Annotated in this window: 57 protein-coding genes (2 of these 57 running past the window's edge); 17 read left to right on the top strand and 40 right to left on the bottom strand. The window is 66.9% G+C overall.

Annotated elements, in window-relative coordinates:
- The 3 genes in view from CR157_RS15165 to CR157_RS15175 are tightly spaced (at most 49 nt apart) and all read left to right on the top strand, a layout consistent with a single transcriptional unit that may run on beyond the window.
- On the top strand, positions 1–376 hold the 3' portion of the coding sequence (locus tag CR157_RS15165) for a RidA family protein (RefSeq protein ID WP_110284356.1). It extends 14 nt beyond the left edge of the window; only the last 376 of its 390 coding nucleotides appear in the window; its start codon lies off the left edge, out of view; the stop codon is at positions 374–376.
- A gap of 49 nt (positions 377–425) precedes the next feature.
- Positions 426–956: an RNA 2',3'-cyclic phosphodiesterase gene (thpR, locus tag CR157_RS15170; protein WP_110284357.1), complete on the top strand. Its 531-nt coding sequence runs from the start codon at positions 426–428 to the stop codon at positions 954–956.
- A complete protein-coding gene (locus CR157_RS15175) occupies positions 953–1471 on the top strand; it encodes an acyloxyacyl hydrolase (RefSeq protein ID WP_110284358.1) in 519 nt (172 codons plus the stop codon). Before thpR ends, CR157_RS15175 begins: the two co-directional genes overlap by 4 nt.
- A 9-nt stretch (positions 1472–1480) precedes the next feature.
- Here CR157_RS15175 and CR157_RS15180 read toward each other — a convergent pair whose 3' ends face one another.
- Positions 1481–2356 (bottom strand): SDR family oxidoreductase, encoded by an 876-nt coding sequence (locus CR157_RS15180; protein WP_110284359.1) that lies wholly within the window; start codon positions 2354–2356, stop codon positions 1481–1483.
- A 113-nt stretch (positions 2357–2469) separates the two neighbouring features.
- Here CR157_RS15180 and CR157_RS15185 point away from each other — a divergent pair, with 113 nt between their 5' ends.
- Together CR157_RS15185 and recG are read left to right on the top strand one after the other, a co-directional pair.
- A complete protein-coding gene (locus CR157_RS15185) occupies positions 2470–3390 on the top strand; it encodes a LysR substrate-binding domain-containing protein (RefSeq protein WP_110284597.1) in 921 nt (306 codons plus the stop codon).
- Entirely contained in the window at positions 3387–5480 is a 2094-nt protein-coding gene (gene recG, locus CR157_RS15190; RefSeq protein WP_110284360.1) for an ATP-dependent DNA helicase RecG, read from the top strand. Before CR157_RS15185 ends, recG begins: the two co-directional genes overlap by 4 nt.
- 181 nt (positions 5481–5661) lie before the next feature.
- Here the strand turns inward: recG and CR157_RS15195 are convergent, their stop codons facing one another.
- The 3 genes from CR157_RS15195 to CR157_RS15205 all read right to left on the bottom strand — a co-directional run bounded on the left by CR157_RS15195 (position 5662) and on the right by CR157_RS15205 (position 7777).
- Positions 5662–6018, bottom strand: coding sequence for a hypothetical protein (locus CR157_RS15195; protein WP_110284361.1), 357 nt, complete (start codon positions 6016–6018; stop codon positions 5662–5664).
- A gap of 94 nt (positions 6019–6112) precedes the next feature.
- Positions 6113–6448: an HU family DNA-binding protein gene (locus CR157_RS15200; RefSeq protein ID WP_219999963.1), complete on the bottom strand. Its 336-nt coding sequence runs from the start codon at positions 6446–6448 to the stop codon at positions 6113–6115.
- Between the two features lie 168 nt (positions 6449–6616).
- The gene (locus CR157_RS15205) at positions 6617–7777 is read right to left on the bottom strand and encodes an NAD(P)/FAD-dependent oxidoreductase (protein ID WP_110284363.1); all 1161 of its coding nucleotides are present in this window, start codon (positions 7775–7777) and stop codon (positions 6617–6619) included.
- A 102-nt stretch (positions 7778–7879) separates the two neighbouring features.
- Between CR157_RS15205 and CR157_RS15210 the strand changes: the two genes are divergently transcribed.
- The 4 genes from CR157_RS15210 to phoR all read left to right on the top strand — a co-directional run bounded on the left by CR157_RS15210 (position 7880) and on the right by phoR (position 11536).
- Positions 7880–8449, top strand: coding sequence for a chorismate--pyruvate lyase family protein (locus CR157_RS15210; protein ID WP_373681024.1), 570 nt, complete (start codon positions 7880–7882; stop codon positions 8447–8449).
- Between the two features lie 37 nt (positions 8450–8486).
- Complete coding sequence (gene ubiA / locus CR157_RS15215) at positions 8487–9377, top strand: 4-hydroxybenzoate octaprenyltransferase (protein ID WP_110284364.1); 891 nt, start codon at positions 8487–8489, stop codon at positions 9375–9377.
- Positions 9378–9522: 145 nt separating this feature from the next.
- Positions 9523–10212, top strand: a complete 690-nt coding sequence (gene phoB, locus CR157_RS15220; RefSeq protein WP_110284365.1) for a phosphate regulon transcriptional regulator PhoB — start codon at positions 9523–9525, stop codon at positions 10210–10212.
- 1 nt (position 10213) lies between these two features.
- Positions 10214–11536, top strand: a complete 1323-nt coding sequence (gene phoR, locus CR157_RS15225; RefSeq protein ID WP_110284366.1) for a phosphate regulon sensor histidine kinase PhoR — start codon at positions 10214–10216, stop codon at positions 11534–11536.
- 203 nt (positions 11537–11739) lie between these two features.
- On the opposite strand, the gene merR is transcribed toward phoR, so the two are convergent.
- Positions 11740–12174, bottom strand: a complete 435-nt coding sequence (merR, locus tag CR157_RS15230) for an Hg(II)-responsive transcriptional regulator (RefSeq protein WP_110284367.1) — start codon at positions 12172–12174, stop codon at positions 11740–11742.
- Positions 12175–12247: 73 nt separating this feature from the next.
- Here merR and merT point away from each other — a divergent pair, with 73 nt between their 5' ends.
- From merT to CR157_RS15255, 5 genes are all read left to right on the top strand, one after another.
- A complete protein-coding gene (merT, locus tag CR157_RS15235; RefSeq protein ID WP_110284368.1) occupies positions 12248–12598 on the top strand; it encodes a mercuric ion transporter MerT in 351 nt (116 codons plus the stop codon).
- Between the two features lie 45 nt (positions 12599–12643).
- The gene (gene merF, locus CR157_RS15240; RefSeq protein ID WP_110284369.1) at positions 12644–12901 is read left to right on the top strand and encodes a mercury resistance system transport protein MerF; all 258 of its coding nucleotides are present in this window, start codon (positions 12644–12646) and stop codon (positions 12899–12901) included.
- A complete protein-coding gene (gene merA, locus CR157_RS15245) occupies positions 12894–14309 on the top strand; it encodes a mercury(II) reductase (RefSeq protein WP_110284370.1) in 1416 nt (471 codons plus the stop codon). Before merF ends, merA begins: the two co-directional genes overlap by 8 nt.
- A gap of 79 nt (positions 14310–14388) precedes the next feature.
- Positions 14389–14601: a hypothetical protein gene (locus CR157_RS15250; RefSeq protein ID WP_258364191.1), complete on the top strand. Its 213-nt coding sequence runs from the start codon at positions 14389–14391 to the stop codon at positions 14599–14601.
- Positions 14602–14891: 290 nt separating this feature from the next.
- A complete protein-coding gene (locus CR157_RS15255) occupies positions 14892–15464 on the top strand; it encodes a TetR/AcrR family transcriptional regulator (protein ID WP_258364192.1) in 573 nt (190 codons plus the stop codon).
- Positions 15465–15587: 123 nt separating this feature from the next.
- Here the strand turns inward: CR157_RS15255 and preA are convergent, their stop codons facing one another.
- The 4 genes from preA to CR157_RS15275 are packed head-to-tail and all read right to left on the bottom strand — an operon-like array spanning position 15588 to position 20699.
- Complete coding sequence (gene preA / locus CR157_RS15260; protein WP_110284372.1) at positions 15588–16904, bottom strand: NAD-dependent dihydropyrimidine dehydrogenase subunit PreA; 1317 nt, start codon at positions 16902–16904, stop codon at positions 15588–15590.
- Entirely contained in the window at positions 16901–18292 is a 1392-nt protein-coding gene (locus tag CR157_RS15265; RefSeq protein ID WP_258364193.1) for an NAD(P)-dependent oxidoreductase, read from the bottom strand. Before CR157_RS15265 ends, preA begins: the two co-directional genes overlap by 4 nt.
- A 49-nt stretch (positions 18293–18341) precedes the next feature.
- On the bottom strand, positions 18342–19784 hold the full coding sequence (gene hydA / locus CR157_RS15270) for a dihydropyrimidinase (RefSeq protein ID WP_110284373.1): 1443 nt from the start codon (positions 19782–19784) through the stop codon (positions 18342–18344).
- A gap of 48 nt (positions 19785–19832) precedes the next feature.
- The gene (locus CR157_RS15275) at positions 19833–20699 is read right to left on the bottom strand and encodes a nitrilase-related carbon-nitrogen hydrolase (protein WP_110284374.1); all 867 of its coding nucleotides are present in this window, start codon (positions 20697–20699) and stop codon (positions 19833–19835) included.
- Positions 20700–21318: 619 nt separating this feature from the next.
- Between CR157_RS15275 and CR157_RS15280 the strand changes: the two genes are divergently transcribed.
- On the top strand, positions 21319–22830 hold the full coding sequence (locus CR157_RS15280) for an NCS1 family nucleobase:cation symporter-1 (protein ID WP_110284375.1): 1512 nt from the start codon (positions 21319–21321) through the stop codon (positions 22828–22830).
- A 57-nt stretch (positions 22831–22887) separates the two neighbouring features.
- Here CR157_RS15280 and CR157_RS15285 read toward each other — a convergent pair whose 3' ends face one another.
- From CR157_RS15285 to CR157_RS15315, 7 genes are all read right to left on the bottom strand, one after another.
- Positions 22888–23367, bottom strand: a complete 480-nt coding sequence (locus CR157_RS15285; protein WP_110284376.1) for a copper chaperone PCu(A)C — start codon at positions 23365–23367, stop codon at positions 22888–22890.
- A 91-nt stretch (positions 23368–23458) separates the two neighbouring features.
- A complete protein-coding gene (cysZ, locus tag CR157_RS15290) occupies positions 23459–24193 on the bottom strand; it encodes a sulfate transporter CysZ (RefSeq protein WP_110284377.1) in 735 nt (244 codons plus the stop codon).
- 95 nt (positions 24194–24288) lie between these two features.
- Positions 24289–25017 (bottom strand): phosphate signaling complex protein PhoU, encoded by a 729-nt coding sequence (phoU, locus tag CR157_RS15295; RefSeq protein WP_110284378.1) that lies wholly within the window; start codon positions 25015–25017, stop codon positions 24289–24291.
- A gap of 24 nt (positions 25018–25041) precedes the next feature.
- On the bottom strand, positions 25042–25857 hold the full coding sequence (pstB, locus tag CR157_RS15300; RefSeq protein WP_110284379.1) for a phosphate ABC transporter ATP-binding protein PstB: 816 nt from the start codon (positions 25855–25857) through the stop codon (positions 25042–25044).
- A gap of 36 nt (positions 25858–25893) precedes the next feature.
- Positions 25894–27444, bottom strand: coding sequence for a phosphate ABC transporter permease PstA (gene pstA, locus CR157_RS15305; RefSeq protein ID WP_110284380.1), 1551 nt, complete (start codon positions 27442–27444; stop codon positions 25894–25896).
- Positions 27444–28673, bottom strand: a complete 1230-nt coding sequence (locus tag CR157_RS15310) for an ABC transporter permease subunit (protein ID WP_110284600.1) — start codon at positions 28671–28673, stop codon at positions 27444–27446. Before CR157_RS15310 ends, pstA begins: the two co-directional genes overlap by 1 nt.
- A gap of 65 nt (positions 28674–28738) precedes the next feature.
- A complete protein-coding gene (locus CR157_RS15315; protein ID WP_110284381.1) occupies positions 28739–29683 on the bottom strand; it encodes a PstS family phosphate ABC transporter substrate-binding protein in 945 nt (314 codons plus the stop codon).
- Between the two features lie 170 nt (positions 29684–29853).
- Between CR157_RS15315 and CR157_RS15320 the strand changes: the two genes are divergently transcribed.
- Positions 29854–30261 carry an acyl-CoA thioesterase gene (locus CR157_RS15320; protein WP_110284382.1) on the top strand — a complete coding sequence of 136 codons (408 nt, stop codon included), beginning with the start codon at positions 29854–29856 and terminating at the stop codon, positions 30259–30261.
- 62 nt (positions 30262–30323) lie between these two features.
- Here the strand turns inward: CR157_RS15320 and CR157_RS15325 are convergent, their stop codons facing one another.
- The 3 genes from CR157_RS15325 to hexR all read right to left on the bottom strand — a co-directional run bounded on the left by CR157_RS15325 (position 30324) and on the right by hexR (position 34815).
- The gene (locus CR157_RS15325) at positions 30324–31412 is read right to left on the bottom strand and encodes a TRAP transporter substrate-binding protein (protein ID WP_110284383.1); all 1089 of its coding nucleotides are present in this window, start codon (positions 31410–31412) and stop codon (positions 30324–30326) included.
- A 139-nt stretch (positions 31413–31551) separates the two neighbouring features.
- On the bottom strand, positions 31552–33759 hold the full coding sequence (uvrD, locus tag CR157_RS15330; protein WP_110284384.1) for a DNA helicase II: 2208 nt from the start codon (positions 33757–33759) through the stop codon (positions 31552–31554).
- A 192-nt stretch (positions 33760–33951) separates the two neighbouring features.
- Positions 33952–34815 carry a transcriptional regulator HexR gene (gene hexR / locus CR157_RS15335; RefSeq protein WP_110284385.1) on the bottom strand — a complete coding sequence of 288 codons (864 nt, stop codon included), beginning with the start codon at positions 34813–34815 and terminating at the stop codon, positions 33952–33954.
- Between the two features lie 272 nt (positions 34816–35087).
- On the opposite strand from hexR, the gene CR157_RS15340 reads away from it, so the two are divergent.
- On the top strand, positions 35088–35288 hold the full coding sequence (locus tag CR157_RS15340) for a PA3496 family putative envelope integrity protein (protein ID WP_110284386.1): 201 nt from the start codon (positions 35088–35090) through the stop codon (positions 35286–35288).
- Between the two features lie 118 nt (positions 35289–35406).
- On the opposite strand, the gene CR157_RS15345 is transcribed toward CR157_RS15340, so the two are convergent.
- The 21 genes from CR157_RS15345 to mnmG all read right to left on the bottom strand — a co-directional run.
- Positions 35407–36747, bottom strand: a complete 1341-nt coding sequence (locus CR157_RS15345; protein ID WP_110284387.1) for a sodium-dependent transporter — start codon at positions 36745–36747, stop codon at positions 35407–35409.
- Between the two features lie 192 nt (positions 36748–36939).
- On the bottom strand, positions 36940–37770 hold the full coding sequence (locus CR157_RS15350; protein WP_110284388.1) for a DUF72 domain-containing protein: 831 nt from the start codon (positions 37768–37770) through the stop codon (positions 36940–36942).
- An 81-nt stretch (positions 37771–37851) separates the two neighbouring features.
- Positions 37852–39561, bottom strand: a complete 1710-nt coding sequence (locus CR157_RS15355) for a DUF945 family protein (RefSeq protein ID WP_146218698.1) — start codon at positions 39559–39561, stop codon at positions 37852–37854.
- A 142-nt stretch (positions 39562–39703) separates the two neighbouring features.
- Positions 39704–41539: a glutamine--fructose-6-phosphate transaminase (isomerizing) gene (gene glmS, locus CR157_RS15360; RefSeq protein WP_110284390.1), complete on the bottom strand. Its 1836-nt coding sequence runs from the start codon at positions 41537–41539 to the stop codon at positions 39704–39706.
- An 11-nt stretch (positions 41540–41550) separates the two neighbouring features.
- On the bottom strand, positions 41551–42921 hold the full coding sequence (gene glmU / locus CR157_RS15365) for a bifunctional UDP-N-acetylglucosamine diphosphorylase/glucosamine-1-phosphate N-acetyltransferase GlmU (RefSeq protein WP_110284391.1): 1371 nt from the start codon (positions 42919–42921) through the stop codon (positions 41551–41553).
- An 84-nt stretch (positions 42922–43005) separates the two neighbouring features.
- On the bottom strand, positions 43006–44076 hold the full coding sequence (locus CR157_RS15370) for an FAD:protein FMN transferase (RefSeq protein ID WP_110284392.1): 1071 nt from the start codon (positions 44074–44076) through the stop codon (positions 43006–43008).
- 34 nt (positions 44077–44110) lie between these two features.
- A complete protein-coding gene (locus tag CR157_RS15375; protein ID WP_110284393.1) occupies positions 44111–44908 on the bottom strand; it encodes an undecaprenyl-diphosphate phosphatase in 798 nt (265 codons plus the stop codon).
- Positions 44909–45088: 180 nt separating this feature from the next.
- The gene (gene mgtE, locus CR157_RS15385; protein ID WP_110284395.1) at positions 45089–46462 is read right to left on the bottom strand and encodes a magnesium transporter; all 1374 of its coding nucleotides are present in this window, start codon (positions 46460–46462) and stop codon (positions 45089–45091) included.
- A 138-nt stretch (positions 46463–46600) separates the two neighbouring features.
- Positions 46601–47029 carry a F0F1 ATP synthase subunit epsilon gene (locus CR157_RS15390; protein ID WP_110284396.1) on the bottom strand — a complete coding sequence of 143 codons (429 nt, stop codon included), beginning with the start codon at positions 47027–47029 and terminating at the stop codon, positions 46601–46603.
- Positions 47030–47054: 25 nt separating this feature from the next.
- Positions 47055–48431 (bottom strand): F0F1 ATP synthase subunit beta, encoded by a 1377-nt coding sequence (atpD, locus tag CR157_RS15395; RefSeq protein ID WP_110284397.1) that lies wholly within the window; start codon positions 48429–48431, stop codon positions 47055–47057.
- A 65-nt stretch (positions 48432–48496) separates the two neighbouring features.
- Positions 48497–49387, bottom strand: coding sequence for a F0F1 ATP synthase subunit gamma (gene atpG / locus CR157_RS15400; protein WP_110284398.1), 891 nt, complete (start codon positions 49385–49387; stop codon positions 48497–48499).
- Positions 49388–49454: 67 nt separating this feature from the next.
- Positions 49455–50999: a F0F1 ATP synthase subunit alpha gene (gene atpA, locus CR157_RS15405; protein ID WP_110284399.1), complete on the bottom strand. Its 1545-nt coding sequence runs from the start codon at positions 50997–50999 to the stop codon at positions 49455–49457.
- 16 nt (positions 51000–51015) lie between these two features.
- Positions 51016–51552 carry a F0F1 ATP synthase subunit delta gene (locus CR157_RS15410; RefSeq protein ID WP_110284400.1) on the bottom strand — a complete coding sequence of 179 codons (537 nt, stop codon included), beginning with the start codon at positions 51550–51552 and terminating at the stop codon, positions 51016–51018.
- Between the two features lie 11 nt (positions 51553–51563).
- Positions 51564–52034 (bottom strand): F0F1 ATP synthase subunit B, encoded by a 471-nt coding sequence (locus tag CR157_RS15415; RefSeq protein WP_110284401.1) that lies wholly within the window; start codon positions 52032–52034, stop codon positions 51564–51566.
- 72 nt (positions 52035–52106) lie between these two features.
- Positions 52107–52334 carry a F0F1 ATP synthase subunit C gene (gene atpE, locus CR157_RS15420; RefSeq protein WP_110284402.1) on the bottom strand — a complete coding sequence of 76 codons (228 nt, stop codon included), beginning with the start codon at positions 52332–52334 and terminating at the stop codon, positions 52107–52109.
- Positions 52335–52407: 73 nt separating this feature from the next.
- Positions 52408–53232 (bottom strand): F0F1 ATP synthase subunit A, encoded by an 825-nt coding sequence (gene atpB / locus CR157_RS15425; RefSeq protein WP_110284403.1) that lies wholly within the window; start codon positions 53230–53232, stop codon positions 52408–52410.
- A gap of 24 nt (positions 53233–53256) precedes the next feature.
- The gene (locus tag CR157_RS15430; RefSeq protein WP_110284404.1) at positions 53257–53640 is read right to left on the bottom strand and encodes an ATP synthase subunit I; all 384 of its coding nucleotides are present in this window, start codon (positions 53638–53640) and stop codon (positions 53257–53259) included.
- 207 nt (positions 53641–53847) lie between these two features.
- On the bottom strand, positions 53848–54756 hold the full coding sequence (locus tag CR157_RS15435) for a ParB/RepB/Spo0J family partition protein (protein ID WP_110284405.1): 909 nt from the start codon (positions 54754–54756) through the stop codon (positions 53848–53850).
- Positions 54757–54793: 37 nt separating this feature from the next.
- Positions 54794–55564: a ParA family protein gene (locus CR157_RS15440; RefSeq protein WP_110284406.1), complete on the bottom strand. Its 771-nt coding sequence runs from the start codon at positions 55562–55564 to the stop codon at positions 54794–54796.
- 28 nt (positions 55565–55592) lie between these two features.
- A complete protein-coding gene (rsmG, locus tag CR157_RS15445) occupies positions 55593–56246 on the bottom strand; it encodes a 16S rRNA (guanine(527)-N(7))-methyltransferase RsmG (RefSeq protein WP_110284407.1) in 654 nt (217 codons plus the stop codon).
- On the bottom strand, positions 56243–56322 hold the 3' portion of the coding sequence (mnmG, locus tag CR157_RS15450) for a tRNA uridine-5-carboxymethylaminomethyl(34) synthesis enzyme MnmG (RefSeq protein ID WP_110284408.1). 1816 nt of this gene lie beyond the right edge of the window; 80 of the gene's 1896 nt are visible here — the last part of the coding sequence; its start codon lies beyond the right edge, outside the window — the gene reads right to left on this strand; its stop codon occupies positions 56243–56245. The genes rsmG and mnmG overlap by 4 nt, the downstream gene beginning before the upstream one ends.

Consider the following 56322-nt stretch of genomic DNA (forward strand, 5'->3'; position numbering starts at 1 on the left):
CGTGATCAATACCGACAAGGCGCCTGCCGCCATCGGCCCCTACTCCCAGGCCATCAAGGCCGGCAACACCGTCTACCTCTCCGGCCAGATCCCGCTGGACCCGGCCACCATGACGATCGTCTCCGACGACTTCGAGGCCCAGGCCCGCCAGGTCTTCGCCAACCTCAAGGCCGTCTGCGAGGAGGCCGCCGGGTCGCTCGGCGAGATCGTCAAGATCAACCTCTACCTGGTGGACCTGGACAACTTCGCCATCGTCAACCGGGTGATGGAGGAGTTCTTCAGCGCCCCCTTCCCGGCCCGCGCCGCCATGGGGGTGAAGGCGCTGCCCAAGGGCAGCCAGGTGGAAGCCGAGGCGGTGATGGTCATCGGCGACTAGAAGGTGGCTGACCCTCGCTCGCCAATTTTCGCAACAGACCAGCGTTGAAATGATGCGGTTGTTCTTCGGCCTGTGGCCCGATGAGGCACTGCGCCACGAGCTGGCCACGCTGGCGCGGCAGGTGCAGGGCACGTGCGGCGGGCGCCGCCCGCGCGACGAGGCCCTGCACCTGACCCTGGCGTTTCTCGGCGATGTCTCCCCGGCGCGGGCCTCGCGCCTGATCACCTTGACCCGACACTTCGGCTGTCCAACCGGTCAGTGGACGCTGGACCATCTTGGCTACTTCAGGCGTGGCGGCATACTGTGGCTGGGCAGTCAGTCACCGGCCCCGGGCCTGGAAGTCCTGTACCAGACCCTCTGGAAAGAGCTGACGGTATGCGGTTTCACGCCCCCGAGGCGCCCGTTCCTGCCCCATGTCACCCTGCTGCGTAAGGCGCTCCATCCGCCCGCGACTACATGCCTAAGCACGTCCCTTGAATGGCGCTTTAATCAGCTTGCACTGATACACTCGGTGCCCCAGCAGCGGGGGGGGTGCTACGTTACCCTCGCTCGAACGGCCTTGCCAAAGGAGTCAACATGAACGTCTCCCCACTCCCCGCCCTCACCCTCGCCGTTGCTCTCGCGCTCTTGCCACTGATCATGACCACCGACGCCTATGCGGACCCGAGTCTTGAGCTCGGGTCCACCAGTGTCAGCACCCCGGCGCTGAGAGTCACCCTCGACCGCGATTACGACCTCAGCCACTGGCACCCGCAACTCAGCCTGCGCCTGGCCACCGGCGTGCTATTACTTCCCGGCGACGACGAAGACGATAATGCGGCCTGGGTGCTGACCCCGGCGTTCCGCTATACCTTCGCCGGAGAGCGCTCGATATTTGTCGAGGGGAGCGTCGGTGCCGGACTGTTTCTCAATACCCGAGTCGAGTCGCGCGAGTTGTCCACCGCCTTCCAGTTCGAGTCACGCATTGCCACCGGGGTGAAGTTGGGCAAGGGGGGCGAGCTGGGCATCAGTGCCGTGCATTACTCCAATGCCCACATCAAGCCGCCCAACAACGGGTTAGAAGCTTATTCGGTCACCTATCGCCACCCTTGGTAGGCAGCACAGTCAAGCCTTCAGGTGTTGCAGAAAGCCACTCTCCTTGAGCACCTGGGCATAGCCCTCGCGGTAGCTCGGGTAGCGGAAGACGTAGCCGCTCTCCAGCAGGCGGGCGTTGTCGCAGCGCTTGCTGGCCCGGCGGCGCAGCGGCGACTGGATGGTCTCGGTGGCCTCGACCTTGAGCTGCCTGGCCAGCCAGGTCATCACCTCGTGTAACGGCGCCGGCTCGCAGTCACTGGCGAGATAGAGCTCATGGAGCGGCTCGCCGGCCAGCGCCAGGCCGATCAGGTGCGCCAGCACGCCGGCGCAGTCATCGCGGTGGATGCGGTTGGTATACATGGCCGGGCTGGCGGGCGCGATACGCCCCTCGCTCACCTGGCGAATCAGCCGGTCGCGACCGGGGCCATAGATGCCCGAGAAGCGCACCACCGTGCCCGGCAGCTGGTGATCGATCAGGGCCTGCTCGGCCTCGCGCATCAACTGGCCGGAGAAGCCCGATGGCGCCGTGGGGCTGGCTTCATCGACCTTCTCGCCGTCCTGCTGGGCGTAGACGCTGGTGGAGGAGACGAAGAAGACATGACGTGGCCGCTTGCCGCGGCCGGCGTATTCGGCCAGCACCGCCTTGAGGCCGCCCGGATAGGCCGCCCGATAGGCCTCCTCGTCGAAGTGATCGGCGCTGACCACATAGACCAGCACGTCGGCATCCGGGAGCTCGGCCAGGCGGGGGGCGTCGCCCAGGTCCGCGGACACGGCTTCGAGGCCACTGCCTTCCAGGGCCGCCGTGTTGCGCCGTACGCCGATCACCCGCTGGCCTGCCCGCTGCAGCCGTTGTCCCAGGGCCATGCCGATATCGCCACAGCCCAGAATGAGAGTCGTCTTCTTCACCTTTCCCTCGCCCCCTGATAAAAAGTCCCTATTGGCATTATTCTGTCCCTGTGCATCGCGCCCCCGTGCGTCGGGGCAACACCCGTATCGAGAGGATGCCTACCGGCACCAAGATGACTCTAACAGAACTTCGCTACATCGTAACCCTGGCCCAGGAACGCCACTTCGGGCGCGCCGCAGAGCACTGTTTCGTTTCCCAGCCGACCCTGTCGGTGGCGGTCAAGAAGCTCGAGGAAGAGCTGGGCGTGGCGCTGTTCGAGCGGTCGAAGTCAACCGTGCAGGTCACCCCGCTGGGCGAGAAGATCGTCGAGCAAGCCCAGCGCGTGCTCGAACAGAGCAGCGTGATCAAGGAGCTGGCCACGGCCGGCCGCGACCAGCTGGCCAGCCCGCTGCGCATCGGCGCCATCTATACCATCGGGCCCTACCTGTTCCCGCACCTGGTGCCGGCACTGGCCGCCGGCGCCCCGCAGATGCCGCTCTACATCGAGGAGGGCTTCACCGGCAACCTGAGGCGCAAGCTGAGAAACGGCGAGCTCGATGCCATCATCATCGCCTTGCCCTTCACCGAGACCGACGTGGTCACCAAGGCGCTCTACGAGGAGGAGTTCGAGGTGCTGATCCCGGCTGACCATCCCTGGGCCGAGCGGGAGAGCATCGACAAGGAGGCCCTGCTCGAGGAACGCCTGCTGCTGCTGGGCGAGGGCCACTGCTTCCGCGACCAGATCCTCGAGGCCTGCCCGGCCATCAGCCACAAGCTCAACAGCCCCAGCAATACCCTCACCGCCGAAGGCGGCTCGCTGGAGACCATCCGTCACATGGTGGCCTCCAAGCTGGGCATCACGGTACTGCCGCGCTCGGCCATCGGCACCGGCCACTACGAGAGCGGGCTGCTGACCAGCCGGCCGTTCAGCCCGCCGTCACCCTCCCGCACCGTGGCCGTCGCCTGGCGGGCCAGCTTCCCGCGGCCCAGGGCCATCGATGCCGTGACCGACGCCATCGCTCGCTGCCGCGAGACCGAACCCGAGCCGGCATGAGCGCTGACATAAATGCCCTTGATGCACCGGTCACGTCACTCAAGGGGGTCGGCGAGGCGCTGGTGCTGAAGCTCGCCCGGCTGCGCATCGCCAGCGTAGCCGACCTGCTGTTTCACCTGCCCCTGCGCTATCAGGATCGCACCCGCATCACCCCCATCGGCACCCTGCGTGCCGGGCACGAGGCGGTGGTAGAGGGCGAGGTGGTGGCCGGCGAGGTGGTCCGCGGTCGTCGGCGCAGCCTGCTGGTCCGGCTGCGCGACGGCTCCGGCATCCTCAGCCTGCGCTTCTTCCACTTCTCGCCGGCCCAGCAGCAGCAGTTCCGCCCCGGCGCGCGGGTGCGCTGCTTCGGCGAGGCCCGGGCCGGGGCCACCGGGCTGGAGATCTACCATCCGGAGTATCGGCTGCTCAGCAGCGATGCCCCGCCGGTGGAGGATCACCTGACGCCGATCTATCCGACCACCGAGGGGCTGCACCAGACGCGGCTGCGGCCGCTGATCGAGCAGGCTCTCGCGTGCCTCGAGGCCACCCCGGAGGCGCTGCCCGACTGGCTCCCCCAGGCGCTGCGCAGGCGCTTCGGCCTGCCCGAGCTGCACCACTGCCTGCGGGCCCTGCACCAGCCGCCCCCGGAGGCCGACCCCGAGCAGCTCGCCAGCGGCCGTCATCCGGCCAGCCGTCGCCTGGCCCTGGAGGAGCTGCTCGCCCACCAGCTCAGCCTGCGCGAGGTGCGCCTGCGCATCCAGGCCGACGGCGCTCCCCGGCTGCCCAGCGGGCGCGGCCTGCAGGCGCGCTTTCTCACCCAGCTGCCGTTCTCGCTGACCGCCGCCCAGCGCCGGGTACTCGACGAGATCGCGGCCGACCTGGCGCGCGAAATGCCGATGCTGCGCCTGGTCCAGGGCGATGTGGGCTCGGGCAAGACGGTGGTGGCGGCGATGGCCGCCCTGTCGGCCATCGCCGGCGACTGCCAGGCGGCGATGATGGCGCCCACCGAGATCCTCGCCGAGCAGCACTACCGCGCCTTCCGCGCCTGGTTCGAACCGCTCGGCATCGAGGTCGCCTGGCTGGCCGGCAAGCTCAAGGGCAAGGCGCGGCTGGACACCAAGGCGGCGATCCTCGATGGCCGGGCGCGCATGGTGGTGGGCACCCATGCCCTCTTCCAGGGCGACGTCCACTTCCAGCGCCTGGGGCTGGCCATCGTCGACGAACAGCACCGCTTCGGCGTGCACCAGCGCCTGGCGCTGCGCGAGAAGGGCGAGGCCGGGGGGCTGACACCCCACCAGCTGGTGATGACCGCCACGCCGATCCCCCGCACCCTGGCGATGAGCGCCTACGCCGACCTGGATGTCTCGGTGATCGACGAGCTGCCGCCCGGCCGCACCCCGGTGAAGACGGTGGTGGTGCCCGACGAGCGCCGCCCCGAGGTGGTGGCGCGTATCCGCCATGCCTGCGCCGAGGGCCGCCAGGCCTACTGGGTCTGCACCCTGATCGAGGAGTCCGAGGCGCTGCAGTGCCAGGCCGCCGAGGCGACCCGCGACGAACTCACCGAGGCTTTGCCGGAGCTTTCCATCGGGCTGGTCCACGGGCGCATGAAGGCGGCCGAGAAGGCCGCGGTGATGGACGCCTTCAAGGCCGGCGAGCTGGACCTGCTGGTGGCCACCACGGTGATCGAGGTGGGCGTCGACGTGCCCAACGCCAGCCTGATGATCATCGAGAACCCGGAACGACTGGGGCTCTCCCAGCTCCACCAGCTGCGCGGACGGGTCGGGCGCGGCTCCACCGAGAGCTTCTGCGTGCTGCTCTACCACGGGCCGCTCTCGGCCCACTCCCGGGAGCGCCTGTCGGTGATGCGCGAAACCACCGACGGCTTCCGCATCGCCGAGAAGGACCTGGAGCTTCGCGGCCCGGGCGAGGTGCTGGGGACCCGCCAGACCGGGCTCGCCCAGATGAAGATCGCCGACCTGGAGCGCGATGCCGATCTGCTCGAGCGGGTCTCGCCACTGGCCGAGGCACTGCTCGCCACCCACCCCGAGGCCAGCCGGCCACTGATCCGTCGCTGGCTCGGCGAGGAGGCGGGGCGCTATGGGCAGGTGTGACAGGGCCGAGCACCGAGCAGGATGATAGCGTGTTACGACTGATGCGAGCGACGCCGGGGACAGGTCGGAGCGGAGGTCATTCTTCAGGGAAGAAGAATGTAGCGCCCAGGGAGGGGTTCACAGCGCCTCCGCGTAGACCTGTCGCCGGGAAAGCCGCAACGTCAGGCAACCCCTTGGGCGTTCAAAGGTGCTTCAGCAGCCGCTGCAGCCTCTGCAGGTCGCCGGAGTCGCCGACCAGGCGCACGGTGCCGGCCATCATGCCGTCGAGGAAGGCCTGCTGGGTGGGCTTCTTGAGTACCCTGAGGGCCGTGGCCTCGTCCTCGAAGCGCAGCTCCAGGTCGAGATCCACCGGCAGCCCGGCGCCGGTGCGGATGCCGCGTGGCGTCATGCGGTAATGACGGGCGATGGAGAGGTCCTCGGTGCCGATGCCCCAGTCGAGGCCACGCATGTCGGTGAGCAGTTCGCGGAAACGGGGCTTGCGGCGCAGGGCACGCTTGAGCAGCAGTCCCAGCAGCCAGAGCATCAATCGCAGCTTCATGTCGATTCCGCCGCCCGAGGAGTGGTGAGGAGATGGTCCTGCGGCCCGCGTCCCCGCGGGCCGCTTCAGAGCACCGGCTGGCTTTCGAGATGGCCTATTGGGTGACGGCGTCCTTGAGCCCCTTGCCCGGCTTGAAGGCCACGGTCTTGCTGGCCGGAATCTTGAGCGGGGCACCGGTCTGGGGGTTCTTGCCGGTCCGAGCGGCGCGCTCGCGCACGGTGAAAGTGCCGAAGCCGATCAACGAGACATCCTGCCCCTGGGACACGCTGCCGGTGATCTCGTCGAGGATCACGTTGAGCACCTGGCTCGCCTTGTCCTTGGAGAGATCGGCACGCTCGGCAATCGCCGCAGCGAGTTCTGGTTTACGCATACAGCCCTCCTGGTATTGGCTTGATTCCCGGCGAGATCGCTCGCCGGTGTTGTTGTTGATATCTGAGTCGATGACACCCTGCTTTTTGTATCACTCGCATGCGGCCTCCCCAGAACACTCCATCCGGGTCGGGTGACGCGCGATCGGAATGACGACATGCGAATGACACCAATCAGCAACGACGCAGCAGACCCGGCCCAAGCGCCGGGGGCGCCGTCGTTGACGACACTAGCCTAGCAACGGCGGGGCCGCCCGCGCCAGTTCGACTTTCCGACGGACGCAGGCCCCTGTCAACGCAAATCCGATCAAACGTCCGTCCTCGGTCTCGGCGAAGGCGGCCAGATCGCCCCCCTCCCCCTCGATGCGCCAGCGTGCCGGCGACCGGGCCGGCGGCAACGCCACCACCGGCAGCAATGGCGTCTTGACCAGCACCGGCCAGGCGCCATAGGCCACCGGCGTGGGGGTCCCGGCCAGCGTCCTGGCCAGGGCCTTGGCACTGGCCTGCAACGGCAGGACATACATGGCATTGACCCCGTCGACGCAGGCCACGTCGCCCAGCGCAAAGACCCCGCGGGCCGAGGTGGCGAGCAGGCGGTCGGTGAGGATGCCCGCGTCGCCGACCGCGAGCCCGGCCGCCTCGGCCAGGTCGGAGCGGGGCCGCAACCCGGTGGCGACCAGCACCAGGTCGGCCGCGAGCCGGCTGCCATCGCTCAACGCCACGCCGACATGGGTGCCCGCCGCCTCCAGCGTATCCAGATGACGCCCCAGATGCAGTTGCATGCCCGCCGCCTCGAAGGCCTCGCCGAGGGCGCGGCCCAGGGGTTCGGGCAGCAGCCTCGGCAGCGGCGCCTGCTCCGGCGCCACCAGGCTCACCCGATGGCCACCGGCGGTCAGGTCGTTGGCGAACTCGCAGCCCACCAGCCCCACGCCGATGATCGCCACCCGCGCCGGCCGACCGAGCGCCGTCAGGGCGGCGTGGAAAGCGCGATAGTCGTCCAGGTCGTTGATGGTGAAGACACGATCGTGCAGGGCCTCGGGAATGGCAAAGGGCCGTGCCGGCCTGGCACCGGTCGCCAGCACCAGCTCGCTCCAGGGCAGGCGCTCCTCCCCGAGGCGCAGGGTGCGGGCCCTGGGGTCGATGGCGTCGACCCGGGTGTGGGTGCGCACCACGGCACCCAGCCGGTCGGCCACTTCCAGCGCCGAGCGAGCCGCCAGCCGCCCCGGGGGCAGATGCTTGGCGAAGCCGGTGGAGAGCAGCGGCTTCGAGTAATCGTCGCCACTGTCGGCGGTGATCAGGGTGACGGGACGCTCGGCGTCCAGGGCCCGCAGCTGGCGGAGCAGGCCGATGCCCGCCATGCCGGAGCCGATGATGGTCAGGGGAGCGCTCATGGAACTCCTTCGTGCACTGGGCCCACGCCGGGGCTACCACGGGGAAGCGTCTGGGGACGACATGTTACACTACGCGCCCCTCCACAGCCCCGGATAGACACAGTGACGCGGAGCGACCCGGTGCACGACGGCCAGACGTCCGATACCAGCCCATCCTGCCCCATCTGGCGCCCCCTGGCGGCGGCCCGTCCGGCCATGAGTCCCGACTGGTGGCAGTGGATCGCCTCGCGCGATTCCCTCACCGCACGACTGATCGTCGCCGGTGGTGAACGCGCCTTCCGGGTCCGGCTGCTCGACCAGCGGCTGATTCGGCCCCGACGCGACGAGGCCCGGGCACTGGGTATCCCCTTCCCCCGACACGCCTGGCGCCGGGAGGTCGCGCTCTGCCTCGACGGGCGCCCCTGGGTGGTGGCCCGGTCGGTGGCGCCGCTGGCCCGGCTGCGTGGCCAGCGCCTCGACCGGCTCGGCGAGCGCTCGCTGGGCAGCTGGCTGTTCCGCCTGCCGGATCTCGAACGCAGCCCCATCGAGGTCACCGCCTCACCGCCGCCCTTCCACCCGGACGGCGGCCCCTGGGGGCGACGCTCGGTGTTCCGCCACGGGCACTTCGCGGTGCTGGTGCAGGAGTTCTTTCTCGATCGCATGGCGGATGACCTGGGGCTGCCTTCGCGCTAGGCTCCCGGGCAGCCAAACCGGATATCACGAGGACGAGATGGACCGATCCCTGATGCGCCCCAAGGGCCTGGCCCGAGTGCCCGACTTCCTGCACCTGACGCGCCTCGACCGCCCCATCGGCACCTGGCTGCTGATGTGGCCCACCCTCTGGGCCCTGTGGTTCGCCGCCGAGGGCGTGCCCGGCCGCGATGTGCTGCTGATCTTCGTCGCCGGGGTCTACCTGATGCGCGCCGCCGGCTGCGTGGTCAACGACTATGCCGACCGGAACTTCGATGGCCACGTCAAGCGCACGAGGAACCGTCCCCTGGCCACGGGACGGATCAGCGAGGGCGAGGCCCAGGCGCTGTTCCTGGTCCTGGTGACGGCGGCCTTCGTGCTGGTGTGGTTCACCAACCTGTTCACGGTGATGCTGTCGCTGGTGGGGGTGGTGCTGGCCTTCATCTACCCCTTCATGAAGCGCTACACCCACCTGCCCCAGCTGTTCCTGGGGGCCGCCTTCTCCTGGGCGATTCCCATGGCCTTCGGCGCGGTACTGGGGACGGTGCCGGCCGAGGCCTGGCTACTGTTCGCCGCCAACGTGGCCTGGACGGTGGCCTACGACACCGAATACGCCATGGTCGACCGCGACGACGACCTGAAGATCGGCATCAAGTCCACCGCCGTGCTGTTCGGCCGCGCCGACCGGCTGATGATCGGCCTGCTGCAGGGGCTGACCCTCGTCCTGCTGGCCTGGGCCGGCGCCCGCCTGGCCCTGGGCGGCTTCTTCTGGCTCGGGCTGGCGACCATGGCGGCGACCTTCGTCCACCAGCAGTTCCTGATCCGCCACCGGGAACGCGACCGCTGCTTCCAGGCCTTCCTCAACAATCACTGGTCGGGCCTGGTGGTCTTCGCCGGTATCGCGCTCAGCCTCTGGCCCACCGCCGGCTGAGGGCAGGGCAATCACAGTTACCAACGTACGGGGCGTCGGGGACAAATAGCCCTGTGGCTGGAGGGGCCATGGCGGCGCTGTCATCCAACTGTCATCATGGCATGATGTCATCGTCATCGACCGTCATTGACCACGAGGCCCCGCGATGACCGCCAAGACCGTTCTGATCGTCGATGATGAAGCGTCGATCCGCGAGATGATCGCCGTGGCGCTGGAGATGGCCGACTATCGCGTCCTCGAGGCGGACAATGCCCAGGATGCCCACGCCATGGTGGTGGACCGCCAGCCCGACCTGGTGCTGCTCGACTGGATGATGCCCGGTACCAGCGGCATCGAGCTGGCCCGGCGCCTCAAGCGCGAGGAGGCCACCGCCGAGTTGCCGATCATCATGCTCACCGCCAAGGGCGAGGAGGACAACAAGATCCAGGGGCTCGAGGCCGGCGCCGACGACTACATCACCAAGCCCTTCTCGCCGCGGGAACTGGTGGCACGCCTCAAGGCCGTGCTGCGTCGCACCACGCCGCGGGGCGTGGAGGAGCCGGTGGAGGTCGAGGGGCTGCTGCTCGACCCGGTCAGCCACCGGGTCAGCTCCCGCGGCCATGCGGTGGAGATGGGCCCCACCGAGTATCGCCTGCTGCAGTTCTTCATGACCCACCAGGAGCGCGCCTATACTCGCGGTCAGCTGCTCGACCAGGTATGGGGCGGCAATGTCTATGTCGAGGAGCGTACCGTGGACGTGCATATCCGCCGCCTGCGCAAGGCACTGGGCGACACCCATCAGCACCTGATCCAGACCGTGCGTGGCACCGGCTACCGGTTCTCCGCCAAGGGTTGACGTGCGCCTCTGGAGCCGTGAACTCTGGCGCCTGGGCCTGCTCGCCGGCCTCGGCGCCCTGGCAGGCTGGCCGCTCTCGGCCCCCGGGCTCGGTCTCGCCGTCGGCCTGGCCCTCTGCCTGCTCCACCACCTGCGCCGACTGCATGCCCTGCACGCCTGGCTGACCCACAATCCCCAGGCCGAGCCCCCCGCCGCCGGTGGCCTGTGGGGCGAGCTGTTCGACCGCCTCTACCGCTACCAGAAGGGCCAGCGCCTCACCCAGAGCCGGCTGCGCAGCACCCTCAAGCGCATCCAGGAATCCTCCGAGGCGATGCGCGACAGCGTGGTGATGCTCGACCGCCACGGCGACCTGGAGTGGTGGAACAGCGCTGCCGCGCGGATGCTCGGCCTGCAGGCCGCCCACGACCGCGGGCAGCACGTCACCAACCTGATCCGCGACCCGCGCTTCGTCGCCTACTTCAATGCCCGCGACTACCGCGACCCCCTGACCCTGCCCTCGCCCATCGACGAGCGGCTGATCCTGCAGTTCCAGATCACCCTCTACGGTGACGACGAGCGCCTGCTGATGGCCCGCGACATCACCCGCCTGCATCGCCTGGAACAGATGCGCCGCGACTTCGTGGCCAACGTCTCCCATGAGCTGCGCACGCCGCTGACCGTGCTGGCCGGCTACCTGGAGACCTTTTCGAGCTACGTTGCCGAGAACGGCGCCGACCGGTTGCCGCCGCGTTTCGCCCGCGGTCTTTCCCAGATGCAGGAGCAGACCACGCGCATGCAGAACCTGGTCAACGACCTGCTGCTGCTCTCGCGGCTGGAGATCGACCAGGGGGGCGACGACCACACGCCGCTGGCCATGGACGCACTGCTGGAGAGCGTGCGCCGCGATGCCGAGGCGCTCTCCGCCGGGCGCCAGCGGATCACGGTGGAGGTCGAGGAAGCCCGGCGGCTGATCGGCAGCGAGCAGGAGATCCGCAGCGCGATCTCCAACCTCGCCTTCAACGCCGTGCGCTACACCCCCCAGGGTTGCCAGGTCACCCTGCGCTGGAAGCCCCATCCCCAGGGCGCCTGCGTGGAGGTGGAGGACGACGGCGACGGCATCGACCCCGTGCACATCCCCCGGCTCACCGAGCGCTTCTACCGGGTCGACAAGGGGCGCAGCGCCGCCACCGGCGGTACCGGCCTGGGCCTGGCCATCGTCAAGCACGTGCTGCTGCGCCACGACGCCCGCCTGGAGATCGAGTCCCGTCCCGGCCGGGGCGCACGGTTCCGCTGTGTCTATCCAGCCGCCCGCCTGGCCGCGCCCGAGTCCGTCGCCTCGGCCTGAGCCTTTCGCGCATGGATTTCCAGACGTCAAAGGGTGTAAAGCATCCGGGCTCGTATCCCCTCGAATGAGTAGCCCCGGCTTCACGGTTCTTATCCTTGGCCAGGCGGTTAATGGCTTCGGTGAAGGCGTTGGTGATTCTGACCTCGGTAGCGAAAGAGGCCAGGATCTCTGGCTGAGTCGTTTATCGACTCACTGCCGATGGGTTACGCCCTTGGATCCCCCGCCTCGCCGAGACCTTCATGCAATGACGCAATCAGTGGGCAGGTGATGTTGCCTTCCTCTCTGTGGCAGCGGTGTACCATCTCGTCCAGCACCTGCTCGATACGCTGGAGACCTTCGATCTTCTTTCGCACATCCTCCAACTTGTGCTCGGCCAGGGTGCTGGCTTCCTGGCAATGGGTGCCATCCTCCAGGCGCAGCAACTCGGCCACCTCGTTGAGGCTGAAGCCCAACCGCTGCGCGGTTTTCACGAAGGTCAGGCGCGACACCTCGGCGGTACCGTAACGGCGGATACTGCCGTAGGGCCGGGCTGGCTCCGGCAGTAGCCCCCGACGCTGGTAATACCGGATTGTCTCGACATGCACGTTAGCCGCCTTGGCCAGGCCGCCGATGGTCAGAGAGTTCAATTCATTCTGCATGCGCCTTGACTCCGTATCTGACTACGGAAGTAACCTTATCTCAGTGAACAAGGTCATGAAAGGTGCAAGCGCAATGTCAACATCGAAATCGGGGCGGGGCCCCTTGGCCGCCGGAGGGATCGCGGCCCTCCTGGCCTCGGCCTGCTGTCTCGGCCCGCTGGTGCTGATCATGCTGGGCGTTTCCGGCGCCTGGATCGGCAACCTTGCTGCCCTGGAACCGTATCGCCCGCTCTTCATTGGCGTGGCGCTGGTGGCACTGTTCTTCGCCTGGCGACGGATCTTCCGGCCAGTGGAAAAGTGCCAGCCGGGTGAGCTTTGTGCCGTGCCACGCGTCAGGACGGGCTACAAGGTCATGTTCTGGATCGTGTCGCTACTGGTACTGACCGCGCTCGTCTTTCCCTACACCTTGCCGTGGTTCTATTGAGAGGAGGTTCCCCATGACAACAGCGGAAGCGGATCAGGAGTGACCATGAAGAACCCGAAAACCCTACTGCGCGTGAGCGTGATTGGCACCGTCCTGGTGGCGCTGTGCTGCTTTACGCCGATCCTGGTGATCCTGCTCGGCACGGTGGGCCTGGCGGCTCTGACCGGCTATCTCGACTATGTGCTACTGCCGGCCCTGGCCTTTTTCATCGGCCTGACCCTCTATGCGATTTGGCGCAAAAAGCAGTACGACGCCCGTTGTGCCAACAGCTCCAGCAAATCAAGGAATACCCCCCATGAGTGACGTCAAGAAGCTGCACATCGCGGTCATCGGCAGCGGCAGCGCCGCCATGGCGGCGGCCCTCAAAGCCGCCGAACGCGGCGCCCGCATCACCCTGATCGAACGCGGGACCCTCGGCGGCACCTGCGTCAATACCGGCTGTGTGCCCTCGAAGATCATGATTCGCGCCGCCCATATTGCCCACTTGCGCACGGCAAGTCCCTTCGATGCAGGCCTGAGCGCCCAGACGCCGGTGGTGGACCGGGCGCAGCTGCTCAGGCAACAGCAGGGGCGTGTCGAGGAACTGCGTGATGCCAAGTACGAGGGGATTCTGCGCGACCACCCGGCCATCACGGTCCTGCATGGCGAGGCCCGGTTCGTCGATGCCCAGCATCTGACGGTCAAGTTGAAGGAAGGCGGCGAGCAGACCGTCCGCTTCGATCGCGCCTTCATCGGCACCGGCGCCCGTCCGGCAGAACCGCCGGTGCCGGGGCTGGCCGACACCCCGTACTTGACCTCCACCAGCGCGCTGGCCCTGGACACCCTTCCCGAGCGGCTGATCGTGATCGGGGCCTCGGTGGTGGCCCTGGAACTGGCCCAGGCCTTCGCCCGGCTGGGCAGCCGGGTCACCCTGCTGGCCCGCAGCCGCCTGTTGTCTCGGGAAGACCCGACGGTGGGGGACGCGGTGGAGGCGGCGTTTCGCCGCGAGGGCATCGAGGTACTCAAGCAGACCCAGGCGAGCCGCGTGGACTACACCGACAATACCGACAATGAATTCAGTGTCGACACCAACGCCGGCACCTTGCGGGCGGATCAACTGCTGGTGGCCACCGGACGGACACCCAACACCGAGGCGCTGAACCTGGCGGGCATCGGCGTGGAAACCGCGCGTGGCGCGATTCTGGTGAATGAGCATCTGCAAACCACGGTGCCGGGACTCTATGCCGCCGGTGACTGCACCGATCAGCCGGAGTATGTCTACGTCGCCGCCGCCGGGGGCAGCCGAGCCGCCGTCAACATGACCGGCGGCGAGGCCACCCTGGACCTCAGTGCCATGCCGGCGGTGATCTTCACCGACCCCCAGGTGGCCACCGTCGGCCTGACGGAGGCCGAGGCACTCAAGCAGGGCTTCAGCGTGGAGACCCGCGTGCTCGATCTGGAGAACGTGCCGCGTGCGCTGGTGAATTTCGACACCGGTGGTTTCATCAAGATGGTGGCCGAACGCGACTCGGGGCGGTTGCTGGGCGTCCAGGCGGTGGCGGGGGAAGCCGGTGAGCTGATCCAGACCGCAGTGATGGCGCTGCGCGCCCGCATGACCGTGCAGGCCATCGGCGATGAGCTGTTTCCCTACCTGACCATGGTGGAAGGCCTCAAGCTCTGTGCCCAGACCTTCACCAAGGATGTCAAGCAGTTGTCCTGCTGTGCTGGATGAACCATATGAGCGCGACCGTGGTGCCGCATGGCGGCACCACCGGTTTGGTGAAGTACCTGTAATCTAGCAAGTGAGCATATTGAGCCAGCCATCATCCACCCAGGATGCCTCGATGGCGTCCCGGGCGAGCCGATCCTCGCTCAACCGCCACTACTGGATGCCGTTCAGCGCCAACCGTGACTTCCAAGCCCATCCGCGGGTGATCACCGGCGCCGAGGGCCGCTACTTCATCGACGACCGCGGGCGGCGGCTCTTCGATGCCGTGGCCACCACGTTGGACGCGCTGGCGTGACAGCGAGGCGGGGAACGCAGTCGATGCCCATCGTTCCCCACCCGTTCAACGCTGAAAGTACGTGCGGTTCGTATGATCCAGGGCAGTAGACGCCCCCGCTGTCGCTGTGGTGCCTACTTGTGTATGATCCGAGTATAGGCTTGTTTTTTATCGATTTTCCGAAAGAGCACATGGTTTGCCATGCGTAGGCGATCGGAGCGGATCGCCAGAGAAACACGGGATGGCTGCAAGGTACCCCCCAGATGGCAAGAAAACAGGATGAAATAAGGCGCCACAATCGGGGGAAAATCTTGCTTGCCGCCGAGCGCGTCTTCGCCGAGAGAGGCTACGCCGGGGCCTCGATGGGCGATATCGCCAGACTGGCCGAACTTCCCAAATCCAACGTGCACTACTACTTCGCCACCAAGGAAGTGCTCTATCGCGAGGTGCTGCTGGAGCTGCTGGAGGTCTGGAAGCAGGATGCGCTGTGCTTTGAACTCTACGACGACCCACGCATCGTGCTCTCGACCTATATCCGCGCCAAGATGATGCACTCCCGCAATCGCGCCCACGGCTCCAAGGTGTGGGCGGCAGAGGTGATGCAGGGTGCCCCGATCCTGCAGGAGCACCTGCGCGACAACCTCTACGAGTGGGCCAAGCTCAAGGAAGCCAAGATCCGCGAGTGGATCGAGGCGGGCGCGATCCTGCCGGTGGAGCCCTCCCATCTGCTCTACATGATCTGGGCCTCGACCCAGCACTACGCCGACTTCGATCACCAGATCGCCCTGCTCAACGACGACCGCCCCCTCGATGACATGCAGTTCGAGAAGGCGGTCCAGTCGGTGATCTCGGTGATACTGCGCGGTATCGGCCTGACCCCCTAGCAGCTGATTCGTTAAATAGCTCGCTATTCGCCTCATCAGATCGATAAACTTGACTCGAAATCCGTATTTCTCGCGACGATCGGTCAAGTCCGACAGGCTGCTGGGCGACGAGATCCGGTGTCGTCAGCCGGCCTGGCGGAAGGGATTGCGCGGGTCCTGATCCCAGCTCAGGTAGGGCTTGCCGGTTTCCTGGGGCAGCATGGTGATGCAGTCCTGCACCGGGCAGGTGATCTGGCACAGGTTGCAGCCCACGCACTCCTCCTCGATCACCTCGTAGCGCCGTGCCCCGCCGGCGTCGACCAGCTTGGCGATCGACTGGTGCGAGGTGTCCTCGCAGGCGATGTAGCAGCGACCGCACTGGATGCACGTGTCCTGGTCGATGTGGGCGATGGTCTGGAAGTTCATGTCGAGGTGCTTCCAGTCGGTGGTGTTGGCCACCGCCCTGCCGGAGAACGCCTCGATCGAGCGGTAGCCCTTCTCGGCCATCCAGCGCGACAGCCCGTCCTTCATCTCCTCGACGATGCGAAAGCCGTGCAGCATGGCGGCGGTGCACACCTGCACGCTGCCGGCGCCGAGCGCCACGAACTCCGCGGCATCGCGCCAGTTGGAGATGCCGCCGATGCCCGAGATCGGCAGGTCGCGGGTGGGGGCATCGCGGGCGATCTCGGCGACCATGTTCAGCGCGATGGGCTTGACCGCGCTGCCGCAGTAGCCGCCGTGGGTGCTCTGGCCGCCCACGGTGGGCCTGGCGACCATGGCGTCGAGGTCGAGGCTGGTGATCGAGTTGATGGTATTGATCAGCGACACCGCATCGGCCCCGCCGCGCAGGGCGGCCTGGGCGGCCACACGAATGTCGGTGATGTTGGGGGTCAGCTTGACGATCACCGGCTTGGCGTAATACTGCTTGCACCAGCGGGCGACCTGCTCGATCAGGTCGGGATTCTGGCCCACCGCGGCGCCCATGCCACGCTCGGGCATGCCGTGGGGACAGCCCAGGTTGAGCTCGATGCCGTCGGCCCCGGTGGCCTCCACCAGCGGCAGGATATGCTGCCACGCGGCCTCTTCACACGGGACCATGATCGACACGATCAGCGCGCGGTCCGGCCACGCCTGCTTGACCGCGGTGATCTCGCGCAGGTTGACCGCGAGCGAACGGTCGGTGATCAGCTCGATGTTGTTGAAGCCGAGCACCTCGCGGTTCCTGCCGAAGTGCGCCGAGTAGCGCGACGAGACGTTGACCGCGGGCGGATCCTCGCCGAGGGTCTTCCACACCACGCCGCCCCAGCCCGCCTCATAGGCGCGCACCACGTTGTAGGCCTTGTCGGTGGGGGGTGCCGAGGCCAGCCAGAAGGGGTTGGGGGCCTTGATACCGACGAAGTCGATGGAAAGATCGACGCCATTGACGAGCCCGGTGTCGGGCCCTTGGGGAAGAGTCGTCATGCGGCCTCCTGCTTGGCCAAGAGATCCTGGTGGATGGCATGGGCGGCGAGCTTGCCGTGCTGCACGGCCTGAACGGTGAGGTCCTGGCCGGGGGCCACGCAGTCGCCGCCGGCATAGACCCCCGGCAGCGAAGTGCGAAACGCCTCGTCGACCCGGATGCGCTCGCCGTCGCGGGCCAGCTCGCCGGCCGCCGGGTCGCTGAGGCTGTCGCCGTCGAAGCCCTGGCCGATGGCCCTGAACACGGCGTCGGCGGCGACCTCGAAGGTCTCGCCGGTACCGACCAGCCGTCCATCGGCGGCGCGGGTCTTCTCGAAGCGCATGCCGGCCACGCGCCCCCCGGCGTCGAGCAGCACTTCCACTGGCTTCGCCCAGGTCACCATGCGCACCCCGTTGGCCCTGGCGATCTCCTGCTCGTGGCCAGTGGCCGACATGGCCTCCACACCGCGGCGATAGACCAGGGCCACCTCGTCGGCACCCAACCGGGCCATCTGCGTCGCCATGTCGATGGCGGTGTTGCCGGCACCGATCACCACGCAGCGCCGGGCCAGTGGCAGCCGGGTCAGGTCGTCGGCCTGGCGCAACTCCTTGATATAATCCACCGCCGGCGCAAGGCCCGGGGCCTCCTCGCCGGTCAGCCCCAGCCGACGGCTGGTGCCCAGGCCGAGGCCCAGAAACACGCTGTCGTAGTCGGTGTGCAGTCGCGCCAGGCTCAGGTTATGGCCCAGCCGTTGACCATGACGGATCTCGATGCCACCGATCTCGAGCAGGAATTCCACCTCCTTGCGGGCGAAGTCATCGGTCATCTTGTAGCGGGCGATGCCGTACTCGTTGAGGCCACCGGGCTTGGCCTCGGCCTCGAAGATGGTCACCCGGTGGCCGAACATCGCCAGTCGGTGGGCACAGGCCAGGCCTGCCGGGCCGGCACCGACCACCGCCACATGGCGGCCGCTGTCGGCGGCGCGCTCGAACGGATGCGCGTCGAACTGCATATGGTCGGTGGCGTGGCGCTGCAGCAGGCCGATCAGTACCGGTTGGCACTCGGCGTCATGGTTGCGCACGCAGCTCCGCTCGCAGAGGATCTCGGTGGGACAGACCCGGGCGCAGCTGCCGCCGAGGATGTTCTGCTCGAGGATGGTGTGTGCGGCGCCATTGATATTGTGCTCGCTGATCTGGCGGATGAAGCGCGGGATATCGATGTCCGACGGGCAGGCCTCGATGCAGGGGGCGTCGTAGCAGTACAGGCAGCGCTCACTCTCGATGATTGCCTGGCGCTGGGTCAGCGGTGGATGCAGGTCGCTGAAATTGTCATCCAGCGCCTGGGGTGACATACCCGGGCGATCGGCGAGAGCATCGCCGACCCGGGGCAGATGGGTCAGGTCGTGATTCACGGTGGTTACCTCGTTGTTGTTGTGGGCCTGTCAGGGGCCGGCTATGCGTCTAGGGGCGTGTCACCGGCTTGGGCGCATTGAGCTCGGCGCGGCGTTCGAGCAGTTCATACACCCCCGGGTAGGCCGGACGCTCGAGGTAGCGACCCGCGCCACGCTCGGCGCGCAGCTCACCGTCGCGCCACACCCACTTGCCCTGGCTGACGGTGTGGCGCGGAATGCCGCGCACCGTCTTGCCCTCGAAGATGTTGAAGTCGACGTTCTGGTGGTGGGTCTCGGCCGAGATGGTGCGGGTTCCCGCGGGGTCCCATACCACCAGGTCGGCGTCGGCGCCCACCTGCACCGCCCCCTTGCGCGGGTAGAGGTTGAAGATCCTGGCGGTGTTGGTGGAGGTCAGGGCGACGAACTCCTGCATCGACAGCTTGCCGCCGTTCACGCCCTCCTCCCACAGCACCGCCATGCGATCCTCGACCCCGGCAGTCCCGTTGGGGATCCTGGTGAAGTCCTCGCGTCCGGCGGCCTTCTGCTCGGCGCAGAAGCAGCAGTGATCGGTGGCGGTGGTCTGCAGGTTGCCGGACTGCAGGCCGTGCCACAGCGCCTCCTGGTGGCCCTTGGGCCGGAACGGCGGGCTCATCACATGCGCCGCGGCGCGCCCCCAGTCGGTGTCGAGATAGACGCTGTCGTCGAGCACCAGGTGGCCGGCCAGGCACTCGCCGTAGACCGGGTGGCCCTGCTGGCGGGCATAGGCGATCTCGTCGACGGCGTCCCGGGTCGAGACGTGTACCAGGTAGATCGGCGCGCCCAGCGTGCTGGCGATACGGATCGCCCGGCTGGCGGCCTCGCCCTCGACCTGGGGCGGGCGCGACAGGGGGTGCGCCTCCGGCCCGGTCATCCCCTCGGCCAGCAGCTTCTGCTGCATGTGGTAGACCAGCTCGCCGTTCTCGGCATGCACGGTGGGCACCGCGCCGAGTTCCAGACAGCGCGAGAAGCTCTCCACCAGGATGTCGTCGGTGGCCATGATCGCGCCCTTGTAGGCCATGAAGTGCTTGAAGCTGTTGACGCCGTGCTCGCGTACCAGGGTGCCCATCTCCTCCCTGACGCTGTCGTCCCACCAGGTGATGGCGACGTGGAAGGCGAAGTCGGCGGCAGCCTTCTCGGCCCAGCCCTGCCAGGTCTCGAAGGCCTCCAGCAGCGACTGCCCGGGGCTCGGGATCACGAAGTCGATGATCGAGGTGGTGCCGCCGGCCAGGGCGGCGGCGGTGCCGGTATAGAAGTCCTCGCTGGCCACGGTGCCCATGAACGGCAGCTGCATATGGGTGTGGGGGTCGATGCCGCCGGGCATCACATACATGCCGCCGGCGTCGATCACCTCGCAGCCTGCCGGGGTGTCGAGGTCGGCGCCGATGGCCTGGATCTTGCCGTCGTCGCAGAGGATATCGGCGCGGTAGGTGTCGCTATCGGTGACCACGGTGCCACCGCGAATCAAGAGGGTCATGGTGGTTCTCGCTCGATTGTCGTTGAGGTTGAGGTACTAGCCGTCGAGTCATTCCCCGTCGGTCAGGCGCGCATAGGCCTCCGGCCGTCGGTCGCGGAAGAACTGCCAGTTGTTGCGCACCTCGCGGACCATCTCGAGGTCGATCTCGTGAATCAGCAGTTCGTCGTCCTTGTCGCTGGCCTGGGCCTCGATCTGGCCGCGGGGATTGACGATGTAGCTCGAGCCGTAGAATTCGCCGATGTTCCAGGGGGCCTCGGTGCCGACGCGGTTGATGGCGGCGATGAAGCAGCCGTTGGCGGCGGCCGAGGCGGGCTGTTCGAGTTCCCACAGGTATTGGGAGAGCCCTGCCACCGTCGCCGAGGGGTTGAAGATCACCTCGGCACCGTTGAGGGCCAGGGCACGCCAGCCCTCGGGGAAGTGGCGGTCGTAGCAGATATAGACGCCGAGCTTGCCGTAGGCGGTGTCGAATACCGGCCACTCGGACCTGCCGGGCTTGAAGTAGAACTTCTCCCAGAAGCCGGCGACCTGGGGGATATGGGTCTTGTGGTACTTGCCCAGGTAGCTGCCGTCGGCATCGAACACCGCGGCGGTGTTGTAGTAGACGCCGGTCACCGTCTCCTCGTAGATCGGCACGATCATTACCATGCGGTGCTCGGCGGCGAGCTTTTGCATCATCCGGCAGGTCGGGCCCTCGGGCACGCGCTCGGCGGCGGCGTACCACTTGGGGTCCTGGCTGGGACAGAAATAGGGCTGGTTGAAGACTTCCTGGAAGCACAGCACCTGTACACCGGCATCGGCGGCCCGCTGGATCAGCGGCAGGTGGGCCTCGTTCATGGCATCGCGAATCGCCTCCGGCTCAAGGTCGGTACTGGCCTTGAGACCCATCTGGATCAGGCCGATTTTCATCTTCTGCATGGTGACTCACCCGAATCGTAGTTGTTGTCGGACCCATGAGGACCGGAAGGTGGACCTCACGAACCCCTGATGGAACGGCTGGGCTAAAAAAAGCTGTCTAGTGAGACAGCTTTTTGAAACTAGACCCTTGCCGGGGACTCCTGCAAGTCATTTTTTTCCTTTCGCTATACTTTACTTCAAGCCATTGTATTAAAAGATAAATTCTGGATTTCTGCGGTCCCCTTCACCAAGCGGGTGAGCGGCTGCACCAGCATGAAGCCCTGTCAAATGCTCCATAAATCAAAATAAAAACATATAGTTAAACAAAATAACCGGCGGTTTTACTTAGACGGCTAACAGATCTTGAACCATGATGAAAACTGACTAGCCTGTCATGAAGCGTGAAAACATCCACGGTATCGGGAACCGTCATGGAGGCCTTACGGCCTTCTAAATTGCTGTCGATATCGTCAGTTTTTTCTGGAAATCATCGAGTTGCTGCCCATGCCCGAAGGAAGAGCGAAGGGTACCGTGACGCCCTGGCTTCGCCTTGGCAGCAATTGGGCACGCTTATTGCCTCGCGTTTGGCACGGTCGCCAGCCAGGCATGGTGAAATCATCCAGTGACGAGGAGAACAACAATGACCGCCAAGTCATCGAAGATGTTGGACAAGCAAGGCCTGATCGAGCTCGAGGAGGGCGATGACATCCGCGACAGCCCGCGCTTCAATGCCGATATCGCCCCGACCAAGGCGCATGAACGCACCTGGTCGAAATGGAACATTGCCGCCCTGTGGGTGGGAATGTCGATCTGTGTGCCGACCTATACCCTGGGCGGGGTGCTGACCGCCTACTTCGGCCTCAGCGTGGGCGAGGCGCTGTTCGCGATCCTGCTCGCCAACGTGATCGTGCTGATCCCCCTGACCCTCAATGCCTTTCCCGGCACCAGGTTCGGCATCCCCTTTCCGGTGGTGCTGCGCTCGTCGTTCGGCATCCTCGGCTCGAATGTGCCGTGCCTGATCCGGGCGCTGGTCGGCTGCGGCTGGTTCGGCGTACAGACCATGTTCGGGGGCCTGGCCATTCACCTGCTGCTCTCGGCGATCTTCCCCCCCTGGCGGGCGCTGGGGGGCGTCGGCGAAGTGATCGGCTTCTTCGTCTTCGGGGCCATGAACCTCTACGTGGTGATTCGCGGCGCCGAATCGATCAAGTGGCTGGAGACGCTGGCGGCCCCGCTGCTGCTGGCGGTGGGTGTCGGCTTGATGTTCTGGGCCTGGCCGCACATGTCGATGACCGAGCTGTTGGCGCAGCCACCATCACGCCCCGAGGGGGCGCCGGTCTATGGCTATTTCTTCGCCGGGCTGACCGCCATGGTCGGTTTCTGGGCCACGCTGTCGCTGAACATTCCCGATTTCAGCCGCTTCGCCCGAAGCCAGAAGGACCAGATCGTCGGCCAGGTACTGGGCCTGCCGCTGACCATGTTCTTCTTCGCCGCCCTGGGGGTGGTGATGACCGCCGCCTCGGCGTCGCTGGTGGGCCAGACCGTCGCCGACCCGGTCAACCTGATCGGCATGATCGACAATCCGTTCTGGGTGAGCATCGCCATGGTCCTGATCATCGTGGCGACCCTGTCCACCAACACGGCGGCCAATATCGTCTCGCCGACCAACGATTTCCAGAACGTGGCGCCGAAGCTGGTCGACCACACCCGTGGGGTGCTGATCACCGGCCTGGTGGGGGTGCTGCTGATGGGCTACGACCTGCTCCAGAAGGCCGGCATCATCGCCTCCGGCGTCTCGCTGGAAAGCATGTATTCCAATTGGCTACTGGGGTATTCCAGCCTGCTGGGGCCGATCGCCGGGATCATGGCGGTGGACTATTTCCTGATCAAGCGCCAGCAGCTCGACGTGCCGAGCCTGTATCGGGATGGGCAGGCCTACCCGGCCGTCAATGTCGCTGGCTTCATCGCCTTCGGCATTCCGGTGACGCTGACCCTTTTGTCGCTGACCACCGGCACCCTGTACTGGTTCTACGACTACGGCTGGTTCACCGGCTCGATCCTCGGGGCGGTCATCTACTACGTGGCCAGCCTGTTGCTGTCACCGCTACCGGCCGTCACCGCGGCCACCGGCATCGAGATCGACAAGCTGCCCTGACCCCTGGGCCATCGAGCTTCCCTGCCCCGCGGCGTCTCGCCGCGGGGCAGATCCGCCTCAATGATGGTGATCCGCGGCGTCCTCGCTGCCCTCCCCGGCGCTCTGTACCCAGACCTCCACCTCGATCTCGCCGCGCTCGGCGAACTCCAGGGTCAGGGGGAAGCGATCGCCGTCGTTGAGGGGGGCGACGAGGTCAAACAACATCAGGTGGTAGCCACCGCCGGGACGCATGGTCTGGAGGGTGCCGGCGGGGATATCGATCCGTTCGACCCGGCGCATCTGCATCACGCCGTCGTCCATGGCCATGTCGTGCAGTTCGACCGTCTCGCTCGCCGGGCTGCGGGCCCCCACCAGCACGGCGGGCTCGCTGCCGTCGACGCGGATGTCCACGTAGGCCGCGGCGTGGGGCACGCTGGGCGGGGCCGGGGTGGCGAAGGGATGGCTGACCCGCACATCGTCCAGCGGGTAGTCGTGGGCCAGGGCGGTGGCGGAGAACACCAGGCCGGCGGCGAACATCAGGGAAGCACGAAGCGGCATGTAGCGGTTTCCTTGTCGGCTGCATGAGGGAAAGAAGGGGTAAGGGGCGAACATCGTCGCCTACAGCATAGCAGCCGCCCCCCTGGCCCGGTCAGCGCGGGGCGGGGACCGACTCCAGGCCGCGGTAGTGCCGCTCCCACATCAGCACCGCGCCGGCCACGGCGCCGGGCAGCAGGAAGAGGTTGGCCAGCGGGATCCAGGTGATCAGGGTCACCCAGCCGCCGTAGTTCAGCGTCGGCCACCAGCGGGCGGCGAGACGGCGGCGCATGTCGGCGAAGCTCACCTTGTTGTTGTCCATGGGATAGTCGAGGTAGGTGATGGCCATGATCCAGGCCGAGAAGGCCAACCACAGCAAGGGGGCGACCAGGTTGAGCAGCGGGATCCAACTGATCACGAACAGCAGCGCCATCCGCGGCAGGATGTAGGCCAGCTTGACCAGCTCGCGGCCCAGGGCGTCCACCGCGGTCCGGAGCAGGCCACGGTCGTCCAGCGGCGGCCGGCCGGTGGCGACCACCTCGACCTTCGCCGCCAGGAAGCCGTAGAAGGGCGCGGCGATCAGGTGGGTCACCAGGGTGAAGGTGAAGAACACGATCAGCACCAGGCTGATCACGAACAGCGGCCAGATCAGCCAGGAGAGCCAGGTGAGCCACCCCGGCACCATGGCCATCCAGCCGTCGAGCCAGGCCCCGAAGTTGGCCAGCACGTAATGCAGCATGGCCGCATAGACCAGCAGGTTGACGGCGATGGGCACGAAGACGTAGCGGCGCAGGCCGCGGCCATAGACCAGGCGGGTACCGCGGGAAAGGGCCGAGAAGGCATCGAGCATGAGGGGTCCTCGCAGGCAGCAGCGCACTCAACAACACGGCAGGCCACCGCCGGGGGCGGTGGCCCGCGTCATTGACGGCCAAACCGGCCTGCCGGTCAACCCTTGCCGGTCAGCGACTGCTCGTCGAGCTCGTCCGGGTCGGTGTGACGGATGTCGAGCCCCTTGACCAGGTAGACCACGTACTCGGCCAGGTTGTTGGCATGGTCGCCGATGCGCTCCAGGGCCCGCAGGATCCACATCACGCTGAGCACCGGCGAGATCACCCGGGCATCCTCCATCATGAAGGTCATCAGCGAGCGCATGGCACTCTGGTACTCGCTGTCCACCTGCTCGTCCTCGTGGACCACCTGGAGGGCCAGCTCGGTATCGAAACGGGCGAAGGACGTCAGGGCGTCACGCACCATCTTGCGCACATGCTCGCTGATCAGCCTCACCTCGACGAAGCCGCGGGAGCCGTTGTCGGCTTCCACCAAGCCGATGGCGTTGCGGGCGATCTTGCTGGCCTCGTCGCCGATGCGCTCGAGGTCCGAGGCGGCGCGGATCACCGCCAGCACCAGGCGCAGGTCGGACGCCGCCGGCTGACGGCGGGCCAGCACCCGGGTGCACTCCTCGTCGAGGCGAATCTGCATCTCGTTGACCTGATTGTCGTTGTCGACCACCCGCTCGGCCAGGCGGGTATCGCCGTCGAGCAGGGCGGTGACCGCATCCTGGACCTGCTTCTCGACCAGACCGCCCATGGCCATCAGGTGGGTCTTGAGTTCCTCGAGCTCCTGGTTGAACTGCCGGGAGATATGCTGGCTGTGGGTATCGCTGGTGATGTCCATGGGACTCTCCTCGGGGGCAGGGCGTCAGGCCATGCGCCCGGTAATGTAGTTCTCGGTACGCCGCAGGCGCGGATTGGTGAACAGGGTATCGGTGGGGCCGTACTCCACCAGTTCCCCCTCCTGCAGGAAGGCGGTGTAGTCGGAGACCCGCGCGGCCTGCTGCATGTTGTGGGTGACCAGCACCAGGGTCAGCTGTGACTTCAGGTTGCGGATCAGCTCCTCGATCTTCAAGGTCGAGATGGGGTCCAGGGCCGAGGCCGGCTCGTCGAGCAGCAGCACCTCGGGCCTGACCGCCAGGGTCCGGGCGATCACCAGGCGCTGCTGCTGGCCGCCGGAAAGCGACCAGGCCGAGGCCCTCAGGCGATCCTTCACCTCGTGCCAGAGTGCCGCCGAGGTCAGCGCCCACTCGACCACGTCGTCCATCTGGCGCCGGCGCATGCCCCCCAGCAGGCGCAGGCCGAAGGCCACGTTGTCGTAGATCGACATCGGGAAGGGGTTGGGCACCTGGAACACCATGCCCACCCGCCGCCGCAGCTCGGCCACGGCCACCTCCGGGTCGTGGATGTCACGCCCCTCGAGCAGCACCTTCCCCTCGTGGCTGACCTCCTCGTTGAGGTCATGGAGGCGATTGAGTGCCCGCAGCAGGGTCGACTTGCCGCAGCCCGAGGGACCGATGAAGGCCGTCACCCGATGCCGCGGCACACGCAGGGTCAAGCCGCGCAGCGCCGGCTTGTCGCCATAGGCGAGGCTCAGGTCCTCGATCTCCAGGCAGCTTGCCTCGCGGTGAAAGTCGATGATCGGACCGGAACCGGTCGATCGCGGCTGCACAAGCACGGACATCGAGGTCACTCCTTCCGGCACCACGGCGCTCGATGATTAGACACGCGGCAGCGCTCCATGACGCACCTTCAGATGATGCCGCAGAAATATTGCAGTCAGGTTAAGTACCAGGATCACCAGCACCAGCAGCAGCGCCGTGGCATAGACCAGTGGCAAGGCGGCCTGGACATCGCCGCCATGGAAGGCCGTGTCGAAGATGTGGTAGCCCAGGTGCATGAACTTCCTTTCAAGATGCAGGAAGGGAAAGTCACCGTCCACCGGTACCTGGGGCGCCAGCTTGGCCACCCCCACCAGCATCAGGGGCGCCACCTCACCGGCGGCCCTGGCCACCGCCAGGATCAACCCGGTGAGCATCGCCGGCGTCGCCATGGGCAGCACCACCCGGGTCAGCATCTCCAGGCGGGTGGCCCCCAGGGCCAGGGCGCCCTCGCGCTGCTGGTCGGGGATACGCGCCAGCCCCTCCTCGGTGGCCACGATGACCACCGGCAGGGTCAGCAGCGCCAGGGTCAGCGAGGCCCACAGCAGGCCCCCGGTGCCAAAGGTCGGCGAGGGCAGCGCCTCCTCGAAGAACCAGGCGTCCAGGGAACCGCCGATGCCATGGACGAATACCCCCAGGCCGAAGACACCATAGACGATCGACGGCACCCCGGCCAGGTTGCGCACGGCGATGCGGACCAGCCGGGTAAAGCGTCCCTGGTGCGCCACCTCGTTGAGATAGATCGCCGCCAGCACGCCGAAGGGGGTGACCAGCACCGACATCAGCAGCACCATCAGCACGGTGCCGAAGATCGCCGGCCAGACGCCGCCGGCGGTATTCGCCGCCCGCGGCCCCTCGGCGAGGAAGCGCCAGACGCCCTGTCCCCAGGCGGCGAGCTTCTCGACCGGCGACATGGCATTGGGCCGCCAGGCACGCACCACCTCCACCAGCGGCTGCTCCAGCCGTCGCCCGTCGGCACTCTCCAGCACCAGGCGATCACGGCCCATCTCGGCCCGGAGCTCGCGCAGTTGGGCATTGGCCCGGGCCAGGTCACGGCTCGCCTCGGCGTCGGGGCCGGTCGCCAGTCGTGCCGCCAGCGGCATGATCGTCTTCCGGCGCAGCCTGGCCTGTTCATCACGCAGTACCTCCAGCTCGACGAGTCGCGCCTGTAGCACCGTCCAGGCCGATTTCCCCTCACCCAGCGGGCGTCCGTCGCGCTCCACCGCCATCAGCCGGCCGATGAAATCCCCCCAGCGGCGACGCTCCAGCACCACCAGCTCATCCGGGTAGCCCACGTCGGCGATCGTCTCCAGCGCCACCCAGGTCCAGATGCCATCGTCCAGATCCCGATTGGCGGTGCGATAGAGCCGCTCGCGTCCACGGGTCCCGCTGCCCTCCGCCCCTGGCAGCCGCGCCTCCTTCACCGCCTCGCCGGCCAGCCAGCGGCCATTCTCGAGCTCGACCAGCGCCACCGGCGCCGGCCAGAAATGGCCCAGGCCACGCCCGGCCAGCAACACCAGCAGGGCGCCCAGCATCAGCAACGACAGCGCTACGCTGCCTGCCGCCAGCCAGGGCCAGGGGCCCTCGCCCCGGGTCAGGTCATGGGACATCATGGCGCGCCGCCCAGGCGCCGATAGCGATGTCGCAGCCGAGCGCGCACCACCTCGGCCAGGGTGTTGACCAGGAAGGTGAAGACGAACAGCGCCAGCGCCGCCAGCAGCAGCAGCCGGTAGTGAGTCCCGCCGAACGCGGCCTCGGGCAGCTCGATGGCGATGCTGGCGGCCATCGAGCGCATGCCGTCGAAGGGGCTCAGGGTCATCAGCGCGGTATTGCCGCTGGCCATCAGCACGATCATGGTCTCGCCCACCGCCCGGCCGGCGCCGATCATCACCGCCGAGAAGACCCCGGGACTGGCGGCGGGCAGTACCACCTTCCACAGGGTCTGCCAGCGGGTCGCGCCCATCGCCTGAGCTCCTTCGCCGAGGCTTCCCGGGACCCCGGACAGCGCGTCCTCGGCCAGGGCGTAGACGCTCGGCATCACCGCGAAGCCCATGGCCAGTCCGACGATCATGGCATTGCGGCTGGCATAATCGAGCCCCAGGCGGAGCTCCAGCCAGCCACGCAGGTCGCCGCCGAACCAGCCGGCCTCCAGCCAGGGGGCGAGGCCCAGCGCCGCGGCCACCAGCAGCAACAGCCAGGGCACCAGCCAGAGCCCGGCCCAGCCCAGCGGCAGGCAGCGGCGCAGCCGCACCGGCAGCCGTGTCCAGCCCCAGCCGGCGATCAGCACCCCCGGGGGCAACAGCACCACCAGCGCCAGGGCCCCGGCCAGGTGCCGCTCCACCCAGGGGGCCAGCACCAGACCGGCGATGAAGCCGATCACCACGCCGGGCAACGCCTCCATCAGCTCCAGGGTGGGCTTGATGCGGCTACGCAGGCGCCGCGACATGAACATGGCGGAGTGAATCGCCGCCCCCAGCGCCAGCGGCACGGCGATCACCAGTGCCCAGGCCGCCGCCTTGAGGGTGCCCCAGACCAGCGGGGTCATGCCGTATTGCGGACGCTCCTCCGCCGAGGTCACCGTGGGCTGCCAGCGATGCTGGGGCGCGTCGTAGCCCTCGTAGGATTGCGGCAACCACAGCGCCCGCCAGCTCACCTCGTGGCCGGTGTCCGTCGGGGTGGACCAGAACAGCGGCACCACCTCCACCACCAGGAAGACCCCGATGGCCAGGAGGGCGGCGATCACCCCGATGCCACCGGCGGTGATCAGCGCGGTGGCCAGATGATCACGGCCCCGGCGCAGGCGCTGTCGCAGATGCAGTGACGGGGAGGGGTCGCTCATGGCCATGGCCTTCGAGGAGTTGCACCAGCAAAATACGACAGAATCATGACACTCGCGTGACAGGGTCAGGGGGTCTCGTGCAATCCCAGGCGTCGGCGCTGGCGTTCCAGGGTCGCCTGGGGCAGGGCGACGAAACCGAGCTCGACGACCGTTTCCTGTCCTTCGGGCGAGAGGATCAGCTCGACGAAGGCTCGTTCGGGGCCGGGCAGCGCCTCGCCCGGTGGCAGGTTGAGATAGAGGTAGAGGGTCCGGGAGAGGGGGTAGTCGCCCTGGCGAACGCGCTCGGGGTCCGGCCGGACCGCCCTGCCCTCGGCATCGACCAGCGGCAGGGCGCGAACCCCCGCCGTGAGGTGATTGCGCCCGGCATAGCCGATGGCGCGCGGCGACGCCGCCACCGCCGCCACCACCGCCGCCGACCCGGGATGCTCGTCGAGGCGGGCCCGGTAGTCGCCGTTGCACAGGGCGCGCTGCCTGAACAGCCCGTAGGTGCCCGAGGCGGCATTGCGCCCATGCAGGGCGAGCCGCCCCCTCGGACGCTCGATGCCCAGCTCGCGCCAGCGGGTGATGGCATGCCCGCCACCGCAGCGACGCGTCGCGGAGAAGATCCCGTCCAGCTCCGCCAGGCTCAGCTGCGTCAACGGGTTGTGGCGATGCACGATTACCACCAGGGCGTCCCGAGCGACCTCGATCTCCACCGGGGGGTAGCCATGGCGCTCGATGAAGTCGCGGCGCTCGGTGTCGGACATGGCACGGGACATGGGGCCCAGCCGCGTCGTGCCGGCCACCAGTGCCGGCGGGGCACTGGCCGAGCCGCTGGCCTGCAGCTGCAGCCGGATGCCGGGATGCCGGTCGGTGAGCTGTTCCCCCCAGCGCAGCATCAGCCCGGCCAGGGTATCCGACCCGACCGCGCCCAGGCTGCCCACCACCTCGTCGGCCATGGCCACGGGCATCGCCAGCATCAGTATCAGGGCACCCAGCCAGCGGCGTCGTGCCTTCCCGCCTCGTTGCATGCTGTCTCCCCCGAGAAACGCCCCCCTGGGGCGAGTCATGATGTTGCAATACTGGTGACGGAGCATGTCCAGCGTATACCATGCCGCTGTTGTCCGGCCTACTCCGGCAACAGGCCCCACGGCATTTCACGACAGGATTTCACAACAACAAGTCAGGCAGACGCCCCATCATGACCGAACTCGATGATGTACCCGCCCCCCAGGGCCAGCTGACCCTCAAGCTGCTGGCGAGCCGCCAGGACACCAATCTCCATGGCGATATCGCCGGTGGCTGGCTGGTGGCCCTCATGGACCAGGCCGCCGAGCTGGCCGCCGGCCGCGAGGCCTGCGGCCGCACCGCCACCGTGGCCATCGAGGCCATGGACTTCCTCTGCCCGGTGCGCGTCGGCTCGATAGTCAACATCTTCACCGCCGTGCGCGAAATCGGCCACAGCTCGATCAAGATCGACGTGGAGGTGTGGATCCGCGCGCCCCAGGAGCGCGACCCGGACGAGCTGCACAAGGTCACCGAGGCCCGCTTCGTGATGGTGGCACTGGACGACAACGGCCGCATCCGCGCCGTGCGCCAGAACGACTGACACCGCCGTGACCGACATGGGCGCCACCAGGGCGCCCATGAACGCGTCCGACGAGCCGGGGATCAGGCCCCTACCGCTTCGCGCCCTTTCAGGTAGGCGTACTCGCCCACGTCGCTGAACGGCCGCACCAGCTTCTGGAAGGCCAGGTAGGATTCGTACACCTTGGCCGAATCCGGATCGCTGTCGACCTGCGCCTGGATCGCCGCCTTGGAAGAGTCATAGAGCGCCGCCATGACGTCATCCGGGAAGGAGCGCAGCTGCACCTCGTGTTCGTTGACCAGGGTGTCCAGGGCCTGGGCATTGCGATAGGCGAACTCGCTGACCATCGCCAGGTTGGCGGCCATGGCGGCCTCGCGCACCACGTCCTTGAGGTCGTCGGGCAGGGCGTTCCAGGCATCCAGGTTGACCGTGCCTTCCAGGATCGCACTGGGCTCGTTCCAGGCCGAGGTGTAGTAGTAGTCGGCCACCTGATGCAGGCCGAAGGCCAGGTCGTTGTAGGGACCGACCCAGTCGGCGGCGTCGAGCACGCCGGTCTGCATGGAGGTGAAGATCTCGCCACCGGGCATGTTCACCGTGGTGACGCCGATGCCGTTCATCGCCTCGCCGGCCAGTCCCGGCAACCGCAGCTTGAGGCCCTGCATGTCCTCGAGGGAGTTGATCTCCTTCTTGAACCAGCCGGCCATCTGGGTACCGGTGTTGCCCACCGGGAACGGCTTGAGATTGTGCTTGGCGTAGACCTCGTCCCACAGTTCCTGACCACCCCCGTGGTAGAGCCAGGCATTGGTCTCGGTGGTGTTCATGCCGAAGGGCACGGCAGTGAAGAACTGGGAGGCCGCGACCTTGCCGCGCCAGTAGTAGGAAGCGGAGTGCCCCATCTCGGCGGTGCCGGCGGCCACCGCATCGAATACCTCCAGGGCGGGCACCAGCTCGCCGGCACCGTGCACGCGAATGCGCATGCGACCGTTGGAGAGCTTCTCGATGCGCTCGGCGAAGTCGTTGGCACCGGTCCCCAGGGCGGGAAAGTTCTTCGGCCAGGAGGTCACCATGTCCCAGGTGATGGTCTCCTGGGCCTTGGCGGTGGAGACGAAGGGCGCGGCGACGGCGCCGGCGGCACCGATGCTGGCGGTCTTGAGGAATCTACGACGCTGCATGACGGGCATGACTCCGAGGTGATTGTTGTGAGCCGCGCCTTCTGTGGCGCGGTCTGTCCGCCCGTGAGTATGGGTCAGCGCCGATTGGTCCGGCAAGCCTCTCCGTTGACGTGCACGTCAACGGAGAGGCGCTCGGCGCCTACAGGGGCGTCAGCTTGGCGAAGCCCAGCACCAGCCACTTGTCGCCCTCGCCCTCGAAGCTGACCTGTACCCGGGCACGCTCCCCCTCGCCCTCGGCATTGAGGATCACCCCCTCGCCGAACACCGGGTGATGGACCCGCTGGCCCAGGCTCAGGCTGGGCAGGTCGCCGCCGCCGTTGACCGAGGTCTGGCGAGAGAGGCCCACGGCCGGGCGGCTGGCGGTCACCGGTCGCGAGATCTGCCCGCGCAGGCGCACCTCCTCGAGATACTCCTCGGGGAGCTCGCGCAGGAAGCGCGAGGGGCGCTGGAAGGTCTCCTTGCCGTGCAGGCGGCGCAGCTCGGCATGGGTCAGGTAGAGCTTGCGCATGGCCCGGGTCAGGCCCACGTAGCAGAGTCGGCGCTCCTCCTCGAGGCGCCCCGGCTCCTCCAGGGACATGCGGTGGGGAAACAGCCCCTCCTCGACCCCGGCGATGAACACCACCGGGAACTCCAACCCCTTGGCCGAGTGCAGGGTCATCAGCTGCACGCAGTCCTCGAAGTCGTCGGCCTCGTGGTCGCCGGCATTGAGCGCCGCCTCGGCGAGGAAGGCCTCCAGCGCCACGCCGCCCTCGCCGGCCTCGGGAGGGTCAAGGGCCTCGCCCTGGGTGAAGGCACGGGCCGCCGTCACCAACTCCTCGAGGTTCTCGACCCGGGCCTGGCCCTTCTCGCCCTTCTCGCTGCGGTGGTGCTCGACCAGGCCGGAGACCTCGGTGACGTGGTCGATGATCTCGTGCAGCGCCAGCCCGGCGGTATCGTTGTCGAGCCGCTCGATCAGGTCGGCGAAGGCCTTGACCGCGGTGCCGGCGCGGCCCCTGAGCGAGGCATCACCGATGCCGTCGTGCAGCGCCTGCCACAGCGAGACCCCGGTGTGCCGGGCCCGTTCACGCAGGAGCTCCACGGTGCGGGTGCCGATGCCGCGGGCCGGGACGTTGATCACCCGCTCCAGCGAGGCGTCGTCGTCGCGGTTGAGCAGCAGGCGTAGATAGGCCAGGGCATTCTTGATCTCCAGGCGCTCGTAGAAGCGCTGGCCACCGTAGATGCGGTAGGGGACGCCCTGGCGGATCAGGGTCTCCTCCAGCACCCGGGACTGGGCATTGGAGCGGTAGAGGATGGCGATCTCGCGGCGGGCGTGGCCCTCGTTCACCTGCTCCCTGATCGTGTCGACGATGAAGCGTGCTTCATCGAGATCATTGAAGCCCGCATAGACCGAGATCGGCTCGCCGCGGCTGCCGGCGGTCCACAGCTCCTTGCCCATGCGGGCGGTGTTGTGGCTGATCAGGGCGTTGGCGGCATCGAGAATGGCGCTGGTGGAGCGGTAGTTCTGCTCCAGGCGCACGGTGCGGGTGTCGCGGAACTCCTGCTCGAAGCGGCGGATGTTCTCGACCCGGGCCCCGCGCCAGCCGTAGATCGACTGGTCGTCGTCGCCGACCACCGTCATCGGCGTCTGCATCCCGGAGAGCAGCTTGAGCCAGGCGTACTGCAGGGTGTTGGTGTCCTGGAACTCGTCGACCAGCACATGGGCGAAACGCTCCCGGTAGTGGGCGAGCAGCGCCGGGTTGTCGCGCAACAGCTCCAGGCTCCTCAGCAGCAGCTCGCCGAAGTCGACCAGCCCGCCGCGCTCGCAGGTCAGCTGGTAACGCTCGTAGAGCTCGACCATCTGCCCCATGTAGGCGTCGCCGTGGACATCGACCTGGTGGGGGCGAAGCCCCTCCTCCTTGCAGCCCGAGATGAACGACTGCACCTGGCGCGGCGGGAAGCGCTCGTCGTCGATGCGGTGATCCTTGAGCAGCCGCTTGATCAGGCGCAGCTGGTCGTCGGCATCGATGATCTGGAAGTGCTGGGGCAGCCGGGCGTCCTGCCAGTGGGTGCGCAGCAAGCGGTGGGCGATCGAGTGGAAGGTGCCGACCCAGACGTGGCGCAGCGACAGGCCCAGCAGCGCCTCGAGGCGGGTGCGCATCTCGCGGGCCGCCTTGTTGGTGAAGGTCACGGCGAGCACCGCATAGGGCGAGAGCCCCTCTGCCTGCATCAGCCAGGCGATGCGATGCACCAGCACCCGGGTCTTGCCGGAGCCGGCGCCGGCCAGCACCAGCATGTTGCCCTGGGGGGCGCTGACCGCCTCGCGCTGGGCGGTGTTCAGGTGGTCGAGAATCGCCGTGACGTCGTCCATGGTGCGGGGAAAGCCGGGTCGAAAATGGAGACCCAGCTTAGCATATCGGCCAGCCCAATCATCGAGGCGAGCGGCGCCGGGGACAGGTCGAAGCGGAGGTCATTCGTCAGGGATGACGAATGTAGCGCCCAAGGATGGGTTCACAGCGCCTCCGCATAGACCTGTCGCCGGGAAAGCCGCGTCTTCAGGTGGCTACGGCTTGCCTTCCTGCTCGGGAAAGCGCAACGGCGTCAGGCTCTTCTTCACCTCCCTGAGCTGCTCGGCGAGCTTGGGGCCACGGGTCTTGGCCACCCCCACGGCGAGCACGTCGACCAGCACCAGATGGGCGATGCGCGAGCTCATCGGGGTATAGATCTCGGTGTCCTCGTGGACATCGATATAGAGCGGCAGGGTGACCTCCTCGGCCAGCGGCGAGCCGCTGGGGCAGAGCCCGATCACCGTGGCCCCGGCCTCGCGGGCCAGGCGTACGCTGGCCACCAGCGCCCGGGTGCGGCCGGTCTGGGAGATGGCCACCACCACGTCGCCATCGCCCAGGGTCACCGCCGACATGTTCTGCATGTGCGGGTCAGCGTAGGCGGCGGTGGAGATCTGCAGGCGGAAGAACTTGTGCTGGGCGTCGAAGGCCACCGCACCGGAGGCGCCGAAGCCGTAGAACTCGACGCGGTTGGCCATGGCCAGGGCGTTGATGGCGCGGCTCAACGCCTCGTTGTCGAGCCGGTCACGCACCGACAGCAGGGTGCCCACGGTGGAGTCGAAGATGCTGTGGGAGAATTCCGCCACCGAGTCGCTGTCGTTCATCGAGAACTGGGCGAACTGGCTGCCGGTGGCCAGCATCTGGGCCAGCTTGAGCTTGAAATCCTGGAAGCCGTTGCAGCCCAGGGCACGGCAGAAGCGCACCACCGTCGGCTCGCTGACCTTGGCCTCGGTGGCCAGGTCGACGATGCGCATGTGGATGACTTCCTCGGGGTTGCGCAGCACGAAGCGCGCGACCTTCTGCTCGGAGCGGCGGAAGTGCTCCATGCGACGTCTCATCTCATCGAACAGGGCGCGGCTCACGCGGGACTCCTTGCTTGAGGGTCGCCGCGCCCGGGGGGCGAAGCGACGAAAACGATGGCGGGTTCATGGTCACAGTATGCCCCAAGCCGAAGGGCGATGCGCACTGGCCGCGGCATTCTGTCCAAGGGCGGCCCCGGGGCCTTGCGTTGGCACAGCGTTGCGTCCAATCGGCTCACGTCGTCATCATTCTGTCAAGTGCGGTATAGTAAGAAATGCAGTGTCGCGCAGCGTCCCTGAAGCCGGCACATTCACTGCAGACAGGAGAGTCGATCATGCGCAATGTCGAACGGTTAACCTCCCTGAAGAGTGAACTTCTCGACATCTTCATGAGCATGCAGGTCGCCGAACACGAGCAGCGCTCACGGACCGCCGCCCAGCGCAACCTGCGCGCCCGCCGCGGTATCGAGCTGCACAACGAGTTCAAGCGTCTGTCCCGGGACATCGCCCAGTTGCCCGAGGACGAGATGCACTGAACGGCCCGACCCATGACGGGTCGAGGGAATTTCCGGACGCAGCGAGCCCCGCCAGAGCGGGGCTCGCAGGGGAACTTGCCCCCTTTGCCTCAGCCGCTTGCCTCGTACCCCTGAGGCCTCACAGGCTCGAGACGAAGACCAGGACCACCCCGATGGGGGCCACGTAGCGTGCCACCAGGTGCCAGAGCTTCTCGGCACCGCCGGCGAGATTCAGCTCGTCGGCCACGCTCTTGCGCTCCAGGCACCAGGCGACGAAGACGATCGCCCCCAGCCCGGTCAGCGGCAGCAGGATCTTGCTGGTGAAGGTATCCAGCAGGTCGAAGACATTGAGGCCGAACAGCACCGGTACGTCCCAGACGTTGAACGACATCAGCGCCGCGATGCCCAGCGCCCAGACCGCCACGCCGCCGGCCAGGGTGGCCATCACCCGGGTCAGCGGAGTGCGCTCCTCGACGAACTCCACCACCGGCTCCAGCAGCGAGATGGCCGAGGTCAGGGCCGCAAAGGTCAGCAACAGGAAGAACATCAGGCCGAGCACGGTGCCACCGGTCATGTTGCCGAAGGCCAACGGCAGGGTGACGAAGATCAGCCCCGGGCCTTCGCCGGCGCTCAGGCCGTTGGCGAACACGATCGGGAAGATCGCCAGTCCCGCCAGCAGCGCGATGACGGTATCGAGGATGATCACCGTGCGCGCGGTACCCAGCAGCTTGACGTCCTCCCCCAGGTAGGAACCGTAGGCCATCATGATGCCCATGCCCAGCGACAGGGTGAAGAAGGCCTGCCCCATGGCGGCCAGTACCACACCGCCGGTGAGAGCACTCCAGTCGGGGCGGAACATGAAGGCCAGCGCCTCGCCGAAGTGGCCGGTGGTCATGCCGTAGCCGACCAGCACCAGCATCAGCACCACCAGGGCCGGCATCATGGTGCGCACCGCTCCCTCCAGGCCCTTGGTCACGCCCCGCGCGACGATCCACACCACCAGCGCCATGAAGGCCGTGTGCCACAGCAGCAGCACGCCGGGGCTGGCCAGCAGGTTACCGAAGATGGCGCCCACGCCGTCGGCATCCTGGCCGGTGAAGGTGCCGATCACCGAATTGAGGGTATAGGAAAGCGACCAGCCGCCGATCACGCTGTAGAAGGAGAGGATCAGGAAGGCGGCCAGTATCCCGCTGGCCCCCAGCAGTGCCCAGGCCCGGGGCTGCCCGCTCCTGCCGGCGAGTTCCGCCATGGCGTTGACGGGATTCTTCTGGGCGCGGCGACCGATCAGCCATTCGGCGACCAGGATCGGCATGCCGACCACCGCCACGCAGATCAGGTAGACCAGCACGAAGGCGGCGCCTCCGCTGTCGCCGACCATGTAGGAGAAGCGCCAGATATTGCCTAGCCCCACCGCGGACCCGGCCGCGGCAAGCACGAAGGTCATCTTCGATGACCACTGCGCGTGTGCGAGTTTCGACATGAATCACCTGTTGTTGTCTGTATCGATGTGCATTCGTTATTGATCTGTATCAGGCATGAAAATCAGCAATATCACGCTGTTTTATGCCATGAAGACCGCAAATCTATCCGATCATACGCTTGATGGCTAGCCATGAGGCAAGAAAGACGCAGCGGCTGTCGGGAGCCACCATCCCAGCCTCGGGTATCGGCCTCAGAATAGCCGCTCCTGACGTTCACCGGGGAAGTCCGGAAGCGGCGGCAACGAACAGTGTTCGACCAAGCGGGAATGGAGGCGCCGCGCCAGTTCCGGCGCCTGCCGGTTGTCGGGCGTATGCACAAGCAGGAAAGGGGTTTTCCCCTGTTTTATCCACAGGGCGAGGCGCTCGATCCAGGGCTGGAAATAGCGCTCATTGATGACCGGATCGACGTGGCCGATGAAGCGCACCAGCGGCCTGTCTCCCGTGGAAAGCACGTGTAATGGGCGTTTCGGCTTCTCGCCCCGGGCCTTGAGCAGGCCGGGGTGGTCGCCGGCCGGTGTGGAGAAGAGTGGCCGCACATCGAGCATCACTCGGTCGGCGCCGTGAGTTATCAACAATCGGTTCAGGGCGATTTCGGCCGCCCCCTTGTGGAAAAATTCCCTGTGACGCACTTCCACCGCACAGGGAATGCCGGTGGGCCAGCGCGACAACAGGGCTTCCAGCTGGGGTAGCTCATCGACCCCGAAATCCCTCGGCAGTTGGACCATCAGCGGGCCGAAGCGATCGTGCAGCGGAGCGAGGGCCGCCAGGAAACCGTCGAATTCGGCCTCGACCCCGGCCAGACGCCGCTGGTGGGTCAGGGCCGCCGGCAGCTTGAAACAGAAGCGGAAATCCGGCGGCGCCTGGCGCGCCCAGTCCGTCACCGTCTCGGCACGCGGCGCGCCGCTGTAGAAGGTGGTATTGCCCTCGACGGTGGAAAACACCCGGGCATACTCCTCGAGCATGCCGTCGCTGCCACCATGGGCCGGATAGAGGGTGCCACGCCACGCCTGCTTGGCCCACATGGGCAACCCGAGATACAGTCCGGCCAAACCGGTCACTCTTCTGCAACAAAAAGGCAATGGGAAGGCATGAGCACCGACGACTCAGAACTGTCCCAGCAGCCATTCGCCAGGCTCGCCATTCAGCAACAGCTCACCGTCCTTCAGCTGCAGGTGAATAGTGTAGCGGTCGCCTGCTTCGCGGCGAACGATGCCGAGTTCCAGCATCGACGCCAGTTCCTCCGCCACCAGGTCTTTGGCCATCGCTTCGAGCGCCTTGCCCTCGGGCGGGGACGTCAGGCCGTTGTACTGCTGGCGGATCGACTCGCGGGCCACCTTGTGCACCAGCAGCGCAGAGACGTCGGCGCTGAATTCCAGCCGATTGCCCGGCGAGAAGAGCGCCTGCTCGCCAAGGAGCGCGAAGTCCTGCAGCTGGACATCGGCTTCCAGCGCCATGTCGAGGTCCGCGTCGCCGATGCGTAACGTCACCGGCTTGGCGGCCAGGGTCGAGCGATCTCCCATCATCGCCATGCCGGCTTCCCCCACCCGCTCAAGCACGGCCAGTGAGGCATCGGGGTCGTCGACCCGGAATTCGTCCATGGCCCGGTAGAACAGGCGCCAGAGCTCGTCATACCCGGCGCGCTGCAGCTGTCCAAGGCGGGATTCGACATGATACTCCAGCGGTTCCTCCATGCCCTGGATACGCAGATCGCGTGACGACAGGCGCGTGACCAACTCGAGTGAAGCCTCCGACTCTGGCTCCAGCCCCAGTTGAAACTGCATGGCGTCGAGCGAGACACCCGGCGAGCCCTTCTCGCGCATCTCCAGGCCATCGAACGCGAGGCCCAGCTCTCCATACCAGCTGTACTCGCCCTGGCGCGAACCGGTGAACTCGAGCGCCATGCCATCCATCTGCAGGTACTGATCCGGCTTCTGCCCCTGGAACCCCTCGATGCCAAGGCGCGAGACGATGCTTTCGAAACGCCCCTGGTCGTCGAAATGCAGACCAATATCGACGGTCTGGTCCTCGATACGGGTATCGAGTGGCTGGTCGACATCGCGGCGCTCCGACAACGTCAGGGAATCGCGGGACTGCAGTCGCAGCTCGCGAAGCACGCCCGACGAGAAACGCACCAGATGATGCGATGTGGAACTCTCGAACGTGTGCACGGCAGCGGGCTCCTCCAGGCGGGAAGGCCCCATGTGGTGGGTGGCGCGATACTCGCCGGAACCGGGGTCGAAGCTGAAGTCACCGCCTCGGTAATCCATGACATAGCGCGTGTTCAGGCCGAGGTCGCTGAGCAGCGGGCCAGCGGACACCGCCATCTCCATGGGTTCCCACTCGCCATGGACGACCCGGTCATAACCGATCCGCGCAGCATAGCGTTGGTTCGACCGGCCACCTTCGAAGGCGACGACCTCCCCGACCAGCCACCCCGACACCTCGACATCTCCTTCCAGGCTGGCCATGCCTCCGGTAAAGGGTCCATGGGTGATCCGCTCGCTGACGCCGATGCGGAACGGCTCTTGCGGCACGTCCAGGTCGGCAAACAGCTGCGCAAGCGGCAGGGCGAATCGTGGATCGAGAATGAGTTCATAGTCGGCACGTGCCGAGAACCAACCCCGTTCATACTCGGCATTCTCGACCTGGAGATAGCCCAGTCCCTCCAACTGCTGGAGATACGCGGCATGCTGCTGCTCGATCTGTCGTCCCAACCAGTTGGGTGCCCCCACCCCGGCCGCGACGACCAGCACCACCAGTAGCATGGCGATCCGTGTCCAGCGGCCTCCCGAACGTCCCTTTTCGTTTCCCACGTCTGTTCCCCTTTTTCTTGTTTCGTTTCATCGACGTCCGGCAGTCATAGGGAAGATCCCATGACTGCCGGACGTTCAAGTAACGTATTGTAGTAACAAACAATAAGAAAGGGGAAATATAGCCAATCGCCGCGATGGCGTTTCACTCCACGGTAACGGATTTGGCCAGATTGCGCGGCTGGTCCACGTCGGTGCCCTTGAGCACCGCCACATGGTAGCTGAGCAGCTGCAGCGGCACGGTGTAGACGATCGGCGCCAGCACCTCGTGGACATGGGGCAGGCGCAGTACCCGGATGCCTTCCTCTTCCTCCAGCTTCACCTGCTCGTCGGCAAAGACGAACAGCTCGCCGCCCCGGGCCCGCACCTCCTGGAGGTTGGACTTGAGCTTGTCGAGCAGCTCGTCGTTGGGGGCCACGGAGATGACCGGCATCTCGCTGTCCACCAGCGCCAGCGGGCCGTGCTTGAGCTCGCCGGCCGGGTAGGCCTCGGCGTGGATGTAGGAGATCTCCTTGAGCTTGAGCGCGCCCTCGAGGGCGATGGGGAAGTGCGCCCCACGACCGAGGAAGAGCGCATGGTGCTTCTCGGCGAAGGCCGCGGAGAGCGCCTCGACCTGCGGGTCGAGCCGCAGTACCCGCTCCACCAGGCCGGGCAGGCCGCGCAGGGCGGCCACCAGCTCGGCCTGGACGCCCCCATCGAGCCCCTTGACCCGACCCAGCGCCAGGGTCAACAGCATCAGGGCGGTGAGCTGGGTGGTGAAGGCCTTGGTCGAGGCGACGCCGATCTCCGGGCCGGCCTGGGTCATCAGGGTCAGGTCGGATTCGCGCACCAGGGAGCTGCCCGGCACGTTGCAGATCGCCAGGCTGGCCACATAGCCTCGCTCGCGGGCGAAGCGCAGCGCCGCCAGGGTGTCGGCGGTCTCGCCGGACTGGGAGAGCGTCACGAACAGGGTGTCCTCCGGTACCACCACCTGCCGGTAGCGATACTCCGAGGCGACCTCGACCTGCACCGGTACCCCGGCGAAGCGCTCGAGCCAGTAACGGGCCACCATGCCGGCATGATAGCTGGTGCCACAGGCGACGATATGGATCTGGCGCACCCGGTCGAACAGCGCCTCGGCCTCGGGGCCGAAGCTCTCCACCAGCACCGACTGCTCGCCCAGGCGCCCCTCCAGGGCCGCGGCGATCACCGCCGGCTGCTCATGGATCTCCTTGAGCATGAAGTGGCGATAGTCGCCCTTGCTCGCCGCGCCGTCGCCGTGCTCGAAGGCCTGCACCTCGCGCTCGACCGACCGCCCCGCCGCGTCGAACACCGCGACGCCCCCCCGGGCGGAGAGTCGCACCACGTCGCCCTCCTGCAGGTAGACGTAGCGGTCGGTGACCTGCAGCAGGGCCAGGGGATCGGAGCCCAGGAAGGCCTCGTCGATGCCCACGCCCACCACCAGCGGGCTGCCCCTGCGGGCGCCGACGATGACGTCGGGCTCGTCGGCATGCATCACGGCCAGCGCATAGGCACCGTCGAGGTGTGCCAGCGCCCGCTGGACCGCGGCCAGCAGATCGCCGCTCCTGTCGAACTCCCGGTCCACCAGGTGGGCGACCACCTCGGTGTCGGTCTCCGATGCGAAGACATAACCGGCGTCGCGGAGCTGCTGGCGCAGCGCCTCGTGATTCTCGATGATGCCGTTGTGCACCACCACCAGTCGCTCGCCGGACTGGTGCGGGTGGGCATTGACCTCGCTGGGCCTGCCGTGGGTGGCCCAGCGGGTATGGGCGATACCGCAGCGGCCGGGCAGCGGCTCGGCGGCGAGCCGCTCCTCGAGGGCCGCCACCTTGCCCACGGCGCGGCACCGCTGCAGGGTGCCCTGGGGGGACTGCACCGCCATGCCCGCCGAGTCATAGCCACGATATTCGAGGCGCTTGAGCCCCTCGAGCAGGATGCCCTGGACGTTGCGCTCGGCGACGGCGCCGACGATTCCACACATGCGATCTCTCCTCAGGGTTCCTGGCGCTTGGTCGGCCGCGCCCAGTCGGCCTTGCTCACCTGGCGGCCGCGGGAGACCGCCAGGGCGTTGTCGGGCACGTCCTTGCTGATGGTGGAGCCGGCGCCGACGGTGGCTCCCTTGCCGATGCTGACCGGCGCGACCAGCGCGGTATTGGAGCCGATGAAGGCGTCGTCGCCGATCTCGGTGCGGTGCTTGTTGGCACCGTCGTAGTTGCAGGTGATGGTGCCGGCCCCGACGTTGACGTCGCGCCCCAGCGAGGCATCGCCCACATAGCTCAGGTGGTTGATCTTGCTGCCTTCTCCCACCTCGACATTCTTGGTCTCGACGAAGTTGCCGACCTTGGCCCCCACCGCCAGTCGCGAACCGGGACGCAGCCGGGCGAAGGGACCGACGCGGTTGCGGCCGGCCACCACCGCGCCCTCGATGACGCTGTGGGGCTCGACCAGGGTCTCGGCACCGATGTGGCTGTCGCGGATCACGCAGTGGGGACCGATGCGCACCCCTTCGCCCAGTTCCACCTCGCCCTCGAAGATGCAGCCCACATCGATCTCCACGTCGTGGCCGCAGGTCAGGGTGCCGCGGATGTCGAGACGCGCCGGATCGAGCAGCGCCACGCCCTCGGCCATCAGCCGCTCGGCCAGCTCGCGCTGGTGGGCACGCTCCAGGCGCGCCATCTGGGCCCGATTGTTGACGCCCTCCACTTCGAGCGCCTGGGCCGGCTGGGTGGTGACGATCCTCACCCCCTCGGCCGCCGCCATGGCGATCACGTCGGTCAGGTAGTACTCGCCCTGGGCATTGTCGGCCGAGAGCTGCGGCAACCAACGTCTGAGCTGAGCCGCGGTCATGGCCATGATGCCGGTGTTGCACTCGCGGATGGCGAGCTCGGTCTGGGAGGCGTCCTTGTGCTCGACGATGGCCACCACCTCCCCCGCCTCGTTGCGCAGGATGCGACCGTAGCCGCCGGGCTCGGGCAGGGTCACGGTCAGCAGCCCCATATGCCGTTCGTCGACCCCCTCGAGCAGCGTCGCCAGGGTCTCGCGGCGAATCAACGGCACGTCGCCGTAGAGCACCAGCACCTTGTCGTGGCCGAGCCCGTCCAGGGCCTGGGCGACGGCATGCCCGGTGCCCTTCTGCTCGGTCTGCAGGGCGAAGCGCACCTCGCAGTCGGCCAGTGCCTCGCGCACATGCTCGGCCCCGTGGCCGACCACCACATGGGTGCGATCGGCGGCAAGCCCCCGAGCGGTATCGACCACATGGCGCACCATCGGCTTGCCGGCCAGGCAATGCAGTACCTTGGGCAGCGTCGAGCGCATCCGCGTGCCCTGTCCGGCCGCCAGAATCACCACGTCGAGCGTCATCATGACTCCATGTCCATTCTCGTCAGTCGTTACATTCTAGATGGTTCCGGGCCCGGCACTCCATGCCGGCCTGGACTGGTTTGCCCCTCACCGCACCTCGAGGCCGAGTTCCTCGACCAGCGCCTCGCCGAAGGTTTCGACGAAGCCGGGGCTGACCCGGCTGCTCCAGCCCTCGTCCTCGCGCACGATCATCAGCACGGCGAGGCCCTGCTCCCTGGCCAGGGCCATCCCCTGCTCCTCGCCCAGCACCATCAGTGCCGTGGCCCAGGCATCCGCCCAGGCGTTGGAGGGGTGGGCCACCGTCACCGAGGCCAGCCGATGTGCGATGGGACGGCCGGTACGCGGATCGAGGGTGTGAGAGTAACGCCGGCCCTCCTCCTCGAAGTAGTTGCGGTAGTCGCCGGAGGTGGCGACCGAGATGTCATGCAGCGGCACCACATGCCGCGCTTCCCGGCGGTCGTCCAGGGGCGCCTCGATGCCGATGCGCCAGGGCGTTCCCTCGGCGTCACGGTAGCCCTTCGCCATCACCTCCCCCCCCAGGTTGACCAGGTAGTGCTCGATGCCCCGGCGATCCAGGTAGGCCGCCACGCGATCCGTGCCGTGGCCCTTGGCCACCCCGGAGAGATCGATGAAGATGTCCCTCACGCGCCGCGCCTGGAGCCCCTCCACGTCGAGCTCGAAACTCTCCGGGCCGACCTCGGCCAGCCGCTCGGCCAGGGTCTCGTCGTCGGGAATCTCCCGCGGGCGGGCCTCGGGACCGAAGCTCCAGAGATTGACCAGGCCACCCAGGGACATGTCGAAGGCCCCATCGCTGGCCTCGGCCACCGCCTGGCCGATCGCCAGCACCTCGATCAGTTCGTCGGAGAGGGGTTGCCATTCCCCGACCGGCGCCTGGTTGAAGGCCACCAGTTCCGAGTCGTCACGATACGTGGACATGGAAGCATCCACCTCATCGAGCTCGGCGAGAAACTCCGTCTCGATCTCGCGCGCCTCGCCCTGGGTCAAGGGATCGGCGATGGTCACCTGGTAGAAGCTGCCGAAGACCTGCCCCTCCAGGCGCACCGGCGACTCCAGCGGCCTATCGCTCTCCGAGCAGGCCGCCAGCAAGGCGGCGAAGGCCAGCAGCAGCGTCAACGACAGCAGACGGGACGGGGTCATTGCTCAGGGTCTCCGGCAGGCAGGTGGTGCGAGCTTACCAGAACAACCACAGCAGCCAGAGTCCCAGCACGATGCGATAGACCACGAAGGGCTGCATGCCGATCCGGCGGATGAAGACCAGGAAGTAGTGGATGCAGAGGTAGGCACTGATGCCCGACAGCAGGCTGCCCACCACCAGGGTCGACCAGTCCACCGCCCGGTCCGCGCTGACCAGGCCGAGGATCTCGAGGGCGCTGGCGAGCACGATCACCGGAATCGACAGCAGGAAGGAGAAGCGTGCCGCCCCTTCCCGGCTCAGGCCCAGCAGCAGCGCCGCGGTGATGGTGATCCCCGAGCGTGACGTGCCGGGGATCAGCGCCAGCGCCTGGGCGCCGCCGATCAGCAGGGCGTCCTTCAGGGTCAGCTGGTACTCGCTGCGCGCCCCGCGATGGCGCCAGTCGGCATAGCCGAGCAGCACGCCGAAGCCGATCAGGCCGGCGGCGATGATCAGCGGCGAGCGCATGCCGACCTCGATGGCGTCGTGAAAGACCAGGCCGACCACGCAGACCGGGATCGTCGCCAGCAGCACCCACCAGGCGAGGCGGGCATCCTCGTCGGCCGCCCGGCCGCGCAGCGAATCGGCCCAGCTGACGATCATCCTGCGCAGTTCGTGGCGGAAATAGAGCACCACCGCCGCCAGGCTGCCGAGATGCAGCGCGACGTCGAAGGCCAGTCCCTGGTCGTCCCAGGGGGTCAGCACCGGTACCAGGATCAGGTGAGCGGAGCTGGAGATGGGCAGGAACTCGGTCAGTCCCTGAACGATCGAGAGAACGGCAACCTGGAGCCAGTCCATGGCGATTCCTGTGTGGATGGACGAAGCCGATGACGGCGAACACGGTGGCGAAGCGACTCGAGCGGCCCGTCCACTGGAGCGGCTCGTCGCCCGGCCGACGCCGAGCATACACATCCGTCACGAGGTTGTCCGCCTCGCCTCCGCGACGGACGAAGCGACGTTGTGTGCTGGCGGCGACGATCACAGGCCGGCCAGGATCGCCGTGGCGATACTGAAATAGATCAGCACCCCCGAGGCATCGATCAGCGTCGTCACCAGCGGTGCCGAAGCCGTGGCCGGGTCCCAGCCCAGGCGGTCGAGCAGGAACGGCAGGCACATGCCCAGCAGGCTGCCGAACAGCACGATGGTGACCATGCTCATGGCCACCACCATGGCCACCGCCTCGCCACCGCGCAGCACACCGATGGGCGCCACCGCCAGCGCCATGGTCAGCCCCAGGGAACCGGCCACCAGCAGCTCGCGGCCGAGCAGCTTGCCCCAGTCCTTGACCCCGACGTCGCCGGTGGCCATGCCGCGCACCATCAGGGTGGCGGCCTGGGCGCCGGCGTTGCCGCCGCTGCCGATCAGCAGCGGCAGGAAGAACACCAGGGCCACCTGGGCGACGATGGTGTCCTCGAAGTAGGCGATGCCGGCACCGGAGAGGAGGTTACCGAACACCAGCAGCACCAGCCAGATCACCCGCTTGCGGTAGAGGCTCCACAGCGGCACCCGGCTGACGCCATCCTCCAGCTGGCCGATGGACATCCCCTTGTGGATATCCTCGGTGGCCTCGGACTCGGCCACGTCCATGGCGTCATCGTGGGTGACGATGCCGACCAGGCGCTGCTCGGCATCGATCACCGGCACGGCCAGCAGGTCGTAGCGAGCCACCGCCCGGGCGACTTCCTCCTGCTCCTGGTCGACGGGGATGCTGATCACGTCCTTGATCATCAGGTCGTCGACCCTGGCCGTCGGCCGCGCCACCATCAGCTGGCGCAGCGACAGGGTGCCGGCCAGGCGGCCATCCGGGTCGATGATGTAGAGCTGGTAGACGGTCTCCGCATCCGGCGCCGTCTGACGCACCCGCATCATCGCCTGGGAGACCGTCATGCCGCTGGGGATGGCCACGTAGTCCGAGGTCATGATGGCCCCGGCGGTGCCCTCCTCATAGCTGGCCAGCCGCTTGAGATCCTCGCGCTCCTGGCGCGCCATGCGCCGCAGCAGGGTCTCGCGGCGGTCCTCGCCGAGCAGGTTGAAGAGGTCGGCACGCTCGTCCGACCCCATCTCTTCCAGCACCGCGAGCAGCGTTTCGTCGGACATCGCCTCGGCCACATCGGTCTGCTCCTCGCCCGGCAGGTAGCCGAGCACATTGGCCCGCCGTTCGATGGGCAGGCTGTCGAGCAGGCCGAGGGCGATGGGCAGATCATCCTCTTCGGCGAGGATGTCCTCGACGATCTCGGCGATATCCGCGGAACGCAACTCCGGCAGCAGTTGATCGAGACGCTCGCCCTGCTCCTCGGACAGCGCCGTCAGCAGCGCCTCCTTCTGTTCCTGCAGGGTCTCATTCAATGACATGGGCATCCTCCTGACGCCGCCAGGCTGCAGGCAAGGGCCGCCTGCGCGGAGACGCGTTGTGCAGCGAGCATGATATCAGACGCGAAAACGCCCCCCGAACATGGCTCCGGGGGGCGTCTTCCACGGCAGGAGCGTCGATCAGCCCTTGCCGGCCTTCTTGCGCAGTTGCTGGATGGTACGCAGCTGCGCCACGGCTTCGGCGAGCTCTGCCGTGGCGCGGGTGTAATCCAGCTCCGCGGACTGGTCGTTGAGCGCCCTCAGCGCATGCTGCCGGGCTTCCTCGGCGGAAGCCTCGTCCAGGTCCTTGGCGCGGGCGGCGGAGTCGGCGAGGATGGTCACCACGTCGGGCTGCACTTCGAGGAAGCCGCCGGAGACGTAGTAGTTCTCCTCCTGTCCACCGTCATGGATCACGCGGATCGGCCCCGGATGCAGCTCGGTCAGCAGCGGAGCGTGGCCCGGGAGGATCCCCAGGTCGCCCATCACCCCGGCGGCGATCACCTGCTCGACCTCGCCGGAGTAGACCGAGGCCTCGGCGCTCACGATTTCGCACTTGAAGCTGTTCGCCATAGCGAAGTCCCCCTGGTGGACGGCCTTACTTCATCTGGTTGGCTTTCTCGACGGCCTCGTCGATGCTGCCCACCATGTAGAAGGCCTGCTCCGGGAGCTCATCGTACTCGCCGTCGAGGATGCCCTGGAAGCCACGGATGGTCTCCTTGAGCGGCACATACTTGCCCGGAGAGCCGGTGAACACCTCGGCAACGAAGAACGGCTGCGACAGGAAGCGCTGGATCTTGCGCGCCCGCGCCACGGACAGCTTGTCCTCGTCGGACAGCTCGTCCATGCCCAGGATCGCAATGATGTCCTTGAGCTCCTTGTAGCGCTGCAGCACGTTCTGGACGCCGCGGGCGGTACCGTAGTGCTCCTCGCCCACCACCAGCGGATCGAGCTGACGCGAGGTGGAGTCCAGCGGGTCGATGGCCGGGTAGATGCCCAGCTCGGCGATGGAACGCGCCAGCACCACGGTGGCGTCCAGGTGCGAGAAGGTGGTCGCCGGGGACGGGTCGGTCAGGTCGTCCGCGGGCACGTACACCGCCTGCACGGAGGTGATGGAGCCGGTCTTGGTGGAGGTGATGCGCTCCTGCAGGACACCCATCTCCTCGGCCAGGGTCGGCTGGTAACCCACCGCGGAGGGCATGCGACCCAGCAGGGCGGACACCTCGGTACCGGCCAGGGTGTAGCGATAGATGTTGTCGATGAACAGCAGCACGTCGCGGCCTTCATCACGGAACTTCTCGGCGATGGTCAGGCCGGTCAGGGCCACGCGCAGGCGGTTGCCGGGCGGCTCGTTCATCTGACCGTAGACCAGCGACACCTTGTCGATGACGTTGGATTCGGTCATTTCATGATAGAAGTCGTTGCCCTCGCGGGTCCGCTCGCCGACACCGGCGAACACGGAGTAGCCGCTGTGCTCGGTGGCGATGTTGCGGATCAGCTCCATCATGTTCACGGTCTTGCCCACGCCGGCGCCGCCGAACAGGCCGACCTTGCCGCCCTTGGCGAACGGGCAGACCAGGTCGATGACCTTGATGCCGGTCTCGAGCAGCTCCTCGGAAGCCGCCTGGTCGGCATAGCCCGGTGCCTTGCGGTGGATCGGCATGCGCTCGGTCTCGCCGATCTCGCCGGCCTCGTCGATCGGCTCGCCGAGCACGTTCATGATGCGGCCCAGCGTCTCCTTGCCCACCGGCACGGAGATGGCGGCGCCGGTGTTGGTGATCTCCAGGCCGCGCTTGAGACCCTCGGTGGAGCCCATGGCGATGGTGCGCACCACGCCGTCGCCCAGCTGCTGCTGGACCTCGAGCACGGTGTCGGCGTTCGCGACCTTCAGGGCGTCGTAGACCTTGGGAACATCGTCCCGCGGAAACTCGACGTCAATCACCGCGCCGATGATTTGTACGATACGTCCGCTCATCTTGGTTCCTCTCAAAGTACCTGCAATTGAAACCTGCATGCCGGGAGGGCACCCCTCCCCTGGCGCTATACGGCGGCGGCGCCCCCGACGATCTCGGAGATCTCCTGGGTGATGGCGGCCTGACGGGCCTTGTTGTACACCATCTCCAGATCGTCGATCAGCCCGCCGGCGTTGTCGGTGGCGCTTTTCATGGCGATCATGCGGGCCGCCTGCTCACAGGCGCCGTTCTCGACCACCGACTGGTAGACCTGCGACTCGATGAAACGAATCAGAAGGCTGTCCAGCAGCGCCTTGGCATCCGGCTCATACAGGTAGTCCCAGCCACCGGGACGCTTGTTCTCTTCGGAATGCTTGTGGTGCCCGTTGTTGCCCATGTCGGGTGACAGGGGCAACAGCTGCCTGACCACCGGCTTCTGGGTCATGGTGTTGACGAATTCGTTGTACACCACATAGAGCCGGTCCAGGCGCCCCTCGTCATAGGCATCCAGCATGACCTTCACGCTGCCGATCAGATCCTCGACCTCGGGCGACTCGCCCAGGCCGCTCTTCGACGCCACCAGGTTGCCCCCGTAGTTGCGGAAGAAGCCGCCGGCCTTGCTGCCCAGGGCGCAGAAGTCGAGTTCCGCTCCCTGGTCGCGCCACGCCTTGGCATCCTTCACCACGGCCTTGAACAGGTTGACGTTCAGGCCGCCACACAGGCCGCGGTCGGTGGAGACGACGATATAGCCCACCCGCTTGGCGTCCCGCTCGATCATGTAGTCGTGGCGGTACTCGGGCTGGGCGTCGGCGATATGGCCCACGACGTTGCGGATCTGGCGGGCGTAGGGCTGGCTGGCCCTCATCAGGTCCTGTGCCTTACGCATCTTCGACGCAGCGACCATTTCCATGGCGCTGGTGATCTTCTGCGTATTCTTGATGCTCCCGATCTGGGTGCGTATCTCTTTTGCAGCTGCCATAGCGATCTACCTCGTTCGTGGCCCTCAGAAAGCTCCAGGGCCCGCCCCTGGGGGCGGGCCGGCGGGATTACCAGCTCTGAGTGGCCTTGAACTTCTCGAGACCCTCTTTCAACCCCTTCTGGATCTCGTCGCTGTAGTCGCCGCTCTGGTTGATCTGGTCGAGCAGCTCGGCATGTTCGGCCTTCATGTAGTCGCGCAGGGCGCGCTCGAAGTCCAGTACCTTGCGCACCTCGACGTCATCCAGGAAGCCCTCGTTGGCGGCATAGAGCGACAGCGCCATCTCGGCCACGGACATCGGCGAGTACTGCGTCTGCTTCATCAGCTCGGTGACGCGCTGGCCGTGCTCCAGCTGCTTGCGGGTGGCCTCGTCCAGGTCGGACGCGAACTGGGAGAAGGCCGCCAGCTCGCGGTACTGGGCCAGGGCCAGACGCACGCCGCCGCCGAGCTTCTTGATGATCTTGGTCTGGGCCGAACCGCCGACCCGGGATACCGAGAGGCCGGCGTTGATGGCCGGACGGATGCCCGAGTTGAACAGGTCGGCCTCGAGGAAGATCTGGCCGTCGGTGATCGAGATCACGTTGGTCGGAACGAACGCCGAGACGTCGCCGCCCTGGGTCTCGATGATCGGCAGCGCGGTGAGCGAGCCGGTCTTGCCCTTGACCTCGCCGTCGGTGAACTTCTCGACGTAGTCGGTGTTGACGCGGGCGGCACGCTCGAGCAGGCGGGAGTGCAGGTAGAAGACGTCGCCCGGATAGGCTTCACGGCCCGGCGGACGACGCAGCAGCAGGGAGACCTGGCGGTAGGCCACGGCCTGCTTGGACAGGTCGTCATAGACGATCAGGGCATCTTCGCCGCGGTCACGGAAATACTCGCCCATGGTGCAGCCGGCGTAGGGCGCCAGGAACTGCATCGGGGCCGGGTCGGAGGCGCCGGCGGCGACCACGATGGTGTGCTCCATGGCTCCGTGCTCTTCGAGCTTGCGCACCACGTTGGCAATGGTCGACTGCTTCTGGCCGATGGCCACATAGATGCAGGTGACGCCCTTGCCCTTCTGGTTGATGATGGTGTCGATGGCGATCGCCGACTTGCCGATCTGGCGGTCGCCGATGATCAGCTCGCGCTGGCCACGACCGATCGGCACCATGGCGTCGATGGACTTGAGGCCGGTCTGGATCGGCTGGTCCACCGACTGGCGGGTGATGACGCCCGGGGCGACCTTTTCCACCGCGTCGGTGAGCTTGGCACCGATCTCGCCCTTGGCGTCGATGGGGTTGCCCAGCGGATCGACCACGCGGCCGATCAGTTCGGGGCCCACCGGCACCTCGAGGATGCGCCCGGTGCACTGGGCGGTCATGCCCTCTTCGAGCTCCAGGTAGTCCCCCAGCACCACGGCACCCACGGAGTCGCGCTCGAGGTTGAGCACCATGCCGAAGATGCTGCCGGGGAATTCGATCATCTCGCCGAACATCGCGTCCTCGAGGCCGTGGATCTTCACGATGCCGTCGGAGACGCTGACGATGGTGCCCTGGTTGCGGGCTTCGGATGCGACATCAAGCTTCTCGATCCGCTGCTTGATGATGTCGCTGATCTCGGAAGGATTCAGTTGCTGCATGCCATGTCCCTCAGACTCAGGCGGAAAGGGCTTCGGTGAGGCGGTTGAGTCGACCGCGTACCGAACCGTCGATGACGGTGTCGCCGGTACGCAGGATGACACCGCCGAGAAGCGTCGGGTCCACCTGAGTGGTAATGGAGATTTCGCGATTCAGGCGCTTCTTGAGCGCGCCGGCGAGCTTCTGCTGCTGCTTGTCATCGAGCGCATAGGCCGAGACCACGGTGACGTCGATGCGCTTCTCGAGCTCCGCGCGCATCCGCTCGAACTGCTCGGCGATGTCGGTCAGGGCCGCCAGGCGCCCCTTCTCTCCGAGGGTCTCGAGGAAGCGACGCGCGGCGTGGTCGACATCGACGTCGGCCACCTCGATGACCAGGGCCACCTTGCGCTCGGTGGACAGCTTCGGGCTGGAGAGCAGCTTCTGGACATCACGGTCGGCAGCGACCTGGCCCAGCATCGCGAGCCAGCCGGCCCAGGCGTCCAGCACCTGATGATCGCGTGCGTACTCGAATGCCGCCTTGGCGTAGGGTCGAGCGACGGTAGACAGTTCCGCCATGGATCACCTCCTCACAGTTCGGCGGCAAGCTTGTCGAGCAGCTTGCGATGTGCCTTCTCGTCGACGGAGGCTTCAAGGACACGCTCGGCACCGGCGACGGCCAGCGTCGACACCTGGGCACGCAGCTCGTCCTTGGCGCGGTGGATTTCCTGCTCGATCTCGGCGCGCGCGCCGGCGACCAATCGCTCGCCTTCGGCACGGGCCTGCTCGCGGGCCTCCTCGATCATCTGAGCGGAGCGCTTGTTCGCCTGCTCGAGGATCTGGGAGGCCTGCTCCTTGCTCTCGCGCAGGGTCTCGTTGGCGCGCTCCTGGGCGAGCTCGAGGTCACGGGTTGCACGGCTGGCCGCATCGAGGCCATCGGCGATCTTCTTCTGACGCTCGTGGAGCGCATTGCTGATCGGTGGCCACACGTACTTCAGGCAAAACCAGACAAAGATCGCGAAGGCGATCGTCTGTCCGATAAGCGTCATGTTGATATTCACAGGGATGTACCTCTGACAGGTTCGTGGCGACCGGAAACGAACACACCGAGCGCCGGGCGCCCGGTGCTGTCATTAACCGGCAACGACGAAGATCAGGTACATCGCGATACCGACACCGATCATCGGCACGGCGTCCAGCAGGCCCGCCATCAGGAAGGTCTTGGTCTGCAGCTGATCGCCCAGCTCCGGCTGGCGGGCAGTGGATTCCAGCAGCTTGCCACCCAGCAGGGCGAAGCCGATACCGGTACCCAGGGCGCCCAGGCCGATCATGAGGGACGCAGCAATGTAGACGAGTTCCATGGTGGTGCTCCTAGTTTTCTCGAGTTGAGGTTCAAGGGGTTAAGGGTTGATGAAAGTGCAAGCGTTGCTCGTTTCAGTGATGTTCGTGCGCCTGGTTCAGGTAGACGACGGACAGCACGGTGAAGATGAAGGCCTGAAGGGTGATGATCAGGAGGTGGAAGATCGCCCAGGGCACATCCAGCACCCAGATGGCCCAGAACGGCAGCAGGGCGATCAGGATGAAGATCACCTCGCCGGCGAACATGTTGCCGAACAGACGCAGGCCCAGGCTCAGCGGCTTGACCAGCAGGCCGATCAGCTCCATGACCAGGTTGAAGGGAATCAGCGACCAGTGGTTGAACGGAGTGAGCGAGAGCTCCTTGGCGAAACCACCGGCGCCCTTGACCTTCAGACTGTAGTAGATGATCAGCAGAAAGACCCCCAGGGCCATGCCCAGGGTGGCATTGGGATCGGTGGTGGGCACCATCTTCATGTAGTCGACGCCGAGGCGCAGGAAGATCTCGGGCACGTAATCCACCGGAATCAGCTTGAGGAAGTTCATCAGGAAGATCCAGACGAACAGCGTCAGGGCCAGCGGGGCGATGACGGAATTCCTGCCGTGGAAGGCCCCGCGGACGGTGAGCTCGACGAACTCGATGACCATCTCGACGACATTCTGCAGGGTACCGGGAACCCCGGTTGTCGCCACCTTGCCGGCCTTGCGGAACAGCCAGATGAACAGCGCCCCCATGGCGATGGACCAGCCCATGGTATCCAGATGCAGTGCCCAGAAGCCCATCTCCTGGGCCTCCTCGGCGGAGTGAGCCAGCGACCAGCCATTCTCGGGATGCTTGCCGAAGGTCAGGTTCTGCAGGTGGTGCCTGATATATTCGCTCGGCGAGGGGGTATTGCCAGCCATGGGTCTGCCTCTCGTTGGGGTCGGTCAGTCACGCAGCAGCCAGGGAGCCAGCCAGTGCATGAGGTGAACCGCCACGTATGCGCCAAAGAAAAAAGCCGGGTTTGAGGGGGGCACTGTCACGAACACCAGGGCGAACAGTGCCACCGTCAAACCAAACTTGCCCGCCTCGGCCCGATAGAAAATCGACACGAAGCGCCTTGCATGTCGGCCGGCACGCTGGCTGCCGACCCGCCATACGAAATACAGGTTGGGAAGAAGACAGATCAGCCCGCCGGTCGCCGCCGAGATGGCTGCCTTCTGCCCGCCGACCGCGAAGCCGAGGACAGCCATGACGATGATGGCCAGTCCCTGGGCCTGCAGAAGGCGACGATGATTCGGAAGTCGTCGCTCCGCACGGGACCTAGCCATGCCGACTCCCCATGACTTCCAGCGGACGAGGCAGCGCCGTCTGCGGCGCTGCGTCCCGCGCGGACAAACACCGGCGGATTATAGGGAAGCCCCTCCGGCCGTTCAACCAGAGCGGTGTCGATTCCGAGGATATCCGGTCACTTTTCGACCAAAGGGGGACGGGTTGTCGACATTGGCCGGCGCGCGCCGCCCTGTCCGGCACCGCCCTCAACGAATGTGCTCCAGGATGCCGTCCAGTTCGTCGAGGCTGGCGTAGCGGATCGTGACCCGCCCCTTGCCGCCGCGACCGTGCTGGATCTTCACCGGCGCGCCGAGCAGCTCGCCCAGCCGGGTCTCGAGACGCGCCACATCGGGGCTCGGCGCCGGCCGCTCGGCCTTGCGCGGCTCGCCGGCGGCGAGCCGCTTGACCAGCGCCTCGGTGTCTCGGACGGTGAGATCCTTGTTGACCACCTCGTGGGCCGCCTTGCGCTGCTTCGCCCCGGACAGCGCCAGCAGGGCCCGGGCGTGCCCCATGTCCAGGTCGCCGCGCTCGAGCAGGGTCTGGACCTCCGGGTCGAGGGTGAGCAGGCGCAGCAGGTTGGCCACCTGGGCGCGGGACCGTCCCACGGCATCGGCCGCCTGCTGCTGGGTGAGTTCGAACTCCTCGAGCAGACGCTTGAGGGCCATCGCCTCCTCCACCGGATTGAGGTTCTCGCGCTGGATGTTCTCGATCAGCGCCAGCGCCAGCGCCACCTGGTCGCTGACGTCGCGGATGACCGCGGGAATGACGTCCAGCTCCGCCAGCTGGGCGGCACGCCAGCGACGTTCGCCGGCGATGATCTCGTAGCGATCCTTGGCGACGGGACGCACCACGATGGGCTGCATCACGCCCTGGGCGCGGATCGAGTCGGCGAGTTCCTCCAGCGCCTCGGGCTGGATATCGCGCCGCGGCTGATACTTGCCGCGGGTGAGCTGGCCCAGCGACAGGCGTTCGAGTCGCTCCTCGGCCACCGGCGCCTCGCCCTCCTCCGGCCCGGTCGGGTCGACCCCCGGAAGGTCCAGATTCTCGCGGCGGCGGGCATTGGCCCCGATCAGGGCATCCAGGCCGCGTCCCAGGGCGCGTTTATTGCGCGTCATCGACATTCCCTCATCACAGCGGATTACAGCGCTCGGTCTACAGAGACAGCCGGCGGATCAGCTCCTTGGCCAGCACCCGATGGGCCTGGCTGCCCCGCGAGAAACGCGCGTACTTGGTCACCGGCAGGCCATGGCTCGGCGCCTCGGCGACCCGCACGTTGCGGGGGATGGTGGTCTTGAGCAGGGCATCACCGAAGTAGTCGCGCAGTTGCTTGCTGACATCCCGCGTCAGGCTGTTGCGCGAGTCGAACATGGTGCGCAGGATGCCATAGACCTCCAGGTCCAGGTTCACGCTGTCCTTGATCTGTTCGACGGTATCGAGCAGCGCCGAGAGTCCCTCGAGGGCGTAGAACTCGCACTGCAGCGGAATCAGCACGCCGTTGGCCGCGGTCAGGGCATTGACGGTGAGCATGTTGAGCGACGGCGGACAGTCGATCAGCACCACGTCATACTCGCCGGCGACATCGGAGAGGGCCTCGACCAGGCAGCGTTCGCGCCCCTCGTCGCGGTCGAGCAGCTCGACCTCGGCAGCGGTCAGGTCGCCGTTGCCCGGCAACAGAGCGAAGCCGGCCGCCGGGCAGTCGAGGATCACCTCGATGGAGCGCCGCTCTCCCAGCAGCACGTCGAGCACACTGCCATCGAGCGTGTGCTTGTCCACGCCGCTGCCCATGGTGGCATGGCCCTGGGGGTCCAGGTCGACCAGCAGCACGCGACGGTCCAGGGCGGCCAGGCTGGCGGCCAGGTTCACGGCGGTAGTGGTCTTGCCCACGCCGCCCTTCTGGTTGGTCAAGGCTATGATCTTGGTCACGGTCGTCATCCTTGGGGTGACGGACGCCTCAGGGGCGGCCTGGGGTGGAACCTTGGCGCTCGAGAATCACCAGTCGGCGGCTACCGCTCTCGAAGGGTACCGTCAGCTCGTGACGCGCAATCGGTGCGACCTCGGCGGGCAATCCGGCCAGTTCGTCCTCCACGGCCGGCCCCTTCATGGCCAGCCACTGCCCCCCGGGGGCGAGCAGGTGCTCGCTCAGCTCGACGAAATCGCCCAGGCTGGCGAAGGCCCGCGAGATGATCTGGTCGAAGCGTCCCTGGATGGCCTCGACCCGGGCCTGCACCGGGGTGACATTGCTCAGCCCCAATTCCAGCACGGCCTGGCGTTGAAAGCGTACCTTCTTGCCGTTGCTGTCGAGCAGGGTGACCGCGAGTTCCGGCCTGAGGATGGCCAGGACCAGTCCCGGCAGTCCCGCTCCCGCCCCCACATCGAGCAGTCGTGGTCCCCGGACCCAGGGCAGCACGGCGGCGCTGTCGAGCAGATGCCGGGAGACCATCTCGAGGGGATCGCGTACCGCGGTGAGGTTATAGGCGCGATTCCACTTGTGCAATAGCGACACCAGGCGCAGCAGCCCGAGGCGTGTTTCATCATCGGCGGCGATGTCGAGTCGTGCCAGGCCCTGGTCGAGCCGTTCGGCGAGCTGGGGGGCGACTGCCGTCATCCGCTGGCCACCCGGCTGTCGTCGAGCAGGCGTCGTTTCTTGAGATGGATCAGCAGGATCGACACCGCCGCCGGGG

It is taken from the genome of Halomonas sp. LBP4 (assembly GCF_003202205.1).
In the GTDB taxonomy this organism is placed as follows: Bacteria; Pseudomonadota; Gammaproteobacteria; order Pseudomonadales; family Halomonadaceae; genus Halomonas; species Halomonas flagellata.

Excerpts from the sequence above, each read along its gene's own strand:
- thpR (WP_110284357.1), top strand. The coding sequence starts at position 426 with ATGATGCGGTTGTTCTTCGGCCTGTGGCCCGATGAGGCACTGCGCCAC.
- CR157_RS15175 (WP_110284358.1), top strand. The coding sequence starts at position 953 with ATGAACGTCTCCCCACTCCCCGCCCTCACCCTCGCCGTTGCTCTCGCG.
- CR157_RS15185 (WP_110284597.1), top strand. The coding sequence starts at position 2,470 with ATGACTCTAACAGAACTTCGCTACATCGTAACCCTGGCCCAGGAACGC.
- recG (WP_110284360.1), top strand. The coding sequence starts at position 3,387 with ATGAGCGCTGACATAAATGCCCTTGATGCACCGGTCACGTCACTCAAG.
- CR157_RS15195 (WP_110284361.1), bottom strand. The coding sequence starts at position 6,018 with ATGAAGCTGCGATTGATGCTCTGGCTGCTGGGACTGCTGCTCAAGCGT.
- CR157_RS15205 (WP_110284363.1), bottom strand. The coding sequence starts at position 7,777 with ATGAGCGCTCCCCTGACCATCATCGGCTCCGGCATGGCGGGCATCGGC.
- ubiA (WP_110284364.1), top strand. The coding sequence starts at position 8,487 with ATGGACCGATCCCTGATGCGCCCCAAGGGCCTGGCCCGAGTGCCCGAC.
- phoB (WP_110284365.1), top strand. The coding sequence starts at position 9,523 with ATGACCGCCAAGACCGTTCTGATCGTCGATGATGAAGCGTCGATCCGC.
- merR (WP_110284367.1), bottom strand. The coding sequence starts at position 12,174 with ATGCAGAATGAATTGAACTCTCTGACCATCGGCGGCCTGGCCAAGGCG.
- merT (WP_110284368.1), top strand. The coding sequence starts at position 12,248 with ATGTCAACATCGAAATCGGGGCGGGGCCCCTTGGCCGCCGGAGGGATC.
- merF (WP_110284369.1), top strand. The coding sequence starts at position 12,644 with ATGAAGAACCCGAAAACCCTACTGCGCGTGAGCGTGATTGGCACCGTC.
- merA (WP_110284370.1), top strand. The coding sequence starts at position 12,894 with ATGAGTGACGTCAAGAAGCTGCACATCGCGGTCATCGGCAGCGGCAGC.
- preA (WP_110284372.1), bottom strand. The coding sequence starts at position 16,904 with ATGACGACTCTTCCCCAAGGGCCCGACACCGGGCTCGTCAATGGCGTC.
- hydA (WP_110284373.1), bottom strand. The coding sequence starts at position 19,784 with ATGACCCTCTTGATTCGCGGTGGCACCGTGGTCACCGATAGCGACACC.
- CR157_RS15275 (WP_110284374.1), bottom strand. The coding sequence starts at position 20,699 with ATGCAGAAGATGAAAATCGGCCTGATCCAGATGGGTCTCAAGGCCAGT.
- CR157_RS15280 (WP_110284375.1), top strand. The coding sequence starts at position 21,319 with ATGACCGCCAAGTCATCGAAGATGTTGGACAAGCAAGGCCTGATCGAG.
- CR157_RS15285 (WP_110284376.1), bottom strand. The coding sequence starts at position 23,367 with ATGCCGCTTCGTGCTTCCCTGATGTTCGCCGCCGGCCTGGTGTTCTCC.
- cysZ (WP_110284377.1), bottom strand. The coding sequence starts at position 24,193 with ATGCTCGATGCCTTCTCGGCCCTTTCCCGCGGTACCCGCCTGGTCTAT.
- phoU (WP_110284378.1), bottom strand. The coding sequence starts at position 25,017 with ATGGACATCACCAGCGATACCCACAGCCAGCATATCTCCCGGCAGTTC.
- pstB (WP_110284379.1), bottom strand. The coding sequence starts at position 25,857 with ATGTCCGTGCTTGTGCAGCCGCGATCGACCGGTTCCGGTCCGATCATC.
- pstA (WP_110284380.1), bottom strand. The coding sequence starts at position 27,444 with ATGTCCCATGACCTGACCCGGGGCGAGGGCCCCTGGCCCTGGCTGGCG.
- CR157_RS15310 (WP_110284600.1), bottom strand. The coding sequence starts at position 28,673 with ATGAGCGACCCCTCCCCGTCACTGCATCTGCGACAGCGCCTGCGCCGG.
- CR157_RS15315 (WP_110284381.1), bottom strand. The coding sequence starts at position 29,683 with ATGCAACGAGGCGGGAAGGCACGACGCCGCTGGCTGGGTGCCCTGATA.
- CR157_RS15320 (WP_110284382.1), top strand. The coding sequence starts at position 29,854 with ATGACCGAACTCGATGATGTACCCGCCCCCCAGGGCCAGCTGACCCTC.
- CR157_RS15325 (WP_110284383.1), bottom strand. The coding sequence starts at position 31,412 with ATGCAGCGTCGTAGATTCCTCAAGACCGCCAGCATCGGTGCCGCCGGC.
- uvrD (WP_110284384.1), bottom strand. The coding sequence starts at position 33,759 with ATGGACGACGTCACGGCGATTCTCGACCACCTGAACACCGCCCAGCGC.
- CR157_RS15340 (WP_110284386.1), top strand. The coding sequence starts at position 35,088 with ATGCGCAATGTCGAACGGTTAACCTCCCTGAAGAGTGAACTTCTCGAC.
- CR157_RS15345 (WP_110284387.1), bottom strand. The coding sequence starts at position 36,747 with ATGTCGAAACTCGCACACGCGCAGTGGTCATCGAAGATGACCTTCGTG.
- CR157_RS15350 (WP_110284388.1), bottom strand. The coding sequence starts at position 37,770 with ATGTGGGCCAAGCAGGCGTGGCGTGGCACCCTCTATCCGGCCCATGGT.
- glmS (WP_110284390.1), bottom strand. The coding sequence starts at position 41,539 with ATGTGTGGAATCGTCGGCGCCGTCGCCGAGCGCAACGTCCAGGGCATC.
- glmU (WP_110284391.1), bottom strand. The coding sequence starts at position 42,921 with ATGATGACGCTCGACGTGGTGATTCTGGCGGCCGGACAGGGCACGCGG.
- CR157_RS15370 (WP_110284392.1), bottom strand. The coding sequence starts at position 44,076 with ATGACCCCGTCCCGTCTGCTGTCGTTGACGCTGCTGCTGGCCTTCGCC.
- CR157_RS15375 (WP_110284393.1), bottom strand. The coding sequence starts at position 44,908 with ATGGACTGGCTCCAGGTTGCCGTTCTCTCGATCGTTCAGGGACTGACC.
- mgtE (WP_110284395.1), bottom strand. The coding sequence starts at position 46,462 with ATGTCATTGAATGAGACCCTGCAGGAACAGAAGGAGGCGCTGCTGACG.
- CR157_RS15390 (WP_110284396.1), bottom strand. The coding sequence starts at position 47,029 with ATGGCGAACAGCTTCAAGTGCGAAATCGTGAGCGCCGAGGCCTCGGTC.
- atpD (WP_110284397.1), bottom strand. The coding sequence starts at position 48,431 with ATGAGCGGACGTATCGTACAAATCATCGGCGCGGTGATTGACGTCGAG.
- atpG (WP_110284398.1), bottom strand. The coding sequence starts at position 49,387 with ATGGCAGCTGCAAAAGAGATACGCACCCAGATCGGGAGCATCAAGAAT.
- atpA (WP_110284399.1), bottom strand. The coding sequence starts at position 50,999 with ATGCAGCAACTGAATCCTTCCGAGATCAGCGACATCATCAAGCAGCGG.
- CR157_RS15410 (WP_110284400.1), bottom strand. The coding sequence starts at position 51,552 with ATGGCGGAACTGTCTACCGTCGCTCGACCCTACGCCAAGGCGGCATTC.
- atpE (WP_110284402.1), bottom strand. The coding sequence starts at position 52,334 with ATGGAACTCGTCTACATTGCTGCGTCCCTCATGATCGGCCTGGGCGCC.
- atpB (WP_110284403.1), bottom strand. The coding sequence starts at position 53,232 with ATGGCTGGCAATACCCCCTCGCCGAGCGAATATATCAGGCACCACCTG.
- CR157_RS15430 (WP_110284404.1), bottom strand. The coding sequence starts at position 53,640 with ATGGCTAGGTCCCGTGCGGAGCGACGACTTCCGAATCATCGTCGCCTT.
- CR157_RS15435 (WP_110284405.1), bottom strand. The coding sequence starts at position 54,756 with ATGACGCGCAATAAACGCGCCCTGGGACGCGGCCTGGATGCCCTGATC.
- rsmG (WP_110284407.1), bottom strand. The coding sequence starts at position 56,246 with ATGACGGCAGTCGCCCCCCAGCTCGCCGAACGGCTCGACCAGGGCCTG.